Origin of the sequence: Rhizobium sp. UGM030330-04 (assembly GCF_003208455.1) — a bacterium.
Classification (GTDB): Bacteria; Pseudomonadota; Alphaproteobacteria; order Rhizobiales; family Rhizobiaceae; genus Agrobacterium; species Agrobacterium rhizogenes_A.
This window is the reverse complement of record NZ_QKML01000020.1, coordinates 1-57,130: the sequence shown is the minus strand read 5'-3', so window position 1 is coordinate 57,130 and position 57,130 is coordinate 1. Positions and strand designations below refer to the sequence as shown.

Annotated in this window: 44 protein-coding genes and 3 pseudogenes; 31 read left to right on the top strand and 16 right to left on the bottom strand. The window is 55.4% G+C overall.

Going from position 1 to position 57,130, the window contains the following annotated elements; all coding sequences use genetic code 11:
* Nucleotides 1-719 (bottom strand): GAD-like domain-containing protein (locus tag N434_RS23680; RefSeq protein ID WP_110760544.1); only part of this gene is annotated, 719 nt, incomplete at its 3' end.
* Between the two features lie 2 nt (nucleotides 720-721).
* Nucleotides 722-928: a polymorphic toxin type 15 domain-containing protein gene (locus N434_RS26245; RefSeq protein WP_110760543.1), complete on the bottom strand. Its 207-nt coding sequence runs from the start codon at nucleotides 926-928 to the stop codon at nucleotides 722-724.
* A gap of 303 nt (nucleotides 929-1,231) precedes the next feature.
* On the opposite strand from N434_RS26245, the gene N434_RS23670 reads away from it, so the two are divergent.
* Nucleotides 1,232-2,521: an ATP-binding protein gene (locus tag N434_RS23670; RefSeq protein WP_286172389.1), complete on the top strand. Its 1,290-nt coding sequence runs from the start codon at nucleotides 1,232-1,234 to the stop codon at nucleotides 2,519-2,521.
* Between the two features lie 65 nt (nucleotides 2,522-2,586).
* Entirely contained in the window at nucleotides 2,587-2,973 is a 387-nt protein-coding gene (locus tag N434_RS23665; protein WP_110760552.1) for a transposase, read from the top strand.
* A gap of 57 nt (nucleotides 2,974-3,030) precedes the next feature.
* On the opposite strand, the gene N434_RS23660 is transcribed toward N434_RS23665, so the two are convergent.
* Together N434_RS23660 and N434_RS26205 are read right to left on the bottom strand one after the other, a co-directional pair.
* Nucleotides 3,031-3,405 carry a hypothetical protein gene (locus N434_RS23660; protein ID WP_146227706.1) on the bottom strand — a complete coding sequence of 125 codons (375 nt, stop codon included), beginning with the start codon at nucleotides 3,403-3,405 and terminating at the stop codon, nucleotides 3,031-3,033.
* Nucleotides 3,406-3,408: 3 nt separating this feature from the next.
* Nucleotides 3,409-3,741, bottom strand: coding sequence for a T6SS immunity protein Tdi1 domain-containing protein (locus N434_RS26205; protein WP_353618496.1), 333 nt, complete (start codon nucleotides 3,739-3,741; stop codon nucleotides 3,409-3,411).
* 175 nt (nucleotides 3,742-3,916) lie between these two features.
* Between N434_RS26205 and N434_RS23650 the strand changes: the two genes are divergently transcribed.
* The 14 genes and pseudogenes from N434_RS23650 to N434_RS23585 form a co-directional block, all read left to right on the top strand.
* A complete protein-coding gene (locus N434_RS23650; protein ID WP_110760540.1) occupies nucleotides 3,917-4,774 on the top strand; it encodes a leucine-rich repeat domain-containing protein in 858 nt (285 codons plus the stop codon).
* The gene (locus N434_RS23645; protein ID WP_110760539.1) at nucleotides 4,764-5,189 is read left to right on the top strand and encodes a hypothetical protein; all 426 of its coding nucleotides are present in this window, start codon (nucleotides 4,764-4,766) and stop codon (nucleotides 5,187-5,189) included. The genes N434_RS23650 and N434_RS23645 overlap by 11 nt, the downstream gene beginning before the upstream one ends.
* Nucleotides 5,190-5,230: 41 nt before the next feature.
* Nucleotides 5,231-5,779 carry a hypothetical protein gene (locus tag N434_RS23640; RefSeq protein ID WP_146227704.1) on the top strand — a complete coding sequence of 183 codons (549 nt, stop codon included), beginning with the start codon at nucleotides 5,231-5,233 and terminating at the stop codon, nucleotides 5,777-5,779.
* A gap of 222 nt (nucleotides 5,780-6,001) precedes the next feature.
* Nucleotides 6,002-13,444: a type I polyketide synthase gene (locus N434_RS23635; protein WP_110760537.1), complete on the top strand. Its 7,443-nt coding sequence runs from the start codon at nucleotides 6,002-6,004 to the stop codon at nucleotides 13,442-13,444.
* Nucleotides 13,445-13,482: 38 nt separating this feature from the next.
* On the top strand, nucleotides 13,483-14,853 hold the full coding sequence (locus N434_RS23630) for an aminotransferase class I/II-fold pyridoxal phosphate-dependent enzyme (RefSeq protein ID WP_110760536.1): 1,371 nt from the start codon (nucleotides 13,483-13,485) through the stop codon (nucleotides 14,851-14,853).
* Nucleotides 14,854-14,866: 13 nt separating this feature from the next.
* Nucleotides 14,867-15,658: an SDR family NAD(P)-dependent oxidoreductase gene (locus tag N434_RS23625; RefSeq protein ID WP_110760535.1), complete on the top strand. Its 792-nt coding sequence runs from the start codon at nucleotides 14,867-14,869 to the stop codon at nucleotides 15,656-15,658.
* A 61-nt stretch (nucleotides 15,659-15,719) separates the two neighbouring features.
* On the top strand, nucleotides 15,720-17,315 hold the full coding sequence (locus N434_RS23620) for an LTA synthase family protein (protein WP_110760534.1): 1,596 nt from the start codon (nucleotides 15,720-15,722) through the stop codon (nucleotides 17,313-17,315).
* Nucleotides 17,312-18,622 carry a capsule polysaccharide biogenesis protein gene (locus N434_RS23615; protein ID WP_110760533.1) on the top strand — a complete coding sequence of 437 codons (1,311 nt, stop codon included), beginning with the start codon at nucleotides 17,312-17,314 and terminating at the stop codon, nucleotides 18,620-18,622. The genes N434_RS23620 and N434_RS23615 overlap by 4 nt, the downstream gene beginning before the upstream one ends.
* Nucleotides 18,623-18,624: 2 nt before the next feature.
* Nucleotides 18,625-19,986: a polysaccharide biosynthesis/export family protein gene (locus N434_RS23610; protein ID WP_502695784.1), complete on the top strand. Its 1,362-nt coding sequence runs from the start codon at nucleotides 18,625-18,627 to the stop codon at nucleotides 19,984-19,986.
* A gap of 127 nt (nucleotides 19,987-20,113) precedes the next feature.
* Nucleotides 20,114-20,884: an ABC transporter permease gene (locus tag N434_RS23605; protein WP_110760531.1), complete on the top strand. Its 771-nt coding sequence runs from the start codon at nucleotides 20,114-20,116 to the stop codon at nucleotides 20,882-20,884.
* Nucleotides 20,881-21,546, top strand: coding sequence for an ABC transporter ATP-binding protein (locus N434_RS23600; protein WP_065116773.1), 666 nt, complete (start codon nucleotides 20,881-20,883; stop codon nucleotides 21,544-21,546). The genes N434_RS23605 and N434_RS23600 overlap by 4 nt, the downstream gene beginning before the upstream one ends.
* On the top strand, nucleotides 21,543-22,826 hold the full coding sequence (locus N434_RS23595; RefSeq protein ID WP_110760530.1) for a KpsE/RkpR family capsule polysaccharide export protein: 1,284 nt from the start codon (nucleotides 21,543-21,545) through the stop codon (nucleotides 22,824-22,826). The genes N434_RS23600 and N434_RS23595 overlap by 4 nt, the downstream gene beginning before the upstream one ends.
* A gap of 3 nt (nucleotides 22,827-22,829) precedes the next feature.
* The gene (locus tag N434_RS23590) at nucleotides 22,830-24,137 is read left to right on the top strand and encodes a capsular polysaccharide export protein, LipB/KpsS family (protein WP_286172387.1); all 1,308 of its coding nucleotides are present in this window, start codon (nucleotides 22,830-22,832) and stop codon (nucleotides 24,135-24,137) included.
* Between the two features lie 306 nt (nucleotides 24,138-24,443).
* A pseudogene (locus N434_RS23585) lies at nucleotides 24,444-24,632 on the top strand (IS21 family transposase); the annotation flags it as partial.
* A gap of 223 nt (nucleotides 24,633-24,855) precedes the next feature.
* On the opposite strand, the gene N434_RS23580 reads toward N434_RS23585, so the two are convergent.
* The 8 genes from N434_RS23580 to N434_RS23535 form a co-directional block, all read right to left on the bottom strand.
* The gene (locus N434_RS23580; RefSeq protein WP_110760529.1) at nucleotides 24,856-26,508 is read right to left on the bottom strand and encodes a capsular polysaccharide export protein, LipB/KpsS family; all 1,653 of its coding nucleotides are present in this window, start codon (nucleotides 26,506-26,508) and stop codon (nucleotides 24,856-24,858) included.
* Nucleotides 26,505-27,572 (bottom strand): glycosyltransferase family 4 protein, encoded by a 1,068-nt coding sequence (locus tag N434_RS23575; protein ID WP_146227702.1) that lies wholly within the window; start codon nucleotides 27,570-27,572, stop codon nucleotides 26,505-26,507. Before N434_RS23575 ends, N434_RS23580 begins: the two co-directional genes overlap by 4 nt.
* Before the next feature lie 635 nt (nucleotides 27,573-28,207).
* On the bottom strand, nucleotides 28,208-28,861 hold the full coding sequence (locus N434_RS23560; protein ID WP_110760525.1) for a hypothetical protein: 654 nt from the start codon (nucleotides 28,859-28,861) through the stop codon (nucleotides 28,208-28,210).
* Nucleotides 28,851-29,804, bottom strand: a complete 954-nt coding sequence (locus tag N434_RS23555; RefSeq protein WP_181424056.1) for a glycosyltransferase family protein — start codon at nucleotides 29,802-29,804, stop codon at nucleotides 28,851-28,853. Before N434_RS23555 ends, N434_RS23560 begins: the two co-directional genes overlap by 11 nt.
* Nucleotides 29,805-29,808: 4 nt before the next feature.
* Nucleotides 29,809-30,750 (bottom strand): hypothetical protein, encoded by a 942-nt coding sequence (locus N434_RS23550; protein ID WP_110760523.1) that lies wholly within the window; start codon nucleotides 30,748-30,750, stop codon nucleotides 29,809-29,811.
* Nucleotides 30,743-31,507, bottom strand: coding sequence for an FkbM family methyltransferase (locus N434_RS23545; RefSeq protein ID WP_181424055.1), 765 nt, complete (start codon nucleotides 31,505-31,507; stop codon nucleotides 30,743-30,745). The genes N434_RS23550 and N434_RS23545 overlap by 8 nt, the downstream gene beginning before the upstream one ends.
* 176 nt (nucleotides 31,508-31,683) lie before the next feature.
* Entirely contained in the window at nucleotides 31,684-32,448 is a 765-nt protein-coding gene (locus N434_RS23540) for an ABC transporter permease (protein ID WP_110760521.1), read from the bottom strand.
* Nucleotides 32,449-32,770: 322 nt separating this feature from the next.
* Entirely contained in the window at nucleotides 32,771-33,118 is a 348-nt protein-coding gene (locus N434_RS23535; protein ID WP_181424054.1) for a DUF982 domain-containing protein, read from the bottom strand.
* A 208-nt stretch (nucleotides 33,119-33,326) separates the two neighbouring features.
* Between N434_RS23535 and N434_RS23530 the strand changes: the two genes are divergently transcribed.
* Both N434_RS23530 and N434_RS23520 read left to right on the top strand, forming a co-directional pair.
* Nucleotides 33,327-34,397: an IS110 family RNA-guided transposase gene (locus N434_RS23530; protein WP_110760550.1), complete on the top strand. Its 1,071-nt coding sequence runs from the start codon at nucleotides 33,327-33,329 to the stop codon at nucleotides 34,395-34,397.
* Between the two features lie 666 nt (nucleotides 34,398-35,063).
* Nucleotides 35,064-36,080, top strand: a complete 1,017-nt coding sequence (locus N434_RS23520) for a porin (protein ID WP_110760519.1) — start codon at nucleotides 35,064-35,066, stop codon at nucleotides 36,078-36,080.
* A gap of 579 nt (nucleotides 36,081-36,659) precedes the next feature.
* On the opposite strand, the gene N434_RS23515 is transcribed toward N434_RS23520, so the two are convergent.
* Nucleotides 36,660-37,868 (bottom strand): MFS transporter, encoded by a 1,209-nt coding sequence (locus N434_RS23515; protein ID WP_110760518.1) that lies wholly within the window; start codon nucleotides 37,866-37,868, stop codon nucleotides 36,660-36,662.
* Nucleotides 37,869-38,255: 387 nt separating this feature from the next.
* Between N434_RS23515 and N434_RS23510 the strand changes: the two genes are divergently transcribed.
* The 5 genes and pseudogenes from N434_RS23510 to N434_RS23490 all read left to right on the top strand — a co-directional run bounded on the left by N434_RS23510 (nucleotide 38,256) and on the right by N434_RS23490 (nucleotide 44,593).
* Nucleotides 38,256-40,658 (top strand): glucan 1,4-alpha-glucosidase, encoded by a 2,403-nt coding sequence (locus tag N434_RS23510; protein ID WP_110760517.1) that lies wholly within the window; start codon nucleotides 38,256-38,258, stop codon nucleotides 40,656-40,658.
* 36 nt (nucleotides 40,659-40,694) lie between these two features.
* The gene (gnd, locus tag N434_RS23505) at nucleotides 40,695-41,699 is read left to right on the top strand and encodes a phosphogluconate dehydrogenase (NAD(+)-dependent, decarboxylating) (protein WP_110760516.1); all 1,005 of its coding nucleotides are present in this window, start codon (nucleotides 40,695-40,697) and stop codon (nucleotides 41,697-41,699) included.
* Nucleotides 41,696-43,081 (top strand): glucose-6-phosphate dehydrogenase, encoded by a 1,386-nt coding sequence (gene zwf, locus N434_RS23500; RefSeq protein WP_110760515.1) that lies wholly within the window; start codon nucleotides 41,696-41,698, stop codon nucleotides 43,079-43,081. The genes gnd and zwf overlap by 4 nt, the downstream gene beginning before the upstream one ends.
* A 32-nt stretch (nucleotides 43,082-43,113) precedes the next feature.
* Nucleotides 43,114-43,791 carry an ROK family protein gene (locus tag N434_RS23495; RefSeq protein WP_110760514.1) on the top strand — a complete coding sequence of 226 codons (678 nt, stop codon included), beginning with the start codon at nucleotides 43,114-43,116 and terminating at the stop codon, nucleotides 43,789-43,791.
* 261 nt (nucleotides 43,792-44,052) lie between these two features.
* A pseudogene (locus N434_RS23490) lies at nucleotides 44,053-44,593 on the top strand (hypothetical protein).
* A gap of 323 nt (nucleotides 44,594-44,916) precedes the next feature.
* Here the strand turns inward: N434_RS23490 and N434_RS26140 are convergent.
* Together N434_RS26140 and N434_RS23480 are read right to left on the bottom strand one after the other, a co-directional pair.
* Nucleotides 44,917-45,053: pseudogene (locus N434_RS26140) on the bottom strand (histidine phosphatase family protein); the annotation flags it as partial.
* 48 nt (nucleotides 45,054-45,101) lie between these two features.
* Entirely contained in the window at nucleotides 45,102-45,833 is a 732-nt protein-coding gene (locus N434_RS23480) for a DeoR/GlpR family DNA-binding transcription regulator (RefSeq protein ID WP_110760549.1), read from the bottom strand.
* A gap of 338 nt (nucleotides 45,834-46,171) precedes the next feature.
* Between N434_RS23480 and N434_RS23475 the strand changes: the two genes are divergently transcribed.
* From N434_RS23475 to N434_RS23440, 8 genes are all read left to right on the top strand, one after another.
* Complete coding sequence (locus N434_RS23475; RefSeq protein WP_110760512.1) at nucleotides 46,172-47,218, top strand: autoinducer 2 ABC transporter substrate-binding protein; 1,047 nt, start codon at nucleotides 46,172-46,174, stop codon at nucleotides 47,216-47,218.
* Between the two features lie 73 nt (nucleotides 47,219-47,291).
* Complete coding sequence (locus tag N434_RS23470) at nucleotides 47,292-48,791, top strand: sugar ABC transporter ATP-binding protein (protein WP_110760511.1); 1,500 nt, start codon at nucleotides 47,292-47,294, stop codon at nucleotides 48,789-48,791.
* A 13-nt stretch (nucleotides 48,792-48,804) separates the two neighbouring features.
* On the top strand, nucleotides 48,805-49,782 hold the full coding sequence (locus N434_RS23465) for an ABC transporter permease (RefSeq protein WP_110760510.1): 978 nt from the start codon (nucleotides 48,805-48,807) through the stop codon (nucleotides 49,780-49,782).
* A 14-nt stretch (nucleotides 49,783-49,796) separates the two neighbouring features.
* The gene (locus N434_RS23460) at nucleotides 49,797-50,795 is read left to right on the top strand and encodes an ABC transporter permease (protein WP_110760548.1); all 999 of its coding nucleotides are present in this window, start codon (nucleotides 49,797-49,799) and stop codon (nucleotides 50,793-50,795) included.
* A gap of 4 nt (nucleotides 50,796-50,799) precedes the next feature.
* The gene (locus tag N434_RS23455; RefSeq protein WP_110760547.1) at nucleotides 50,800-51,882 is read left to right on the top strand and encodes an aldose 1-epimerase family protein; all 1,083 of its coding nucleotides are present in this window, start codon (nucleotides 50,800-50,802) and stop codon (nucleotides 51,880-51,882) included.
* 24 nt (nucleotides 51,883-51,906) lie between these two features.
* Nucleotides 51,907-52,845, top strand: a complete 939-nt coding sequence (gene rbsK, locus N434_RS23450; protein WP_110760509.1) for a ribokinase — start codon at nucleotides 51,907-51,909, stop codon at nucleotides 52,843-52,845.
* A gap of 19 nt (nucleotides 52,846-52,864) precedes the next feature.
* Nucleotides 52,865-53,824, top strand: coding sequence for a deoxyribose-phosphate aldolase (deoC, locus tag N434_RS23445; protein ID WP_110760546.1), 960 nt, complete (start codon nucleotides 52,865-52,867; stop codon nucleotides 53,822-53,824).
* 11 nt (nucleotides 53,825-53,835) lie between these two features.
* Nucleotides 53,836-56,232 (top strand): aldehyde dehydrogenase family protein, encoded by a 2,397-nt coding sequence (locus N434_RS23440; protein ID WP_181424053.1) that lies wholly within the window; start codon nucleotides 53,836-53,838, stop codon nucleotides 56,230-56,232.
* 220 nt (nucleotides 56,233-56,452) lie between these two features.
* Here N434_RS23440 and N434_RS23435 read toward each other — a convergent pair.
* A partial coding sequence (locus N434_RS23435) for an IS3 family transposase (protein WP_110760508.1) occupies nucleotides 56,453-57,130 on the bottom strand: 678 nt, incomplete at its 5' end.

The following is a 57,130-nucleotide window of genomic DNA, read 5'->3' as shown; positions in this document are numbered from 1 at the left end:
CCGATTTTCCTGCGTGGAGTGACAGCGCCCAGGCTGCCGTCCCCATCGCTTGGCGGTGAATAATCATAAAGCATGGGTGAATCGAGTGAGGCCAGCAAAAGTAAATGTTCCACTACTTTCACCTTTTGCAGATGTTCGACGTTATTCCTGCCGCCGATATTAAGTGCGGGGGCGAAACCATAAATCTCACCGGGTTCAAGTTGCCCAATCTTTTCAAGAGCCAACGGCATCATGTTTTGGTATTTTTCGTCTTCCCATGGAGCCACATATGGAGAGACGTTGAATGACAATTTAAGACCAATCATCACTTCGTCGGTCCATTGGCGCTTTTGATCTTCGTCATATCCGCGGGGCTCCACCCGGACCATACCATTCGGCAGATTTAACCGTATCGTCGCATCGCCGTACCAAATATCGACGTTACCGAACGCATTGTATCCGAAGGCAATCATGCGCGTTGGATCAAGCTCGGGATCACCGAGAAACACATAGTCGATGACGGGCTGGAATATAGAGGGGTCACATATCCAATACTGGCCTTTTGACCAACTGCACCAACCTTTTTCGATCCAGAATTTCACCAAAATCTCAGGCAAACGATCCTTATAGCGCTCTATTAATTGCGCGTCAGGCTTAACTATGTGGTCGATCTCGTATGCATTCAGGAGCTCGTCAATCCATTTAGTTTCAAACACGTTATAGTTCGGCTTTTCTACCATTTTTATGTTCCTGTTAATGGCTCACCGGGACGACTGGGGTTGCTGGGGCAAAGTCGAAAATCAACTTGCACACTGGGGCAGTTGTTCGCCGCTTGTCTCTTAGCATGCTCTGCTAGTCGGCTGGCGCGAGTATGTCCGTTTCGATTTGGATTGATCCATTGGCTTTCTGAAGCATCGGCGACCTCAATTGCACGAAGCGATCCTCGCACTGGATCATCGTCCTGATACGGTCACTCATCGTACGACGTCTGAGAACCTGTGCGGTTATTGGCAAGGGGCAGCGGAGCGGACCGAGCGCCAAGTCTGGACTGAGAAAACGGCCGTGGAGAAGCAACGACACCTGCTATGACTCACTAATTTGGGTTCCGTCAATTTCTCGCGTATTGACAGTTCCACCAGAATTTTATTGACGGTTCCACCGGTATTCTATTGAAACTTCTGCCGGACTCTTATTGACACTTTTACCGATATGCTATTACAATTTTTGCCATATCGGCTGCTGAGAAAATAAAATGACCATCATGGACGAGAGCCTTATCCCGCGCCACCTGCAGCCCGAACTTAGGGCTGCACTTAAATCAGCACGCGTGGTTAACATTATCGGACCGCGCCAGGTCGGGAAGACGACACTGGTACGCGATCTATTGAGCATTGGAAAATTCATCACCTTGGATGACGAGGGTGTGCTTGCAGCTATTGAGGCTGATCCAAAAGGGCAGCTGGATGCCCTCTTGGCTGAGACGAAAGCAGGCCCCCTCATTATCGACGAAGCCCAACGATCAACGAAATTAGCTTTGGCGTTGAAGAGAATCGTGGACGAAAACCGAGCAATGGGTCAATTCGTCCTGACAGGCTCATCAAACGTTTTCATTTCCGCGCACGTGGCGGACTCGTTGGCAGGTCGGGTTCATACAATGACGATGCTTCCAATGAGTGTTGCCGAAACAAAGCGCATGGGGCCAGCGAAAATTCTCGACTGGGCATCGACGAACGACCGGCCCGATTTGCTAGACCTGCCTAAATCAGAAACGCTGTCCCGGGCACAATACATCGACTTGATAGTCGCAGGCGGTTTCCCCGAGATACGAACTCTGGAAGAACGCTGGAGGCAAAATCGATACACAGACTACGTTGACAGTGTCGTGGAACGCGACGTTGCGTACATCTTAAAAATAAGAAAATCAGATGCCATGAGGCGAATGATCGATCAACTAGCTACGCGTGTCGGAAACGAGCTGAATATAGACGAACTATGTTCAAACATCAGCTTGCAAAGGAATACCACAGAGACCTACCTCGATATTCTAACCAAGCTCTCTCTATTGCGACGATTGCCTGCGTGGACCTCTGGAGAGTCCAAGCGCGACATACGCCATCCAAAAATCCATCTTGTGGATACTGGGATTGTCGCGGCTTTAAGGAGTATGAACGCCCAGAGCTTCAATATTGGCGCGAATCCCACGGCGCTTGGCGGCCTGTTCGAAAATTTCGTTTTCAATGAAATGTGGAAATCCCTCCCCCATCAGATACGTCAATGGCGACTTTATCATTGGAGGCAAAGAGGGCGCGAGATAGACATCCTTGCTGAGTCGGACAGAACGATAATCGGCTTCGAGATGAAGACATCGACCACGGTTGAAGCAAAGGACTTTCAACATCTGCGATGGTTTCGAGACGAAGGCCCGGGCATGAACCGTCCCTTCGTCGGCATCGTCATCTATATGGGGGAGCGCGTGCTCAGTTTCGGCGAAAACATATTCGCGCTCCCTCTGTCGATATTTTGGTCCTTCAAAGACGGCTAGGCCATCCCACGTATCTTTCGGACTGCTGATCGGCGATTTTCTACATGGGTCATGCGGAGAGTCCCATGAGTAATAGTGTGAAACAGCCTCGAACCTTTGAGATTTTGACTGCGGAGCCCGTGCGAAGACGACGCAAGCCTCGGGACTGGTCGGATGACGAAAAGGCGCGGATCATCGCCGCGACGTTACAGCCTGGGGCCAATGTCTCGGCGGTTGCCCGGTCTGAAGGCTTGGATCCCTCGCAGCTTTATGGGTGGCGTCGCAAGGCACTGGCATCGGGCGTTGTTGCACCCCTGACAGAGGGAGCGGGCAAGCAGATCAAGTTCGCGCGCGTTGAAACGGCAAGCAGCGGCTCGGTGGATATTGTCATTGCAGATATGGTGGTTCGCGTCGGCGGCAATTTTGATCCTGATCACCTGGTGAAGGTTCTGCAGGCGGTACGCAAGGCATGATCGCTTCGGGTGTGGTGGTCTATGTGTCGTGCCAGCCGGTCGACTTCCGCAACCCCATCAGTTCTGAGAGGATGAAGGGTATTCTTTCAACCTGACTGTATTGCCGGTAAGCTCGATCGTAATAACGTCGCGATCCTTGGTGGCGTAAAAAGAGCAGTCGGCGACCAGACGAAGCACACCGTCGGCGAGTTCCGCCCGGAGAATGTCAGCCGAGAAAGGCTCGTGAAGGCGCTCAGCTGCACCATCAGCTATTCGAAGCTGCTTGCAGTGGACCGCCACGTCGAGGAGGTACTCCATCCCCTCCTCGCAGCGCTCCGGGTCGTCGCAGTGGTAGAGATCGAAACGGAGTGTCATGGCAGTGCCCTTCTCAAAAAGGGCAACAAGTGTGCGGCCCTCCAGCCGATAGGCATGGAGCATCTCGTCAAAACTCAATGTCTACCCCTTGCGGCTTGATGGAATCGAAAGCAGCGGGTGTACCAGCAGGGGTTCATAGTCGGTGTGGGGCATACGTGTCGTCATTTTCCAAATTTGAATGAGCCTTCGCAAAACTCCCCATCCCCCGCGACAAACATGCGTGACGTAACATGTTTTAGGAGCCGTACCTATGTCTCGTGCCTTATGGCCATAAGGCGTCGACCTATCCAGCAGCGACACCGGGCCGACTTGGGCGAGTATGAGCAAGTGTTCAGGAGCGCTAACGATCTTCAGGTGATCCACAGATCGGTCGCCGCCCAAAGCCAGGATCGGAACAAATCCGTAAAAAGGCAATTTAACTGGAACTGGCAAGATTTTGACCTCATGATTATTATACTGAAACGAGAGGCAAAATCACTTCCTCAGACTTCCATTACCCACTACGGCAGGCAAGTTCAGATGCTTTGTCGATAACCCATGCCACGACCAACCTTGACGCGGGGTAAAATGCGATGAAGCGGATTGCGCCATGGGAACCGAACTCCCCGATGATCTGACGCCTGCTCAGGGTTATCAACTCGCACTTGACCGCATCGCCTGGCGCGCGGCAGGGCGGCCCGACCCTGCGACGCTGGATGACTGGCCGGACGAGGGCGATCTCGACTACCTGCTCAGCCGGCATTCTCACGATACGCTCGATCTCAACAGTCTGAAGCTGCGCAAGGTGCCCGACGAGCTCTACCAATCGGAGGGCATCAGGTTTCTATTCCTGATGGATAACCGGATCGAGACCATTCCCGAGCAGTTCGCGGAGGTGCTTCGGCTTGAAGAGTTGTCGCTTTTCGGAAATCCTCTGCGCGAGGTGCCAGCATCGCTCCTGTTAATGGAAGGTCTCAAGGGCCTCTATCTCGGCCGCAGCGCGCTCACCAGACTGCCGTATCTTGACCGACCGTCAACCAGCATCAGGACGCTGGGCCTGGAGCGCACCGAATGGCTGGAAATCCCTGAAGGCTATCTTGCCAATTTCCCGAACCTCAGAAGCTTGTTGCTTGGACATTCGCTCCGGCACAATATCCCGGATGAAATTTTTGGCCTGGCCGAACTCAATCAACTCGATTTCGAGGGGAACTCGATCAAGGCGCTCTCCCCGCATATAGGGCGGTTCACCAAACTGCTCAGTCTCCAACTTCGGAACTGCAAGCTGGAAACGCTGCCAAAGGAACTCGGTAAACTCACCAAGCTCGAAGAAAAAGCAGGAAGTGGCCCGTTCGGCCTCCATATTTCCGGCAATCCGTTTAAGGACAAAGAGCTGAAGCGCATCGCCAGGTTGAAGAACCCGCAGCAGACGATCGAAGCACTCGCATGGGCCCGTTCCAATGGAAGCTGAAGGTGGTCACCTGCATATTTTTCTCGCGGCCTTCCCGAGTGAAGCGGATGCTTTGGCTTTCTCGCAGAAGCAATGGGAGCCGGAGCCGGGCGAGGATGCATCAGACGAGGAGTACGCGGCCTGGGAGGCTCGCAATCCATCATGGCCGATGAGAGCCGAACAGGGCTTTACTTATCTCGATGGAGATTTCGTGGAGACGATATGGGGCACCGGGCCAACTGGTTCCGAAGTGAACTGGGGCTATCTTGCCTCACTGCTCGATGCTGATGACGTCGGCAGATGCAAGGACTTGGCTCTGGCGCGTTCGAACACCCTGATCGTGATCGATGAACGAGCGCTCGGAGGCTTTGATTTCTCGTTTCGCACGACTGCGACCATGACCTATTGCGGTCGTTATCGACGGCGCCGGACCTGAGCGAACTGGGGTGCATGTTCATGATAGAGAGAGCCTTTCACATGCTGCGCTCCATTGCCGTTACCGGAGCGCGATTGATGATCGGCCTTGTTGGCGCATCAGCCGCATTGCCGGCACTGGCCGATGATGCAATTGCCATCGCTTTCTCTGCCGATGGGTTGCTGTCCACTGAAACAGCCGGTGCGCCTGGCGTCTCCCAAAAAGCTTTCAATTTGCCGGTCGCGGGCTTCAACTTCACCGCACTCGTTGATGACACGCTTACGGTTTGGATCGCTGATTCCGCACCCGATGAGGGAAAAGCGATTGCAGCCGTCTATTTTCCGGAAACGCGCGATGAGTTCTCGTGTCAGCTCTATCACTACAAGACAGATAGCTTCGTTGAGGCAAAATCTGCTGGACGTGCCTTCCTCGCAATCAACGGCTATCAGGAGGTTCTCGAGAACGAGCAGGCAAGTAACAACGCCTTCGCCCAGATGGCTGGATTGACCAATGATGGAGGTGGCGGTCATCAAAGCCTGGCTCGGATTGCTGCGATTTCCGGAGGCTCGAAATTTTTGATCCTCTACTGTCGACTTAAACCTGACACCTAGGCGGCGATTTTGCCGAAATCTGTCCAGATCCAGATCGAACCGGCCGTAGGGATTGACGTGGGTATAGATCAACGGGGTGAGGCCGCGATAATCTTCCGGTGCCATACGGCCTTGCCATGACGGTTATACGTTGGATACCTCATTACCAGTGAATTTGCTGATATTGGGTTGATCAACAGGGAGCTTTGTTGCATTCAGGCTATCTAGGATTGTGAGTAAGGCATGTCAGTTGAGATTATCGGGCGATCCGTCCGCACCCCGTCAGCTCGGAACGTAGACGAGTTATTCCAATTGTTGAAGGATGAGCGTTGTGTTGTAACCAGCGTTCCCGAAGACAGGTGGAGTCATGCCCGTTTCTGGCATCCCGTCGCCGGTACACCAGGAAAGGCATATACGTTCGCTGCCGGCGTGATCGAGGATGTCTATGATTTCGATCCCGCAGTTTTCAATCTGACTGCCCGCGAAGCCACATATATGGATCCGCAGCAGCGCGTGATCTTGCAGCTTGCGTGGCGCGCCCTAGAGGATGCTTCCCTCACCATTCCCATGCTGCAGCAGGAGCGCGTTGGCGTCTATATCGGCGCATCGAGCCTGGATTCCGGAAATACGTTTGTCGAGGACCCCGCTTCCGGCAGCCCGTATTTTATGACTGGCAATACCCTGTCGATTATTGCCAACCGCATCTCGCATGTATTCGGATTGAACGGGCCTAGTCTGACGATCGATACGGCATGTTCGTCCTCCCTTGTCGCACTGGACCAAGCCGTCCGTGCGCTCCGGAGCGGTGAGATTGACACCGCGATTGTCGGCGGCGTGAATGTTCTCGCGCACCCCTTTTCCTTTGTTGGCTTTTCACAAGCGCGCATGCTGTCTCCCGAAGGGTTGTGCCGGGCCTATGGTGAGGGCGGTCAGGGTTATGTCCGATCGGAGGGGGGAGGGGTCGTCGTCCTGCGAACAACGGAAAGGACGAGATCCAGCCGGGACCGTAGTTATGCGACTATCCTCGCGACGGGATTGAACTCTGCGGGGAGGACAAACGGCATTTCATTGCCATCGCGCGAGATGCAGGCATCGCTTCTGCGTGACGTTTATCGGCGTCATGATCTCGATCCAAATGACCTCGCTTTTATCGAAGGTCACGGTACGGGGACGAAAGTCGGAGACCCGGCCGAATTGTGGGCAATCGGAACGGAACTGGGGCAAAAACGAAATCAGAGACTGCTGGTGGGATCGGTAAAATCGAATGTTGGTCATTCGGAACCCGCTTCAGGAATGTTTGGTCTGATAAAAGCCGCTCTCGCGCTTCAGCATGATTTTCTTCCTGCCTCGCTCCACGCCCTCGAGTTGAATTCCGAAATTGACTTCGAAGGATTGAACGTCGAGATCAATCGATCTGGTCACTCATTGTCGCGTGGACAAAAGCGGCGCCTTGCCGGCGTGAATTCCTTTGGGTTCGGTGGAACCAACGCGCATATCGTACTTGCTGACCCCGAAAAAGCAGCGGTTTCTGATGCAGGCACCTTGCCTTCCGGGCCTTTTATGGTGAGTGCACAAACGCGGTCAGCCCTTGAGGGGCTGCTTGAAAATTATGTTCAGGAGTTGAAAGGCGACCGTCCGGATCGCCACGAACTTGTCGTCGTATCGGCTCTGAACAGAACGCGCCATAAACATCGTTTCGCAGTCGATAGTGAAGACCCCGATGTCGTTCGCAAAGGTGCCGAGGAGTTTTTGGCGGGATCCTCGACCGGCTTGGGCCGCGTTGGGGAAGCTCCTGCCGGAGAAACCCGGATTGCCTTCGCCTTTTCCGGAAATGGTTCGCAATGGATCGGCATGGCACAGGACGCCTACCGATACGACCGCGATTTCTTCGATCGCTTCAACGAGATTTGCGCGGCCTTCAAGCCGTGGTTTGACGTCGATCTGGTGTCCTTGTTCGTGTCGCAGGATCTTGCCGCTTCGCTACCGGACACGAGGATTGCCCAGGCCCTCCTGTTTGCCATCCAGGCCACCCTGTCAGATCGTTTGATCAGCCGAAACATCAAGCCCTGGATGGTGTTCGGACATTCGGTTGGTGAAATCGCGGCCGCCTATTGCGCAGGGGCGCTTTCTCTTGAACACGCAGTTGCGGTTGTTGCCGTTCGATCGCGCCATCAGCACGCGCTTGCCGGCGAAGGGAAAATGGCTGCTGTCGCTCTGTCTGCGGACAGGGCGCTAGAGGTTGCACGCAGGAATGGCCTGTCGGGAATTGAGGTCGGCGCGATCAACACGTCCTCCTCGGTCACTATTTCCGGCCCTGTCGCTGAAATAAAAGCATTCAAGGATATTGGCCGCAAGGAGCACATTCCCGTCCACATCCTGGATATCGATTATCCATTTCATCATCCGATCATTGATCGTGAGCGGGATGCCTTTCTTGCCGAGATTCCGGCTTACCAGCCCCGGTCCGGCGACATAAAGTTCATCTCCAGCGTTACCGGGACGATCGAAAGCGGTGATAAGCTCGATGCTGTTTACTGGTGGAGAAATGTCCGGGATGCCGTTCGTTTTGCGGACGCAACGGCGGAAGCGCTTGAACAGGGATGCAATCTCTTCATAGAAATCGGTCCTCGCCCGATCCTTTCCTCCTATCTGGCGGAGAATACCCGTCAGGCGGGCGTGTCGGTTTCCATCCTGCCGACATTGACGCGACCGGCGCTGAGCACCAATCCTCTGCCTCACATCGTGGCGCAGGCCGTATCCTGCGGCGCTTCGGTATGGACGGATGATGTTTGCCATCGTCATGCCGATGTCGCATTGCCACCCCTGCCTTTTGAGCCGCAGTGCCTGCAAGTGCAGCCCACCTCCGATAACCTGAACCTGTTCGGTCGCGGCGATGCCGACGCGGCTTACACGTTGCTGGGATGGCGCACGGACCCCAATGCCGCATCGTGGAAGAACCACATTGATGCGAACCTGTTTCCCGACCTCGCGCAGCACGTTGTTGACGGGAAGTCCATTCTGCCGGGCAGCGCTTTCATAGAAATCGCCGTGCAGGCGGCACGGCAATTTTTCGCGACGTCGGATGTGGAATTAAGAAATCTGGAAATTATTCGACCGCTGGAGCTGCACGAAAACAGATTGGCGGAACTTTCCACCGTGATTTCGCCTGAAACAGGCCAAATTGAAATTCGGTCCCGCGAATATCTGAGCGAAGACGACTGGAGCGTTCATGCCGTAGGCCGTATTCGCAGGCCGGTCGCGGAGTTTGCGCGTCGGATTGCTCAATCGGGTGCCGATATATCAAAAGCCCGGACAATTGACGGCGGAGCCGCCTACAGGACTGCGCGGGAGTTCGGGCTGGATTACGGCGTTGACTTCAGACTTCTGGAAAATGTTAGTGTCTTGCCTGATCGCAAGCTTCATGTGCAACTTTTCGAAGCGGGCAAACCTGCCCATCCCTATCTGTCCTACAACCTCAACCCGATTTCCATTGATGCGGCGTTTCATGGTCTTGTCGCCCTGTTCGCCGATCTGACGGGCGACTTGTCCGGTGCGCCCTATATTCCGGTCAGATTTGGCGCAATCCGATCGCGAACGGATATGGCTGACATACGTTCGGCGCAGATTGAGATATTGCGGGCCTCGCCGTTTTCGTTGAAAATTCGCGTGGAACTGATGGACGAAAACGGCGAACTCGTTGCAAGTCTGGATGACTGCCGGTTCAGGCGCACATTCCTCAAAGTGCATCACAATCTCGAAACTGTCTCTTTCCATTATGAGCGGATAATCAGCTCGCGCAATTCGGCTCAGGATGCGCTTTTGCCTGGCCTCGTTCCCCAGTACGAAGTGGCCGAAACCGCCGTCTCGGTCCTTGTGCTGGATGCCGCGGTCTATCGTGCGTCTTATGACATAGCGCAAAAGGTCCAGAAGGCGTTCGGCAGTGTTGATGCATCTGTTCTGGATGAGCATCGGTCGTTCAGGTCTTATCTCGCTAACTGTTTCTTCATTCTCGAGGATTGCGGGCTGGCGACATTTGAAGAAGAACGCTGGGTGCTTGCTTCCGATCCGGGGCTGCCGGCTTTTGCCGACATCATTCGCGAATTGATTGCGGAATCTCCCGAAATCAGTCCGGCGGCCATCCTCGTCAATGACGCCTATCATTTTGCCATGAACAGTCTGGATATGTTGCTGGCAGATGGAGACCGCGCGAAATTGGCGGGCTATGACGTTCCTGAGGCGACTGTCGATCATTTCCGGAACGGAACGGCGATTGCGCGCAAACGCATTGATGAAGCATGCCATCTGGTCGAAGCCTTCCTGGAGAAGGCTGCTCCGGATCGCCAGGGGCTGGTGGTCGCTGAAGTAGGTGCGACTTCGGTCGCTGTCAGCACGCGGCTGGCCGCCCTTGCCGAACGTTATGACGCCAAGCTCGTGATCGTTGAAGACGACGAGAATCTGAAGAGCAATCTGGCGACGGGTTTTGCGAAAAATCCGCGGGTCGATGTCGTGGATTGTGACGCCGATGGTTTGAGCCGATGTGTCGATTTTGTCGTCAGCGCCAACGGTTTTCTCCTCGGACGTCTGCAAGACAGCGAAGCGTTGAATTCGGCACTGACTTCAATCGCAAAGGCGGGCGCCGAGCTTTGTTTTGTCGAGCATCAATACGCTTCGCTTGCGGATTTCGTCTTCGGGCTGAAAGAAGGGTGGTTCAGGCAGAGCGTTCTGTCGGAGTTGCCGGTTGGAAAAATGCTTTCCAATGAGGAGATGCTGGGCCGGATCGGCGAACTCGGTTTTGCCGATGGCGCCGTTGTGCGGGCGGATTTCGAGGATGGATCGCTGGCCATCCTGACGGCTCGCGGTGAAATCGGCATCAATGAATCCCGGCCTTTGCAGGCGCGTGAAAACCTTTTGACGATCAAGCCGAAAGACACGCCGTTTCCTGATCTGCAGGCAGGCAAGCACGTCGAACTTGAGTGCGGTCCGGATTTGACCCCCGGGATCTTGCAGGATGCCCTGGCCGAACTGGGCTCCGGTGACCTCGATATCATACTGGTTCTGCCGGATCATTCTGCGCCGGCGACCCATTCGTCGAGCCTTCAAGACTATATCTGTCTTCTGGGCGACATGGCTGAAACCCTGCGGCATTGCTCCGCGGGAGCCTGGAAATATCCGCCGCGGCTGATTATCGTCGCTCCGGGCGGCGCGCCGACGAATGGAACCTGCGTCGATCCGGTTGCCCACGCGGTCTGGACTTTCGCACGGGTTCTCCAAAACGAATATGACGAGATCGACGTCGTTACGATCGATGTTGCCGGCGGCGCGCTGACCGAGAAGCTCTGGCGCGAATTTCTGACATTGCAGGCGCAGGGTGAAAACGAACTGCTTCATGATGCTGTCGATGGATCATGGCAGCCGCTAAGGGTCGTTTCCGGTCCCTTTAAACGGTCAAAGCAGCATACAGAGACATTCCAGGCTGCTTCGATCGTACAGCGCACGGTCGGCCGCATCGAGACCATCGAGTGGCAGGAGAACAGTCTGCCGGTCGCGGGTTCCGGTGATGTCGTTGTGGAAGTTTCGGCAACAGGCCTGAACTTCCGCGATGTCATGTGGGCCATGGGGATGCTGCCGGAAGAGGCGCTCGAGGACGGCTTTGCAGGCGCCACGATCGGCATGGAGTTTTCCGGAACAGTTCTGTCGGTTGGGAGCGATGTGCATCATGTCGGCCCGGGCGACAGGGTGATGGGCATCGGGCCGAATGCGTTTTCCACCCATGTCGTCGTCCCTGAAAAGGGGGTGACGCGTATTCCAGACACCATCGGACTCGTCGAGGCCGCGACGCTGCCTGTTACATTCCTGACGGCCTATTATGCGCTTGTGCAGCTTGCGGGTTTGCGTGCCGGCGAGACGGTTCTCATCCATGGTGCTGCGGGCGGCGTCGGACTTGCTGCCTTGCAGATCGCGAAACTCAGGGGTGCGACAGTTATCGCCACGGCCGGCACCGTGGAAAAACGGAGTTTGCTGGCGAGCCTCGGCGTCGACTTTGTCTTCGATTCTCGCTCCCTCGAGTTTTTCAATGATGTCCTGCGCGTGACAAACGGTCTGGGCGTGGATGTCGTCATCAATTCTCTCTTCCAGGAGGCCATGGAACGCAGTCTGGAACTGGTGAAACCGTTCGGACGCTTCCTGGAGCTTGGAAAACGCGACTATTATGCTGATCGCAAGATCGGCTTGCGACCGTTCCGCAAGAATATCTCCTATTTCGGCATCGACGCGGATCAGCTGCTGGTGGAGGCACCGCATATCACCTCGAAGATATTTGAGGAAATTTCGGCTCTTTTTGCCCAAAACGCGCTGAAGCCGCTACCTTACCGAGCCTTTTCCCATGACGAGATTTCCACGGCTTTCAGGCTGATGCAAAGCGCCGGTCATATCGGCAAGATTCTCGTTACGCCGCCGGCACGCGGAAGAGAAGCCGTGTTGCAGGGGCGTCGGCCCGATTTCCGTGTTTTGCCCGGTACCTATCTCGTCATCGGCGGCATTGGCGGTTTTGGACTTGAGGCGGCCAATTGGCTGGCGGAGAAGGGTGCTTCGCATCTGGCTCTCGCAACGCGCAGCGGCACTCTGGATGACGATACGCGCGATGCCATTGCACGCTGGCAGAAGATGGGGATCGAGGCGTCAGTCCATGCCTGCGATGTTACCAATGAGACGCAACTTCGTGCTTTGCTGGCGGATCTGCGAAAAGCGGCCCCTCTGAAGGGAGTCGTACATGCTGCTATGGTGCTGGATGATGCGTTGATTTCAAATCTCAGCCGCGAACGTAACAGGCCTGTGGTGCACACCAAGGTCGAAGGTGCCGTGCTTCTGGATAAGCTGACCGAGGGAGACGATCTTGATCTCTTCCTGCTGTTTTCGTCCGCAACCACGATGGTCGGGAATCCGGGGCAATCCAACTATGTCGCCGCAAACGGGTATCTGGAAGGCCTTGCACGGGCCCGTCGCCTGCGGGGCAAGCCCGCCCTGGCCGTTGGTTTCGGCGCGATAGCGGATACGGGGTTCCTGGCCCGCAATACGCAGGTGAACGAGCTGTTGTCCAAGCGGATCGGCAAGACGGCGCTGAAAGCGCGCGACGCCTTGCGTTTTGTCGAGGAATATCTCCTTGCCATGCCGGCGGATGTCGACGGTGCGACGGTGATGATTGCCGACATCGACTGGGCAGCGGCTGGAACCTTGAAGACCGTGAAACAACCCTTGTTTTCGGCAATTTCGAATAGTCAGATGCACGAGCAGGTTGCCGTTGGCGAGCAGATAGATCTCTATTCGATGGTTGCCGATAAATCCGCTGAGGATGCGGAGGTAATTCTGCACTCGCTGATCGCGGCGGAACTGGCCTCGATCCTTAAAATGGCTGAAAACAACATTACCCCGGACAAGGTCCTCAGGGATATTGGTCTGGATAGTTTGATGGCCATGGAGCTGGGTACGAGTTTTCAGCAGAAAACCGGGATTGATCTCCCGTTGAGCAGCATTTCCGACAACACGACGGTTGGTGCGATTGTTGGGAAGCTTCGCGAAAAGTTGCTGAGTCGCCAACCCCAGGATACGAACGACGATGCCGTTGATGATTTGCTGGAAGGGCTGGCAAACAGGCATGGTGTTCAGAAGATTCCGGAGGCCGTCCAGTGAGCACACGAAACGGTGCAGGTCGTGGTGGAGCCAAACCGATGCTCTCGGCAGGGATGCTGGAGAAGCTGCGTGAGCAGCGTGGCAAGGTCGAGAAAAAACGCGATCTCAGAACCACGGAGAAGAATGTACCGTCGCAGAAAAAGGTGCGTGGGGCTTTTGAAGACCATCCTGCCTACAAGTCCCTTCAGATACAGAAGGCTGCTGCGAAAATTGCGGGCGTGAAAAACCCCTTCCATCGCTCGCATGACATAGCTGCCGGAGCGGAGACCATGATAGATGGTCGAAAGCTGATCAATTTCGCATCCTATGATTATCTGGGAACCAACACTCATCCGGACGTTCATGAGGCGGTAAGACGCGCCATTCAACAGTTTGGAGTTTCCTCTTCGGCAAGCAGATTGGTCGCCGGAGAGAGGCCGTTGCATGTCGAGCTGGAGAAATCCATTGCGGAAAATTACGGCGTTGAGGCAGCCGTTTGTTTTGTAAGCGGGTATCTGACAAATCTTTCAGCCATAAGCTGCCTTATGACGCCGCAGGACCTCATCATTCATGATGAGTTCATTCACAACAGTGCGCTTACGGGCGCGCAGTTATCCGGCGCGAAGCGGTTGGTTTTCAAGCACAATGACATGGCCGATCTGGAGCGCATCCTCTCCGGTGCCGCGCAGGACTATCGAAATGTCCTCGTGATCGTCGAGGGAGTCTACTCCATGGACGGTGACATTGCCGATCTGCCGACCATATTGCGTCTTCGCGATGAATATCCTTTCTGGCTGATGGTTGATGAGGCGCATGCGCTTGGCGTGCTGGGAGCGCAGGGGCGGGGAACGTTTGAACACTTCGGTATCGACCCGACCGAAATCGACATCTGGATGGGAACGCTGTCGAAAACATCATCGAGCTGTGGTGGTTATATCGCCGGAAACGGGGCTCTGGTGGAAATTCTCAAAGGGCACGCCGGCGGTTTCGTTTACAGCGTCGGCTTAGCCCCTCCTTTGGCGGCGGCAGCGATTGGTAGCCTGGCTGTCTTGCGGCAGGAGCCTCAGCGCGTCCGTCAGATTTACCGTAACGGACAGCTGTTTCTCGATACGGCGAAGAACAGGGGACTGGATACGGGTACGAGTGCCGGCTTTTCGGTTGTTCCGGTCATTGTCGGTGATTCTCTGTGCGCTGTGGAATTGAGCAATCGCCTTTTTGAAGCGGGTATCAATGCGCTGCCCATTATTCATCCCGCCGTGCCTGAACGCCTGGCCAGAATCCGGTTCTTTCTGACGGCTGAACACACGGAAGAGCAGATCTGCCGTGCCGTTGAAACAACTGCAAAGCTTCTCGAAGAGCTTGTCGCACAAAACATCTCAGCCGCGTCCCTGAATCTGGATGAGCTGCAGCGCATCGTCGCAAATCGTTGAGGCGGGGTGGAATATGCACGCGATCATTACGGGTGGTTCGAGTGGCATCGGATTGGAGATCGCCCGACTGTGCATCCTGAATGGTTATGACGTTTCGCTCGTCGCCAGAGATGAAAATGCGCTCCGCATTGCCTGTGAAAACCTGCGGCAGATTGGACCGGGCAGGGTGAATGCGGTTTCGGCCGATGTCAGGCGGATGGATCTACTCCGCGAGGCTTTCGAACAATGCGAGCGCGGGTTCGGTGTTTGCGATCTACTGATCACGTCGGCCGGTGTCGTTGAGCCTGCTTTTTTTGAAGAACTGGTTCCTTCGCACTTTGAAATGCAGATGGACATCAATTTTTCAGGCACGGTCAATGCCGTGAGAGCGATCTACGCCGGGATGAAAGGTCGTGGCAGGGGAAACATCATGATGATTTCCTCTGCCGCCGCTTTTATTGGTATCCCGGGATATTCCGCCTATTGCGCCTCCAAAGCGGCCCTGGCCGCATTTGCCGAGAGCCTTCGCAGTGAGGTCTGTTCCGGAATCTACATCGGCATAAGTTTTCCGCCCGATACCTGCACGCCGCAGCTTCAGAATGAGCTGCCGAAGAGGCCGCCGCTCGCCAAGACATTGATGGGAAACACAAGTCCTTGGCCTGTAGAAGCCGTTGCCCGGCAGATTTTCGACGGCATCGCCCGCCGCAGGCGGGAAGTCCATTTTGGTTTAAAGCTGAAGGTTTTGGCTATGCTGGGCAGCTTCATCAAACCTGTGCTGTACTGGCAGCTGAAGCGGTCTGTTTCATTTCACGCAAGGAAATGCTGACCGGAAAATCAGTGACTATTTTCGCAATCAGGGACACCGATATGACCGAACGACATCTCTCATGGGCATTTCATTGACGCCTCAAGATCACCCATTTCTGCTGACATCGCTATGCTTTGCCGCGGCTGCTTTGGTGGTATATGCCACAGACCGTTTCGCATTGCCCGCGGAAGCGCGCAGGAAATATTCTCAGGTTCGGAGTCGTCGTCGTTTTCTTGTCGAGAACTGCGCTCGCTTGCCGGTCATCGCTCTGGTATTTGCGTTCTTTTTTGTGATTTCCTGGCGCCCGATCTATGCCGCGCATGCGGCTGCCAGCTATTTCGTTATTTTTACCGCGATTTCACGCGTCAAATTTGCGTTTATTCGCGAGCCGCTGCTGTTTTCCGACATAGCTCTGGTCCTTGACGTTTTTAAATATAAGACGATTTTCTACGCGACGAAATTCAACATCATCTTCTGGATTCTCGCGTGCCTATATGTTTTCGGCGTCTCGGCGCTGTACATGATTTTTGAGCCAACCGTGCTGCCCTCAAGGCACAAGGCATTCTGGGTCATATTCGGGTGTGTCGGTTACATCGGCCTGTTAAGTCTTCTCTTCGTCAGGCGGGTGAACCGCGTTGCCGCAAGCCTGTCGGAAGCCCTGCTCGTCACTCTTAAAGTGAGGCCAAACACGGTCCGGTTTGGAACCTTTACGTCTGTCGTTTTGCACTTCCTCGTCTGGCTCGGAAAAAATCGTGACACGTTGGTCAAAGAGATTTCTGATGGCCTGCATCGCGCGATCCACGATTTGATCGATGGCGAGCATCACGGCGCTCCCCTGGTTGTCGTCTGGCAGTCGGAATCCTTCTATGACTTGCGCAACCTGGGTGATAACCAACTTGAATTGCCAACCATCGACAGGCTGAAAAAGCGGGCTGCGCAATCGGGCAGGCTTACCAATGTGTTTGAAGGCGGTTACACGCTGCGAACGGAATTTGCCGTTCTGAGCGGCTTGAAACCCGAGGAGGTTCATGTCGACGCCTCCTACCCGTATTTGCGCGCGGGACACTACGCGGAGTTGGCATGGCCGAATAAATTGTTGCGGAACGGTTGGCACACGCAGTTCATTCACCCCTATGACCGCACGTTTTTCATGCGTCATAAAGCCTTGCCGCTTTTGGGTTTCGAACATTTGACGATGCTGGATGAGTTTGATCACCAGCCGACAACTGCCGACCCTTACGTCTCGGATCATGATCTCACACATAAAGTATTGAAAACGATAGAAGACATCGATGACGACAAGGCCACGTTTGTGTTCGTTGCATCGATGGCGAACCATGGACCGTGGGAAGCTGGTCGATGTGAAGGCTTGACTGAGCCCGTAGAGATCTATCGTGAGCTTCTGCAGCGTGCCGACGATGCCCTTGGAACTCTGGTTGCGGCGCTCGACACCTCGGAACGGCCTATCTGGCTTGCCTTTTACGGTGATCACGCACCGCTGCTCAAAAGCTACGCGGACCCGTTCCCGGACCCTCGCACAGATTACTTCGTCGTTCCGTTGGGAGCGGCAGCTCAGAATGCCGGTTCTAAAGTGCAGGTCAGGGAGGAGGCGCCCTGGAATTTGATCGAGACGATCCTGCTTCATGCGAAGTTATACAAAGAGCGATTTGCATGAACGACCGGTCCCCAGAAGCGAAGGGGAGGGTATTCCTGTTCTTGCAGGGACCGTCTTCTTCGCTGTTTTACAGGTTGGCAGGCCGTCTGGAAGATGCCGGCCACCGCTGTCTGCGCATCAATCTCAATGCAGGTGACTGGCTGTTCTGGAGACGGTCGGGGGCTATCAACTATCGCGGAACCTGGCCTGACTGGTCGGATTACATTCATGGCTTTCTGCGTGACTTCGGCGTTACCGATCTGATCCTCTTGGGCGAGGAGCGTCCCTATCATCGTGCGGCAATCGATACTGCCAAAACGCTGAATGTCGCCGTGACCGTTATCGAGATGGGGTATCTGCGACCAGATTGGGTTACCGTCGAAAAGGACGGCATGTCTTCGAACTCCAGATTCCCGAATGATCCCACCGAGATCAGGCGCGTGGCGCAGGGGCTTCCTGCGCCGGATTTTTCACGAAAGTTCAGTCAGAGCTTCTTGGCGGAGGCCTTGCTCGATCTTGCCTATAATCTTCCAAATGTGTTTCTCTCCGCCTTGTATCCCGGTTATCGCCGCCACGGCCTTTTTCATCCCATCGCCGAATATGCGGGGTGGGTCGGACGATTTTTGACGTCATCAAGGGAGCGTCGCAGGGCGGAGAAGCTCGTGGAGGCGGTTGTTCGGTCCGGCCGCGATTTCTTTATTTATCCGCTTCAGCTCGAGACGGATTATCAATTGAGATCACATTCGCCGTATTCGACGCAGAGCGAAGCGATCGAGGAGATCATCGCGTCCTTCTCACGATATGCCCCAGATGACGCTGAACTGGTCGTCAAGCTTCACCCGCTCGATAACGGCTTGATGAAGTGGCGCCATGTGGTTGCTCGAACGGCAAAGTTGAACGGTGTCCAAGCCAGGGTTCATTATGTCGATGGTGGCGACCTTCTCAGATTGACCGAGGCTAGCCGTGGTCTGGTGACAGTGAATTCAACCGCAGTATTGCATGGCCTGCGGCAGGGAATTCCGGTCAAGGTCCTCGGTTGCGCGGTATATGATGTCCAAGGTGCAACCTATCAGGGGGCACTGGATGATTTCTGGCGGACGCCTGAAAGACCGGACACGGCGCTGGTCGAGGATTTTTTTAAGCTTCTGGCCGCAGCCATTCACGTCCGGGGAAACTTTTATTCAAGGGAAGGGGCAGCCGCCGCAGCGACTGCAATCGCCGGAAGGTTGCTGCGGAACGAGATCAACGTCCCGGGAGGGGATTGTGGGTTCGTCCCACGTCGCCGCCCGGAAAAGCGACATGAAGCCAGAGAGTTGGTAGCGTTGTAACAATGGCACATGCGGCAACAAAGAAGTGGCGGCGAGTTGCTGTGTCATATTTTGTGGTCTTCATTAATCTCGTGTTGAGGTTAAAAGGTCATGGGTTTATGCAACTGTGTCGAGTGCCTGGACAGGGCGGCGTTCGCGTTGGAATACGAGCATTTCTGGGGATATTTGGTTTGCGTTTTCTGGGGAATTCGAAACTTTTTCGCAACTGCCTTATCGTCGTTTCGACAATCGGTATTGGCGGATGTGACACATTGCCAAGCGCCGGGCCCACTGCTGATGAGATAAAATCACAGGCCGGCAAGCCGGCAATGGTGAAAGGCGATTCCGTTTCCACGGTCTTCGATGTCGTCGATGTGAGCCATCGTTCGGCGCAGATGGTTGCGAACTTCTCCACGACGACACTCCACAGGCGCTTCGGTATTGGCGGGGCAGCCAAGCGCGTTGTGATTGGCGTCGGTGATCAGCTCAAGATTTCCATTTTCGAAGCCGGTGCGAACGGGCTGTTTTCAAGTTCCGAGAACAAGCAGACGGTTCTGGACGTGGTTGTGCAGCCAGACGGTACCGCGGCAATTCCCTATGTCGGCACTGTCAAGTTCGCAGGCGCCACCCTTGAAGAGGCGCGCCAGAAGATTCTCTCGGGTCTGACCAACAAGGCGATCGAGCCGGACGTTCTTGTTACCAGTGTTGGCACAAGTTCCAGAAACGTTACCGTCTCCGGTGCCGTGGGGCGCCCTTCCATGGTGCCGATGAGCCTCACAGGTGAGACTATTACCGAGGTGATCGCAAAGGCCGGTGGTCCGAGTGCTCAGCCCTATGAATCCTATGTTACCCTTGTTCGCGGGCGTGCGACCGGCAGCGCGCTCCTCAAGACGGTCATCGAAAATCCGTCTGAGAATATCTACGTCCAGCCCGGTGACCAGATATTCGTCACCAAGGATCCACGAACATTTACCGTCCTTGGAGAGGTCAGCAAGAACAGCCGGATCGAGTTCGGGGCCAACGACCTGAATATTCTGGAGGCCGTGGCCATGGCCGGAGGTGGAGCCTCCGATCGTTCCAATGCCGCCGGCTATTTTGTGTTCCGTTATGAAGAACCCGAAATCGTGGCGGATTTGCTTGGTGCGGAGCGTTTCCGGCAGCTGCGTGACAAGGGCATGAACCCGAATAATGACGGGCGTTACCCGCTGGTCTATCGCCTGGACATGACCCGCGCCGACAGCCTCATCGTGGGGCAGACGTTCCCGATCAAGAGCCGCGACGTTATCTATGTTTCCCGTCACCCCGTGGTTGATCTGGATCGCTTCCTGCAGCTCGTCGGGCGGCCGATAGGAACCGCATACCAGGTTAGAAATCTGGTTGATTAAGCTTTCTTCCGTTGCCGTTGAGTGTCATAAATACCGCAGATCGTGCCAGGAATGCGAAAGGCGCGCGACTCTTGCCCATCGCGGGCACTTTTTTCTGCGGTTTGAGTGAGATGCGGAGGTGCCGGGAGTGTATTATCTGAAGGCTCATATCCGCGTGGTTGGTGCGCTCCTGATCCGCGAGATGTCGACGCGATTTGGCAGCAAGCCCGGCGGATATGTCTGGGCAATCATTGACCCGGCCGGCCACATAGCATTCATGTCGCTGATTTTCATGGCGATAACGCATACGCCCGCTCTTGGGAAAAGCTTTGCGCTCTTTTTTGCGACGGGTTATCTCGCCTTTCAGTTCTACGCGGCGATGGCAGGTTTCCTGAACGGGGCGATCAAAGCCAACCGGACATTGCTCAGCTATCCCAACGTCGCGCCGATCGACACCATCGTCGCCCGCTATATTCTGCAGGTGGGAACGACCTCTGTCGTGTCTTTCTGCGTCCTCGGCGTGATCCTGTTGACGGTCGATCAGCCGGTATATCTCAATTGGCCCGCGATTATCGAGGCGGCTTTCGCGGCGACCGTGCTCGGCCTGGGGATCGGCATATTCAACAATGTCGCAACGTTGCGGTTTCCGCTTTACGAGCAGGTCTTCAACATCATCAACAGGCCGATGTTCCTGATTTCCGGCGTCTTTTTCCTGCCTGACGCGCTTCCCGCCCCAATCCGCGATATTGTTTTGCTCAATCCGCTGGTTCATGTCGTCATGTTGTTCCGAAAAGGGTTTTATCCAGAATACCGGGCGGACATGATGAATATGACCTATCTCTATTCCTTCGCTCTGACGATCCTGTTCATGGGTCTTCTTCTGTTCACCCGCTCAGCGTCCGTGTTGAGGAGCCGATGATCAGACTGGAACAGGCAACAAAATATGCGCGTGTCAAAGGTTTCAAGAAACCGATCATTGAGAACGCGTCGCTTGTCATAAATCGTGGCCGCAGCATTGGTTTGCTTGGCCGCAACGGCGCCGGCAAATCGACTTTACTGCAGCTGATCGCCGGCTCCCTGCAGCTGGACCGGGGGCGGATTGTCCGCAGCGGCCGCATCTCCTGGCCGCTCGGTTTCCAGGGCAGTTTCCAGCCGAGCATGTCGGGTGAACAGAATGTCCGGTTCGTGGCGCGTATCTATGGGGTCGATACCGAAGAACTGGTCGCATATGTCGAAGAATTTGCCGAATTGGGAGCCTTTTACAAAGCGCCGGTCGGCACCTATTCTTCGGGAATGAAGGCCAGGCTTGCATTTGGCGTCAGCATGGGCGTCAAGTTCGACTATTATCTGGTCGATGAAATAACAGCGGTTGGCGATGCCAACTTCAAGCAGAAGTGTCACGAGGTTTTCCAGCATCGCTTGCAGGACTCCGATGTGATAATGGTGTCTCACAGCACGGGAACGATCCGCGATTATTGCCAGAGCGGTGTCGTTCTCGAAAATGGAAAACTGACATATTTCGACGATGTCGAGGATGCGATCCGCGTTCATGACCGCAATATGAAAGGAAGTGGAAAATGAGCGACGATCAACAGCGTTCCAGCAACAAGGTGGAGAGCGCTCAGCTTCCGGCAAAACGCACCAATACCACGGTGATTGATAATCTGCTGAAGGTTGATCTGAAGGCTGAGCGTGACAACACGTCACGTCAGGCGAAAGCGTCGCCGAACAAGCGGAAGAAGCTTAAAGGCCTCAAGCTCCGCCATGCGGTGATTGGCGCCGGTTTCCTGCTCGCTGTTGCGCTTCCCACCACGGTTGCCGGATTATACATGGCATTCGTCGCGGCGGATCAATATCACAGTTCCGCGGCCTTCGCCGTGCGCAGCATCGATGGCAAGGTGAGCGGCGATATTCTTGGCATGTTCACGCAAAGCGCGGGCGGCAGCACGACCGGTGCAGATTCATATATGCTGCTCGATTATATCCGCAGCGAGCGCATGATCGAGGCCGTTTCGCAGACGATCGATCTCGAGAAGGCTTTTGCGCGTCGCGGCATGGATTTCTTTTATGCGCTTGAGCCGAATCTGCCCATCGAAGAAAAGCTTGTTTACTGGAAGGATATGGTGAAGGTCGATTATGACCATACGTCATCGATCCTCAATATCACCGTCAAGGCATTTGATCCCGAGACGGCGAAAACCATTGCTGCGGCCGTGATTATGGAAAGCGAGAGACTGATCAACGATCTGTCGCTCAATGCGCGAAACGGCGTTCTGAAGGCATCGCAGGATGAGGTTGCGCTTGCAGAAGGTCGTCTTTCCGCGGCCCGCGTGGCATTGCGCAATTTCCGGGACGTGTCGCAGGAGGCTGACCCCGTCGAAGCCGCGAAGCTTGCCGCGCAGCTCGTCGGCTCCCTGGAGCAGCAATTGACGCAACTGAAAGCGGAACTGACGGCCGCGCTGACGCGAATGGCGCCGAACTCGCCGCGCATCCGTGTCATCACCACGCAGATCGAAAGTCTGGAAAAGCAGCTGGAGCAGGAAAAACAACGTTTCGGCGGCGGCAATACGGGGGGCAATCAGTCCGGCGATGTCGCTACCCGGATTCTGCAATATGAATCTCTGGAAACGGAACGCGAATTTGCGGAAAAGGCTTATACCGCCGCGCTTGGCGGGCTGGAAAAGGCCCGGATGGATGCCAACAACCAGCAGCGATATCTCGCGACTTTCATTGAGCCGACGTTGTCGCAACTGGCGCAATATCCCTCGCGCCTCATGAATGTGGCGCTGGTGTTCCTGGGCGGTCTGTTCCTGTGGGGCGTCGTCGCCATGGCCTATTATAATATTCGCGATCGCAACTGACCGATGGATGCTTCCCTGAACAACTGGCGTAGTCCGCTTGCGGCGCGCGCGGAGGCGCTCACCCGGCCAGGTCCAGTCATCGCCTTTCACATGAAGGCGTGGAAACACCCCTTCCTGCAACAGTTTTTTCCGCACAAACAGTTTCATTTCGTACCGTTCCGGATCACGGAGCGCGATTTTCGCCGCAGGATATTGCCGCTTATGGCAGCGCCACAGAAGCCGGTAGTTCTTGTGTGGAGCAATAATCTTCCCCCCTTCGCGCTGCATGAGATCGAGCTCCTTGGCCTTCAGGTTTATTTCATGGAGGATGGCTTCATACGCTCGCTGGAAGCGCATGCGGGCTATTCGGTCCCATTCTCTTTGTCACTGGATAGCCTCCGGCCGTATTTCGACAGCCGTGGCCCCAGTGATCTGGAGCAGCTTCTTCTGCATCATGACTTTGATGGTGATCCGGCGCTGATCCAGCGTTCACGGGAGGGCATCCGGCGCATATTGCAGCAGAGGCTGACGAAGTATAACGGCCGCCTGGCGCCACCCGCCGCCCAACAGAATAGCGGCCAGAGCCATCGCCCCCGGGTCCTGGTTGTCGGCCAGGTGGAGGAGGATGCTTCCATTCTTTATGGGTGCGATCGTCCGTTTACGAATAATGACCTCGTGCGTCTGGCTGCGCAGGAAAACCCCCATGCGGATATCGTTTACAAGCCACACCCGGATGTGTTGAGCCGGATGCGCCGGGAGGTCTCGAACCCGGATGAGGTGGCGCACCTGTGCACCATCATGAAGGGGCAGGTTTCTTTGCCGGATGCGCTGGAGCATGCGGACCACATCTACACCATCACGTCTCTTGCGGGTTTTGAGGCTTTGATGCGGGGAAAGAAAGTCACGACTGTCGGCGCGCCTTTTTATGCTGGCTGGGGTTTGACGGATGACAGGCAGCCTCTGACCCGCCGTGACAGGACGCTCTCCGTGGAGGCGCTGTTTGCCGCTGCCTATATCTTGTATCCCATGTATTTTGATCCCGGCACCGGTCGCGCCTCCACGTTTGAGGAAACGATAGATAGCCTCGCAGACCCGCTGGTGAAGCCCCGCGTGTCATTGGCCGGAAGGGTGAAGTGGCAGCCTTACGGCACCTATGGGCTGCTCGGCTGGCGTCATTTGTTGACCCCCATTGTCGCCCGTATGGTGGCAAGGGTGGGAAATGAACGGGATGTCGTGCAATACCGGAGTAATCCGGCTGGGTTTTTTAGAGAGTTGTCTGATATTCGTTTCCGGATGATTGGGCGAATAATATACCCGTTAGGCAATCCCTGATCATCATGGGTGAAGTGAAATTATCACCTGACAATATCTGGCTTCTCGGCCACGTTTTTCTCCTTATTGGTTTTTATTATTTATTTCTATAGCATTACCCGGTGTCTGACGCTGTCTTTTCAGGGAGTCTCGGCTTCATTGAAACTTGGCGTGTCTGCTGGCTGAGCATAAAATCGCGCGAGGCGGGCTTTTGAAGGTAAGCCAGCAAGTTGACCCCACCTGGCGTTATAGCCTGAGCTCTCCGGCACGCCATCAAGCGCTGGAAGTCTTCGAGCGCTTTCTGATTGACGGCTGCGTTGAGATCGACTTCAACTTACGCCCGGCGAGGCATATGAGTTCGACCGGAGCCACGAGATTTTGCTGATCCAGGCCGTAATAACGACGATAAAAGTTGCCCATGTCCGCCTCTGTCATAGCCGGATGATGTTCGCGTGGGCCTATATGCGTGGGAGCCAGGAGATGGTGTTCGGTGGTCAATCGCCAGCTTTTCATTTCCCTCCAAACCTTTCTCGATTGGGAAAATGAATTGCTCAAGCGAATCGATGCGGCCCTTGGGGCTGTACCCCCACCGCGAGAAAGAAAAGGCAGTAGAGGGACGGGGAAGAAGGGAAGGCAAGGCACGAGACAACACCAAAGGCTGACGTCGCGTGCCAGCCTTTGGCGTAAACCCATCGTTGGATCGACGGCGTAACTCCGCGCCTTGTGATAATGGATTTTTTTACTTCGGGGTCCCGAACAACACTTTTCCGACCAACCTATAACGCGGGTTCTTTAGCTTTGCAAAGAAACCCGACGGGTCGGCGTTGAATTTGGTCACATCATCGGGCCGGGTGCCGATCAGCTTTACAAAAGGTCGCACCGCGAAGACCATCGGCTTACGATAAAACGGGATGGCCACGGCGCGATGGGTGGTTGTGTTGGGCGGCGGTAGAGACGTAACTATTGGCGCAGGTTTAGCGCTTGGCGATTGCTGAGGTTTTTCTACGGCTGGTGTGCTACTTACTCCGACCTCGACCAATTGGGGAGGGAGCAGTCTAGATCGGATCAACGGCAGGCCAGATTTATGCACAGACGCGAGATGAAGCTGGAGGAGTTTGGCGCTAAAATCGAGGAAACCAGAGTATTGCTCTAGGGTTAAACTGTGATTTTCGCTATTTTGGGCCAGGACGTTAGCTAACTCGTGAGAGTTGGAGTGTTCGCTTGTGAAGCCTCTACCTGAGTAGAAGGGGCGTCCAAGCAGATAGGGTTTCAGTCCTCCGTAGAAGCACGCTTCAAAAGATGCCTGCGACACGATTGTTACAAATGCATCCGTCGAATTCAGCAGCTTGGGAAGATTGGCATCTTCGCAAAACGCCACTCGTGCTTGGTACGACGGGGATTTGTGAGCCACGAAATCCATGAGGTGGTCTCTCGTGAAAGATGTTCGCAGATGAGTTTTGTTCTTTTCCCAAGGGTGGGTTTTCACCAAGATATTGAATTCTGTTTGCGAAATAATTTCATCAAGCAGAGTCTTGTAATTTGATAACGGGTTGATGTCTTCAAGGTCGCTTTCGATAAGCGAAAAATCGTTCTGAACTTGGCAAGCGATTAACAGCATCGGCCGATTTTCAGGAAATTCTGGAATTTCCGCGTGGTCGGGTTGCTTGACGTTCTTATTTTGAGCGTTGAGCAACTTGTTTTGCGCTTTATTAATTTCGTTCTGCCTGCCAGAGGGTGAGGCGGGAAGGGTAAGGTTACTGAATACGCTTTCAAATCGTATGTCTGAACCTTTTGTTATAGGAGAATACCTCTCCTCGAAATAGAATTCCGTCCCAGTCTGAAACGTTTCTACGACAAATGCACGGGGGCGACTGGCCGAGCAGATGGAAAGAAGCAGTCTCTGGTAAATTTGACTTCCGCTGAAAATAATCATCGCGCTTACAGAGCTTATTTTATGAATTTCTGCGGAGTATATTTCGCACCAAATAATTACCGCCGCCAAATTTAGTCTAAGTATGGCGGGGTTTTCTTCATATAGCTTTGAGAAAATGAAATCATCATCGTTGGGAATGGAGTGCTCATACCAGTTGGGGCAAGTCGCGAGCACAAACGATAGTATCTCAGAACGAGCAATCGTAAATGCATTCACCGTGACACCTTTGGCGCGGCCTGTCAGTGCTCTGAGTTGCTCCCTAGTCAAGACTTCCAGCGAGTGCGCTCGATCTTCCACAAGGGTAACGCCTGAATAGTCTCCGTAGCGGTTCCACAAATCTCGTCCAGAGGTTAAGGCCTTAGCTTGCACATTCGGAGTCTCTAATAGAACGGAGAACAGGGAGGAAAAGTTCTTTTGGTGAAGGTGTACGTCGTCCGAGAGAATGACATTTATGCTCATAGAGATGACACCTCTGCGTAGATTGTCGCGTAGTCGGCGATGATGCTGCTCCAAGCGCGCGCGGTGCTTTTTCGCGAAGCTGCGCCAGTTAAAAGGCGCTCTCGGAGTTCAGCGCTCTGTATGAATTGTGCAATTTTTCTTGCATCGATATCGGGATCTCGATTCAGAAATATCCCGTTCTCGTGTTCGGCAATTAAGTCGTTGGCCATCCCAACTCTTGTTGTCAAAACCGGTACGCTGGCGGCCACAGCTTCAGGAATGCACGCCGGACCTCCCTCGTGCCAACTTAACACCATTAATGCATCGATGGACGCGTAAAATTTGCTGAAGAGCCTGTATGGCAAGTGCTCAAATACTTCGACCTCAAACCCCAACTCTTGAAGAGCGTTCGCGTCAATTGATCGACCAGCTCCGATAAGTACGAAACGTGTTTGGCTTGGCGGAAGACGCTTTGCTATCTCGATTAGTAGAGCTTCCCCTTTGACCCTGCGGGCATATCTGCGCGACGCTATACCAATTGTAACTTTTTCGCCGGCAGAAGATGCGGCACGACTTGTCCTGAAGAAGCGGGGCTGGACACCGTGAGGTACTACTTTAGTTTGAGTAAAACCCCTAGAGTTCAGCCAATTTTGTTGGTCGCTATTTAGGCAAACTATGACATCTGCCTGTCTGTATTGAGCAGAAAATTTAGAGAAATGGAGCCACTCATCACTATCCTCCAGATCGTGGTGGACGGTCACAATAGAGTTCGACCGAATTTTCCTTTCGAAATTGGGGCGATGATAATGATAAACGTTGGCGTCTTCGATCGGCTCTTTGGAGACAATATGACTAAGATGCGGCGGGCTAAGTGTCGCGAAATACCCAAGGAAATCGTCAAAAATTTTACTTTTGACATCATTAGACATGACGTGGTTCACGATTAAGGTGTCGGTACCCGTATCCGGCATTGATTTGCCCCATTGGTTTAAATAACGATGACCTTCTTTGCATCGCAAAACGTCGGTTGCAAGTTCCTTTATCGATGTGGTTTCGCCTAGAGGGTGAAAATTGTTCTCAAGCAAGGTGGGGATGGCCGTGTCATATTGGGAAAATTTTGAATTTATTCACCAGCTTAAGTTGGCGCCGCTTCTTTCCGACACAAATCAAAGAGAGCCCTTCTTTGCAACTAACGAGTGCCACGAGCGAATGTTTCATGACCTTGTGATGCGCGTGATCCAGCCTACTCATTTTTATGAGATCGGCGCACATGAGGCATCCACCGCACGAAAGATAGCGAACAAGCTGCCGGATTCCAGATGCGTTGCCTTTGAGGCTGATCCGGCTGACAGATGATTTATCCACTAGTGCTTCCAAATAGACATTGCTGAGAGACGATGACATGTCCGATGCGTTTCAGCTGCGATGAGGCAATTCCGTTGTTGCAAGCCTGAGTTCTGGTGGTGTTTGGTCGCCTCTCGTCTCGAGCCCAAAGCGCTGCGGTAGATCTGACTACTATCAATGGCGGCACCATTGGCGATATTCTGATCCTATCTGGCGCTGCCAGCGGCGGAGTTAATATCGTCACCTTGAAAGACGGGGGTGGGAATCTGCGGCTTAATGGTGACTTCGCCCTCATGCATACTCACGATCGCATCATGCTTGATTTCGACGGTACGAATTGGTGCGAGGTTTCGCGGTCAGACAACACGGTTTAGAATTAGACGACGGTGGATAAAGGCTGATAATTGATATAGGGGCGGAGCATAGAGCGTTCGCTTGCTAAGATAATGGACCGTCCATCAGACTCGAAACGCTTAGATGCCGAGACGACATTTTGAATCTGGACGCTGAGAAATGGGTCCACTGGCTGAGCATTCCGCTCACTATAAAAGCGGGGTTGGCCAAAATAGTTTAAATCAACACCAACCAAGACAAGCCGTTTTATGCCAGTGAACCAAGCCATCTGTATCCCTAAAGAAATGGAGGTGCACCAGAAATAAAACCCGCGAGACATGTCGGTTGAGAAGCCGTTTTTGCCAATAGTGCGGACGTAGAGGGTTTTGTGCTTCCCGGGGGAATCGAATGGCCTGATGACGTCGCGAATTAATCTTGTTGTGTCTTTGTGAACGCGTGTCGTGCCGAGAGGCCGCAAATCCTGATCTGCGAGGAAGCGAGAATCTGTGGTGCAAAAATAGGTCGGGGACAGGTCGAACTTTTCTTGTAGGAGAGTTGCGCCGTTCACCGTCATAATTACGTTATCACGCAACAGGGAGAGGTCCTCTGAGGCGACGGATGGGCCGCTTGCCAACAGGAAAGCCGTCTCTCCCTTGAACAAATCCTTATGAGAGAACAATTCATCATCACATGTCATTGTAGACGCGCTCATAGATCGACACTAGATTCTTTGGGTTCAGTCTCTGAATTGCGTATTCACGCGATGCGTTTTGGGTCCGGCTAAGATGCTCTCTATCGTTCAAGAGCAGATTTAAATCATCCCGGATTGAGCGCTCGCTTGAAATAATAAACGGAGGGTGCTCACCTGCCCACCCTGCAATCGTCTGCATTGTCGCAAAGTCCGCGCCATTTATAACGGCGTTTCCTGCATGAAGACCTTCTAGTGATATTTGGTGAAATGCGCCTGTGCTTATTTCATCAATGGAAATATGGCAGGCTTGCCTGAAGCGATAGAGGACGTGTGACGGGCACGGTGCACTTAGGCGCACTATCTCCACGTCAGGGCGGCGGGAGACTTCATCAATCGCCGCATCAAGTTCAAGGGAGCCCTTCCCGTTCCAACGGCCCCCTCGCTTTTGAACCGGGGCGTACAGAATACGAATTCGGTTGTCGGAAGGAGGGAACGGCGTGGGAGGTAATTCCGGCACTATATTTGGTACCGGAATGGCGTGGGGATAGAACCTCGGGTGGGCTTGAGCAGCCGTTAAAATAGCTGTGATCCGCTGTTGCATGTCTCCTGAACGGGGAGCGTAGAGCGGTCCCTCACGAGTCGGCGAATGGAGATGATAGATCACAGGAATCCCTAAATCCATCTCCCTGATGCGTGCTGCCAGAGGCGCGCTGATTTGGTTGTGGATGTGAATAATGGCGGCGCCCCGTAAGGCTTCATCCAGCAGTCTATCTTCCAAGCCTGCAGTTGTTTTCAGATAGACGGCGCCACCGCCAAAGATGCCGGCCTGAGCGTCTTTGTAGTCAGCCTCAATGAAGCAGATGGAGGAATAACAAGAGTGGCGATCCAGCGCATCCGAAAGGCGCCCAGGCGCCCCAGCTAGCGGAGTTCTGGATAAATGGACGATCAATCTTCTATTCATACAACACCTTAACGCGAGCGCCGTCTGCAAAAACTGTTCTGATGAACCACGACCTGCCGTTGACCGTTTCTAGGTTTGCGGCAAGGTTTCGATACCTATTGAAATACTCCTCTGAGAGCGCGATGCGAGCCGTGACGGAAGCGAGATCGGTAGCGAACTCCGCGAACGTGGTTTTTACGGTGGGTGTCTCAGATGAACCGCAGTTTAACCAAAGAACTACGTCTGTGATGGAGGTGTCGACGGTGTCGAATTCCGGAAGCCGTTCCCAGCAATTATACGCTGGCAACAAAACATTGAACTCCTTCGGATACAGATCTGTAATTTCTGCCTCAATAGCTCGGTAAATACCCTCTGCGCTATTTGCGGTCTTAAAGCGCCGACCAGTCTTCATCAAAATTTCATCGACATCGTGATGGGCGGTGATGATGCTGTTAGCGTAGGAGAGAGTTTGATGATTCCCACCGTAATGTAGATCATCTGTTACTACAGCGACTAGTTTAATCCTTGAGTCCGAATCTCTCAAGCTGAGGGCAAATTGTTGCGTTGGGTTTACCACCAAAACGAAACCGAAATTCGCCAAAGCCTGCTTAGTGACATGCCTCATGCGTTCTATTGTTCTAATTCTATCATCGACTGTGGCGCCTGTGAGCGGGACGGATGATTCATCGATAATAATGCGATAAACATTCTTCGCGCCCAATATAGCCGATTTCTCATTTGCAATTCGAGTGTAAAGAGATTGCTCGGCTGGAGTAAGCGGGACGCTCCGCTCTACGAGAATTATGTTGCGCCACCACTCAGCAGAGATTGGCAACTCTGCAAACTTGATGGCATCAGACTTCCAAATATTTACCGTCGCGAGGACATTATCTGTTGGCGTCAACGAACGGGGCGTGGGTATCCATGAACTTGGCTCGTCAACTAGATCAAGCATGGTTTTCTCCAGTAGGTGTGAACTGCAATAGTTCGTTGTCGCGACGAACGAAGAGGCAGTCCAGGTTATTCGGTCTACCCCCGAAGGAGTTAAGGATATCAATAAGCTCAAATCCGTATTCGGCTAGATGGCGAATTACCTCGGAGAAATAGTAGCCGTCAGAGTAAATTCTTTTGATTGATATCTCTGCTATGAAGAATTCAACGTGTTCAGCTATACCGGAGCAGCCTTTGATCACCTCGACCTCGAAGCCTTCGGTGTCTATTTTTATTCCGAATGGCGGGGTGAAATCTTTGAGAACGGCATCCAGGCGGATAACCGGGACTCTACGTGTATGATGGGGGAGTTGCTGGCGCTCGCGAAAAGAACTGTGCCCTGAAACGGGCATGACGTTGATGGTGAGTTCACCCTCTTCGCTGCCTGCGCCTGCGGGAATCAGATGGAAATCAAAGTCCGGATATCTTTCCTTCGTCTTCAATAGAATATCTTCCAGAGGCTCGATAAGGACAATCTTTTTGTCCTTAAAGGCATTCCAGAGATTGGGGGTGCCGTCATTCACCCCTACATCCACTATCGTCTTTGAGGCAAAGTTGAAGGACTTCAAGTAGGTAGAGGTAAATTTTTCTCTATACGCGACAATCCCGTATCGTCCGAGCGCAGTCACCAACTCCCGGAAGGCGTCGCCAACTACTCCGGTAGGATGACGCATAATCTCATCAATAGCATCTGTTATGCTGCGATCATTCTCATTCGACATGAGATTGGGCACTCCCCTTCGATAACCCATAGGTCAAAGACGAAAACAGGCTGAATTTACAATCCTAACGCTAGTCGCATGTCGAAAGGAGAGTTGCAACCTACTTTTGAGTGCTTGCGCTGGCAGGATAAGAAGAATGGTGACCGGAGCTGTCGCCCAGATGCATTCGACGACCGTTAACGCGTGCGTCCAACGGGGAAAAGGCTGAATATCATTATACCGAGCATCAAACCTATTGTTGCCCATTCGCATATGTATGCGAGATCAAGACCGTTTGAGGCGCGGGCACCAAAAAAGCCGGTTCTGAAAATCATAACAATATGTGCGATTGGGTTGTATAAAAGGACTTCTCTAATTGGATGTGGCATTTCACCAGGTAGATAAAAAACGCCGGACAGCAAGAAGAGCGGTTTCATGGCAATATCGAATAGCTTCTCATAAAGTGGATACTTCTCGTAAAGAACAATGTTCGCCATTGCTACGCCTAATGCGAGCGTCCAAGCGAGGCATACGGACATAAACAGAAATCCCCACTGTATGTCGTGTGGGTGTTTTTCGCTCATTCGAGTCAAAAACAATATGACTACAGCCACGAAAACCGATGTGATGGATTGCAACATCAATCTGCCAATAACTGGATCGATAGGCCCCACCACCGGGTACTGAAGAAGCGATTTGTTGGCTCTTATAGCTGACGATAAATACCCGACCATCCCAGCATAAAAACTGTAACCGATGTAACCTGTGGCGAAAAAGAAAGAAAAATTCTCACCGAGAGCTGGGGTGCGCGCTAGCGTACCGAAGATTACGCTCATCATGGCAATGTAGCTGGCGGGTTCGATAAACGCCCAGAGATAACCTCCGGGGCCTTTGTATCTGGTTGCAATTTCTCGGATAACAAACGCCGTGACAACGCGGCAATGGGCTGCAAAGTAATTCATGATGTTTGAACTCGCGAGAGCCGAATAGCCCTAGGCTGCGGGCCTCATCGCTGTAAACAGCAATCACAATCCGCCGTAAGGTTGAATCCGAAAATTTGTATCTGACAGGAGGTCAGATTCTCTTCTGGGGAATCTGACCTCACTAGTCGCGGCCTGTTTCAGGGGACCCGCGACGGCCCCTCTTAACCCTGCTGGCCCGTGTCAGCAATCCTAAAATTCACCCACAATCAGGACATAACAAAAGAGGTCCGTCGCCCGCAATATGGCGACAGGGCCTCATGCCGCGTGCCTGTTTCAGGGCCGCGATTGTTGGTAGGCACGCTCAAACTTTTTGACGAGGACTGCGTAGATCGTTCAACATCGACTGCGTTAAGGCTCTTGCGATATCGCGCTCAAACTCGTTGGGTGCATAGCTGGGCGTGCTCGTATATTTCAAGCCAGACACTAGCGCTGCTTGGACGAAACTGTTGAAGGCGGCTTCATCATTCACCTCTCCTTTGAGCGCCTGCGTACAAGAGATGATCGCTTCTTTGTAGGCAAAGTCGCGAGATCCTGGCCACTGATCAATAAGATATGAGGCAGCCCGGCGCGTTGTAGAGATGCGCGCGTAGGTTTTGCTTCTGCCACCCAGCTCGATCGTAACGGTGTTGTCCCACGATCCAGACTTCATTTCTGCCCTTCGTTTCTTATGGGGCAGCATTAATGCCGCACGCTTGTGTGTGGCTTGTTCTAATCATCAGGAGGTGGCATGAAAGATGTTGCTCCCAGCATTGAGAGAACGGATTTCTGAGATGCAGATAATCGTGGGACAGTCACGTTTTGCGCCATTTGGCTTATCTTTCACGGGTTTTGACGAACTCAAGGAAGGAGTGCAAACCGTGACTGCCCGTTATGATTATCACATCGGCGTGGATTACCACAAAAGCTACAGCCACCTGGTCGTGCAGGATTCTGCCGGGAAGATGTTACGATCCGGGCGGGTGAAAAACGACCGGCAAGCGCTGGGTTCGTTTCTGGAGCGGTATCGGAACAATAGCCATGCTGTGATGGAAGCTACCCGCAACTGGATGGTGATGTACGACTGGCTCGACGACATTTGTGAAGATGTCGTTCTCGCCCACCCGTTGAAGGTCAAGGCGATCGCCGACGCCAAGATCAAGACCGACAAGATCGACGCGACGGTGCTGGCACATCTACTCAGAGCCGATCTGGTGCCGCAAGCCTGGGCTCCTGGAGACAGGGTGCGGGAGTTGCGCCTCACCCTTCGGGAGCGGATGTTCTATGTGCGGCTGCGCACGATGACCAAGAACCGGGTCGTAACCGTGTTTGACCGCTACCCGGAGCAGACGGCACAGTTGAAGAAGCTGGGCGATCTGTTCGGCAAGACAGGGCGCCAACAACTGGTTGGGCTGAATGTGTCGGAGATCGATCGCATCCAGATCGATCGTGGACTTGAGTTCATCGGCGACATCAATGAGCGGATCAAACAGTCTGAAGCGACGATCCGGGCGATGACGAAGACCAATGGCAATGTGAAGCTTTTGAAGACCATCCCCGGTATCGGGAAGTTCTTCGCCAGGCTGATCGACGCCGAGATCGACGACATCAGCCGCTTCCGCAATCCGAAGAAGCTGGCCGCCTATGCCGGACTTGTGCCCTCGACTTATTCGTCGGGCGGCAAGACTTACCACGGCAAGATCATCAGGCAGGGCAACAAGTGGTTGCGCTGGGCTTTTGTCGAGGCCGTTCAGCCGGCCATCGCCACGGACCCACAGCTGCGCGCCCAGTACGAACATCTGAAGTTCAGAGGAGTGAACAAGGCGCGCGTCGCGATCGCGCGCAAGCTTTTGGCGATCACCTTCCAGATCCTGCGTGACCAGCGCCCGTACGAGAAGCGCAGCGACAACAGTGTGGAAGGTTCATCGTCGACGAAATCCCGGCTGTCCTGATGGTGTTCTAGCGAGCCCGGCAGGTCTGGGCTGCGCTCTTTCAGGAGAATGGGAAGCCGGGAACCGAACGCCACTCTGTGACCGAAGCCGACAAGCAGGCCGGCGTTAGGGTCACGAATTGGAGAATGGTTCAGCACCGCAGGACGGCATAGGCCCCGTCCTGCGAACGAAGAAGATTTAGCCGATCGGCAGAAATGCCGGTCTCAACACCACCGAACCCAAGGAAATGCCACGCAAACCTTGCGTTTTGCCCCTTGAGTTCTTTCATTGGAGAAAGACCATGGCTCGGGAAACGCTTTCCGTCGCTCTCGACCTTATGTTTGGTCATGAGGGCGGCTACGTGAATGCAAAGACGGATCGGGGCGGCCCGATCAGTATGGTATTACCCATAAGACCCTCGCTGCTTGTTGCGGTGTTGCCTTTGTCATTGCCGAATAGGTCGAGCCTGGGTCGTTAATGCCCTGTTAAGTTGTTGGGCGTTTTTGCCCTGAAACGCTCCAAAGTGTGTTGCTTCGGCAACATGAGCAATTTCATAAAATACGCATCTACCATTTTTTTGACCCTGTAGGTTGATCGACGCCAGCGATGGTTGTCTAAAGCCAATATTAAGGCGCGGGTGGGCGTCGCGTTCCCACTCTTTAATGAAACTAGCAATGGAGTTCCCGAATGAACATCAAGAGCCTTCTGATTGGTTCCGCTGCAGCTCTCGCAGCAGTATCCGGCGCACAGGCCGCTGACGCTATCGTCGCTGCCGAGCCAGAGCCCCTGGAGTACGTTCGCGTTTGCGATGCTTTCGGCACCGGCTTCTTCTACATTCCCGGCACCGAAACCTGCCTGAAGTTCGGCGGTTACATCCGCTTCCAGACCGACTTCGGTCGCGACCGCTCCGGCACGTCTGACTGGAACTCCTTCACGCGCGCTCAGTTCGAGGTTGACACCCGCACCGACACCGAACTCGGTGCTCTGCGTGGCTTCATCGGCTTCCGTGGCAACGCTGACAACGGCTCGTCCTCTTCGTCTGGCGTTCACGTTGATCAGGCTTTCATCGAGCTTGGTGGTCTGAGGGTCGGTAAGTTCTACAGCGAGTGGGATAACGACCTCAACGGTGAAACGGACATCCTGTCCACGAATGCCCTGTTCAACTCGATTGCCTATACCTATGATACGGGCTCGTTCAAGGCGACCCTCTCTGTTGATGAGCTGGAAGGCACGTTGACCTCCAAGGACAACAATGTCGGCATCACAGCTGTAGTTGGCGCGAACGTTGGCGCATTCGCGGCAACCATCGTTGGCTCTTATGATACAGACCTCGAAGAAGGTGCAATCCGCGCTATTGTTTTCGCTGATGTAGGTCCTGGCACGCTTGGCCTCGCCGGTGTTTGGGCTTCCGGAGCGAACGCATACTACGCGGAATCGGAATGGGCAGTTGCCGCAGAATATGCGATCAAAGCAACCGACCGTCTCACGATCACGCCTGCTTTCCAGTATCTCGGCAATGTTGCCCCGAATTTTGTGGGTAACCTGAACGCCGACTGGACCAACAATGACGCCTGGACTGCTGGTCTGACGGTTGATTACAAGATCACCGACGGTCTTACGACGAAGATCACTGCGAATTATTACGATGAAGACAATAGCGACGATCAGGTTACCGGCTTTGTTCGTCTGCAGCGCACGTTCTAAGCCTCTAGCACCACATTTCTGAGAATATGAAACCCGGCTGCAAAGCCGGGTTTTTTGATGGGTGGTTTAATTTCAGCATGGCTAATCACAATCGGAATTCTCCACATATTTTATGTAGACCCAGGATTGTGTTGTTGTTATCTTTTCATTTCACGTAACCAGATCAGAAGGTTATGTGTTGGACGAATCGACGAAAGTGGGACGTCGTACGATTGACCTCCGGCATACCCTCCGACCTCGTGGTCGGAGGGCGCTCTTTAAAGGATGCCTGGAGCTTGTGCTGCCGTAGATAGGAAGCTCCCGCCAAACTGTAAGCCCCATCGTCAAATATGAGTACGGATGCATCGCACCACCGGAAACGTTTGGTTGATGTGTTATTGAAGCAAGACGGTTTTGCTTCTGAGAAGATCTGCCTGCGGTTTCTACGCAGAGCTTTGGGTTAGATATTCCGTTTGCCGCAGAGCATCGCGCGGCGCTCGGCCGCTCGGAAATCTCATCACGCCTGTGGCGAGATCAGCCTTTTCCGCGATGCGTCCGAGCGCCTTGCCTTCAGGCGGCAAAAGGAGAAAAAAGCAACGATCAATCAGGACGTTGCAGCAAGGCCAGAGCCACCGTGGATGCAGCCAGTATCGCGGTCAGCGCCAACGGAGCGGTAGCACCGTAGGAATCAACGACATAACCGCCGAAAACCGCACCAATGCTGATGGCCACCTGAAAGGAAACGACCATCAGGCTGCCTGCTGCCTCCAGCGCGTCGGGCGCGCCGCGGGAAAGGTTGGTCGGCAGCACCACAGGCGCCATGCCGAAGGCAAGACCCCAAAGTGCGACGAGAGCAAATGCGGCACCGGTATGAACACCCCAGACAACAAGCGCGATCGTCGCAAATGCCATCAGAGCCGCGGTAACGATGAGCGCGAGGCGGATACTGGTGTCAGCCATCCGGCCCCCCAGCACATTGCCGATCACGGAGGCGACGCCAAAGCCGAGCAGGGCGAGGGCAATCGGCGTGGTCTCAAGCAGCGTCACCTGTTCGAGGAAGGGACGCACATAGACCGAGCCGGCAAAATGCCCCGTCATCAGTAACAGGATTGCAAGCATCCCCAGTTGAACGCTGCGCCGCCGTGTCAGCCGCAGAACATCGGAAAGACTGTTGCTCGTACTTGCTGGCAGCGACGGCAGGCTGAGTATCTGCAGCAGCATGGCAATGATGGCGAGCCCCGCCGTCATCGACATGGCGATGCGCCATCCCAGCCAGTCGCTGATCAAGGCGCCCATTGAAGGGGCGGCGATGGTGGCGAGCGAAACGCCGAGGGTGACGATAGCCATGCCGCGCCCGGTCGAATTCGCGCCAACGAGCCGCGCCACAACAGCAACCGAAAGTGCCCAGAAACCGCTGAGCGCGATACCCAATCCGGCCCGGCCCAATAACAATAGCCAGAAATCGGCAGCAACTGCTGCGAGAATGTTGGAGCCGATCGCCAGCGCACTGAGACCGACAAGCACGCTCTTGCGGTTCAGTTTGCCGATGAGAACATTGCTCAGCAAAGCCGTCACAGCGCCTACGGAAGCTGTCGCCGTGACGACCTGCCCCGCCGTACCCTCGGTAATGCCGAGATCGCGCGCCATAGGCGTCAGCAATCCCGCTGGCAGAAACTCGGCCGATACCAGCGCAAAACTGGTGGCCGCCATCGAAAGAACCGCGAACCAGGTCGTAGCTGTCCACGAGGGTTCCTCGGCGGCCTCCAGGGCAATTGTTGACCCATCAAATTCAGATGTCGTGTCCGTCATGGTCTCTCTCCTTGAGTTGGGAGAGTTTTAGACGAATTTTTTCGGATGATATGTATCTAAAAATCCGAATTTCATGCCTATTTCTCCGAAATTTGTGCGTCGCACAATGTTCGGATGTGCATGTTGTTGGTTATGGAAGGGCGGCCATTCCATAACCAACATCGCCACACGCTCAATTACCAAATCTTTAGTTGTGCACCCCTTCGCGAATACCTAGCTTAATGACGAGGCCGTATCGGATTTGAGATTAGAGACGGGAACCGCATCCCGTCTCCGTCTCATCCCGGAAAGACCCTTCCTTCAAGGTCGAGATCTCCGTCATGAGTTTTCAACACGATAACACATTCACTTTCGCCTTCATCATCTCCCTGCCAGAGGCATGTAACGATGCGTGCCGCACTTGATTTCGCACCCGGCGCACCCGGCATTGATGCACGCTGGACGTCGAGCGCCAAGAATGGCGTGGGAACCGCGCTGTCGAAAAATTCACCAATCTGGTTTACGCTCAGCCACGGCATCCTCAACGAAGTCTATTACCCGCGGATCGATAGTGCCTGCACCCGCGATCTCGGTCTTGTGGTCACCAGAGACGACGGATATTTTTCGGAAGAGAAACGAGACTGTACTTCCGTTACCCGCCCTTTTGAGAGTGGAATTCCCGCGTTCCACATCACCAATACGGCGATAGATGGAGCCTACCGGATTGAAAAACAGGTCATCACCGATCCGGCGCGGGCCTGTGTTCTTCAGTATGTCTCCTTCTTCCCACTGAACGGAAAGACAGGGGATTATCGTGTAAGCGTCCTTCTGGCGCCGCATTTGGTCAATGCCGGTAATCTCAACTCCGCCTGGATAGGGGATTATGAGGGGCGCCGGGTCTTGTTTGCGGTGGGCCGCTCACGATATCTCGCTCTGCTCTGCGATCGTCCCTGGCGCGCTGCAAGTGCGGGTTTTGTTGGCGTTTCCGATGGCTGGCAACAATTGCGCCGGCACGGACGCCTTATTGAGGAGTACCAGCGGGCGGATGACGGTAATGTTTCGCTGGCTGCGGAAATCGATTTTAGCGAAACCCACGATACGGCGACCTTGGCGCTCGGTTTCGGCCAGACTGAATATGAAGCTGCAGCCTGTGCTGTCGCAAGTCTGAAGTCCGGCTTCAGACGCGCGCACGATGCCTATATCGACAGCTGGCGTAGCTGGCAGGACAGTCTTGGCCCCCTCGACCGCGATACCCATCACGGCGTTAATTCCTATCGTGTCTCGACCGCTGTGCTTGCCGCGCATCGTGCCGCAGACCGGCCCGGAGCTGTCGTGGCAAGTCTATCGATCCCATGGGGAGCCTCCAAGGGCGATGACGATCTTGGCGGATATCATCTAATATGGCCGCGAGATTTGGTGGAAGCCGCTGGCGGGTTTCTGGCGGCCGGCGATCACGATGAGGCTTTGGCCATCCTTGATTATTTGCGCCAGGTGCAGCAGCCCTCGGGGCGGTGGCCGCAAAATCTCTGGCTGGATGGCAAGCCCTATTGGCCGGGCGTTCAGATGGACGAATGCGCCTTTCCAATCCTGCTTGCGGATATCCTGCATCGGCACGGCCACCTCGACCACGCCGCAAGGGCTAATTATATGCCGATGATCCGTAGCGCTGCGGCCTATATTCTGGCAAACGGCCCAACGACCGGCGAGGACAGGTGGGAGGAGGATGCAGGCTACAGCCCGTTCACGCTTGCCGTCGAGATCGCCGCGCTGCTTGCCGCCGCTGATCTGCTGGATATGGAGGGCGATGCGGCCGAAGCCACGCATCTGCGGCAGACAGCCGATTGCTGGAATGAGCAGATCGAAAGGTGGACATTTGCCGGTGACCAGACCCTGTGCACGCACCTTGGTATTTCGGGCCATTATGTTCGCATCGCCTCTCCCGGTACCGCCGATGCTGTCCAGCCCTCGGGCATGACGCCCATCCTCAACCAGACACCGGATCGCGCTTTCCTGCCAACAAGCGATGTCATCAGCCCTGATGCACTTGCGCTGGTCCGCTTCGGCCTGCGCGCACCGGACGATCCCCATATTGTCGCAACGGTCAAGGCGATCGATCATTGCCTGCGCGCCGACCTGCCGCAGGGGCCCGTTTGGTACAGGTACACGGGAGACGGATATGGTGAGCATGCTGATGGAACAGCATTTGACGGCACGGGTCAGGGCAGGCCATGGCCCCTTCTGACCGGCGAGCGTGCCCATTACGAACTTGCTGCGGGTAGACGCGGAGCGGCGGAAGCCTTGCTGACGACCATGGAAAAATCGGCGGGGCAGAGCGGCCTTTTCCCCGAGCAGGTCTGGGATCAACCCGATCGTCCCGACAGGGAACTGTTCTATGGCCACCCGTCGGGCAGCGCAATGCCGCTGGTCTGGGCGCATGCAGAACATATCAAGCTTCTGCGTTCGCTTGCCGATGGTTCCGTTTTCGACATGCCGCCGCAGGGTGTGGAGCGCTACATCCGCAACAAGACGCCGTCGCATCTTCGAATCTGGTGCTTCAACAACAAGATATCAGCCATGCCCGCCGGCAAGGTTCTACGGCTTGACCTGGCGGATAATGCCATCGTGCACTGGAGCGTTGACGGCTGGGCGACAACCACAGATACAAGCACGACGGCCTCCGGTCTCGGCACGCATTTTGCGGACTTGCCCGTGCAGCAACTGGCGGCCGGCGGCACGATTGTGTTCACCTTCTACTGGCGAGATGCTGGAGTGTGGGAAAACGAGGACTTTACCGTTCGCCTCGGTGAATGAACCAGCAATAGCGAGTTGCACAAAAGGAGTGTCAGGATGCAGATTGGAATGGTTGGGCTTGGGCGGATGGGCGCAAACATGGTGCGCCGCCTTTTGAAACACGGGCATGATTGCGTGGTTTTCGACGTCAACCCCGACAATGTCGCGGCGCTGGTGAAAGAAGGCGCAACGGGCGCAAGCTCGCCGGACGATCTCGTCGCCAGCCTCTCATCGCCACGCGCCGTGTGGCTGATGCTGCCCGCCGCGATCACGCCGAAAATCGCGCGGGACTTTGCGGGCAAACTTCAGGCGGGCGATGCCATCATCGATGGTGGCAATTCACTTTACCGCGACGCGATCGATCTCGCCGCCGAATTTGCGCCTCGCAGCATCGATTTCATCGATACCGGCACATCCGGTGGCGTCTTGGGGCTGGAGCGCGGTTACTCTCTGATGATCGGCGGGCCGGTGGCTGCGGTCCAGCGTCTCGACCCGATCTTCGCCTCCCTTGCGCCCGGCGCAGGTCTGGGGATCGCCGCCGACCCGGTCACCCGAACGGCACCGATGGGATATCTGCATTGCGGCCCGTCGGGAGCCGGGCATTTCGTCAAGATGGTCCACAATGGCATCGAATACGGTGTCATGGCCGCCTATGCGGAGGGTCTCAACATCCTGAAAGCCTCCAATGCGGGCACACAACACCGCGAGGCGGACGCCGAGACCGCCCCTCTCGCCCATCCGCAATATTACCAGTTCGATATTGATCTTCCCGCCGTTACGGAGGTCTGGCGGCACGGCTCGGTCATCGGCTCGTGGCTGCTTGACCTCACGGCGCAGGCCCTGAAACAGGACCCGAACCTCGATCAATATGGCGGGCGCGTGTCGGATTCCGGTGAAGGACGCTGGACCCTGCAGGCGGCCGTCGAAACCGGCGTGCCGGCCCCCGTTTTGGCATCGGCCCTTTTCGAGCGTTTTTCCTCGCGCGGCGAGGCCGAATTTGCCGGCAAGGTGCTGTCGGCCATGCGCAATGCCTTTGGTGGCCATCTGGAGAAAGCCAAATGAAGACCTCAGCCACGGACAGGCAGCGATCGGACGTGCTGGTGGTGTTCGGCGCCACGGGCGATCTTGCCTATAAGATGATCTTTCCCTCTCTCTACGCCATGGTGAAACACGGCGCGCTGCAAACGCCCATCATTGGCGTCGCTTTCGACGATTGGCCGCGTGAGCAGCTGATAGCGCGGGCCCGCGATGCGGTCGCCAACCATGTGGGCAAGATCGATGAAGCCGTCTTCGAAAAATTCGCCGAACAGCTGACCTATGTCTCCGGCGATTATCGCAACGAAGCGACATTCGAAAAGCTGCGAACGGCGCTTGGCGGGCACCAGCATCCGCTTTATTACCTTGCCATTCCGCCGTCTCTCTTCGAAACCGTGGTAACCGGCCTCAACGACGCGGGCATCGCCGCGTCGGCGCGGCTGATGGTTGAGAAACCCTTCGGCCGTGACCTTGCCTCGGCCGAAGCGTTGAACGAAGCGCTGCACGCGGTTTTCGCAGAGGATGCAATTTTCCGCATCGACCATTTCCTCGGTAAGGAGGCCATCCAGAACCTTCTTTATTTCCGGTTTGCCAATGCCTTTCTCGAGCCCGTATGGAACCGCGACCATGTCGAAAGCGTGCAGATCACCATGGCCGAAGATTTCGGCATCAAGGGGCGCGGCAAGTTTTATGACGAGGTCGGATGTATCCGCGACGTGATCCAGAACCATCTGATCAATGTGCTGTTGCTGCTGGCCATGGAGCCGCCGGCCACAAACGCCTCGGATGATCTCGTCGATGAAAAAGTACAGATACTGAAAGCCATGCCGCCGCTCACTCGTAACGATGTGGTGCGCGGACAGTTCAGAGGCTATCTGGACGAGCCGGGTGTCGCACCGGCATCCAGCCGGGAAACCTTCGCCGCCGTGCGCTTTCGCGTCGCCACCTGGCGCTGGAATGGCGTGCCCTTCTTCATCCGCGCCGGCAAGAACCTGCCAGCGCATGCAACCGAAGTTGTGGTCCGCTTGAAGCGGCCGCCAATTGCGCTCTTTGGCGATGTCGAGACAACACCCGCCAATTATGTGCGCTTCCGTCTGGGGCCGGATATCGCGATTGGAATCGGTGCACGCCGCAAGGCTGCTGGCGATGGCATGCGCGGCGAGGCCGTAGAACTCGGCGCGGTCGATGACGGTATTGGTGATATGGCGCCTTATGAGCGGCTGATAGGCGATGCGATGGCCGGCGAACGACAGCTCTTCACCCGTCAGGATGCGGCGGAACTGGCTTGGAAGATCGTGGAGCCTATCCTCGATGATCCTGCCGTGCCGCCTGCATATGAGGTGGGAAGCTGGGGGCCGGCGGAAATGGCAGGGTTTGGCCCGCCAGGCGGATGGGTTGATCCCGAGTAACGCCCACACACATAGTCGACGGAGGCCAGTACATGGCAGAGGATCAAACCGTTCTTGCAATTGATATCGGTGGCAGTCACGTGAAGATCCGCTTGAGCACAGGTGGCGAAGAGCGCAAGGTTGAAAGCGGCAAGACAATGACGGGACAGGAAATGGTCGCCGCAGTAACCGCCATGGCAAAGGATATGACCTATGACGTTATCGCCATGGGATATCCCGGCCCGGTCGTTCACAACAAACCGTTTCGGGAACCGGTCAATCTGGGCGAAGGCTGGGTCGGCTATGATTATGAGGGCGCTTTCGATTGTCCCGTTCGCATCGTCAACGATGCGCTCATGCAGGCGATTGGCTCTTACAAGGGCGGACGCATGTTGTTTCTCGGTCTCGGCACGGGTTTGGGCGCCGCGATGATTGTCGAAAATGTTGCCCAGCCGATGGAGATCGCCCGTCTTCCTTACCGCAAGGGCAAAACCTACGAGCATTATGTCAGCGAGGCTTATCGGGAAAAGAAAGGCAACGCGAAATGGCAAAAGCGCGTCCAGGACGTTGTGGATCTCCTGAGCGCGGCTCTTGAACCGGATGAGGTCGTCATCGGCGGCGGCAACGTGGAGAAGCTCGAAAATCTGCCGCCGAAGTGCAGACGCGGAGACAACGCTCTGGCTTTCGAAGGCGGGTTCCGCCTGTGGAAGAACCCGGATCTCGTCGTGTAGGCGGCACAGCAGTTACCATCAGCGTCTGATCGATAAAGACGAGCCGCGACAATACCTTGAAAAGCCGCTTGCGGCGGCTGATTGCTTCTGCGGTTCTCTGATGACAGCGGATATTCTCGGTGCGGTTTTCCAAAGTGGCGCGGCTTGCGCGTCGATTTACGGAACCACCATCATGCTTTTGTCTCGCGACTGAAGCCAAACCAGTCTCTTCTTCGTATCTAGGCCAGCAGCCTGCTTGGCGCTAACGGAGAAGACGGCCTGATGGAACTTGGAAGAGACGGTAGGCGGACGGGCTTGGCCGTAACCTATGACCTGACAAAGGCGACACTGACCTTTGCCTGGGTCATCATCCTCAACAAGCCGTTTTATCCGCTTTATGTCTGGTATCTGGTCGACGCCGATGCTGCTGTGGCATCGCTCGTTACCGTGCTGTCACTGCCTTTTTTCCCTGCGATTCCGTTTCTTGCAAAGAAATCACATCTGGCTGCGCGCCTGGCGCTTCCTCTTGTGGGAACGCTCGATACCCTGTTTGAAACGGCGATGTTCGGCCATACATCCGGCACCGAATTTTTCTTTGCTGCCTGCATCATGCTGGCGGCCATCTCGTTCCTTGCGGACGAGAAACTCTGGCAATATGCGATGGCAGTTCTTCTGCTCGCGCACATTTCTGGGCGCGGGGGTGCAATCCTGGTCGGCAGGCGATCTTGCAACGCTTCTCAATCTGAATGCGTTCTCTGCTGCCAGTCTCATGGCCTTTATCGCGCTTCGATATGCCGGCTTGTCACGGCGAACTGAAACCTGAACCCGATTGATCGACAGGAGGAGTTTATGCAGAAAAATCGCAAGCTCATCAGATAGGGGGGCGTCGAAAAGTCAGCTAGACGGCACGGGGAGCTTTCAAGGATCTTTGCCTCAGACCGGATCATAATGTCGGCAAGACCTTCACCAGCATGTCGCGATAGCCTTATGTGCCGACGGCCGGACATTATGTTCCACAACGCCGTTTACGAAACTGCCGAGTTCCTGGAACGCCTGACGAAAGTGGAGGTCGAGGTCAGCCAGACAGATATCTTTGGCTAATTGTTATCCTCCTTCCCCGGCATGGTGCTTGACGTCCGCAACTGGTCAAGCTGTGATGAGATTGTACCAGCCATCATGGAATCGGTAGAACCCGTCCTGGGCACGGGAGGTTCGAGCATTTCCCGCTTCGGGAGCCCGAGAAAAACACCCCGAATGATCCGCCCGAACAGGCCATGGGTAATAGTTGATGCCTCCTCCGAGGAGCAGCGGAAACGCGCGCCATTTTCCGCTTATTTTACAAAAGGTAAGGGTTGATCCGAAACAATTGAATTGAAGTCGCCTATGGAAGCATAGCGCGCCGCCCGCACCTTGTTGAACTTGCTGCTGTCAACCACGAGATGCTTTTGCATTGAGCGTTGCATGACCATCTGTTTGATCGGCACTTCATGAAAATGCGAACAAGTCACGCCGTGATGTCCGTCCACGCCGCCTGCAGACAAGAATGCTTTGTTGATATTGACGCGCTTCAGCACCTCAAAGCCCTCATCCCCCGAGAACGAGGCCGCCTCCGGATGATAGAGTCCGCCGAGCATGATTAGGCGGACATCGTTTCTGCTTGCCAGCTCCTCGGCAACATTGAGAGAATAGCAGATGGCGGTGACATGTGCATTTACCGGAATCTGCCGCGCCAGATGCGGCATCGTCGTTCCACAGTCGATGAATATAGTGTCATGTGGCTCGATCAAAGCCGCAGCCTGTGCGCATGCGCGCATCTTGGCCGCCGCATGGCTGTCCTTTTCCTGCTCCAGCACATAGTCGCTGCTGACTGCGCCGTCCTGAACCGGAATGATGTAGCCGCCAAGACAGCTCAATCGTTCGCCATCGGCGGCAATGTCGCGACGAATGGTAATTTCGGATACGCCAAGCCGGGACGCGGCGTCCCGCAGTCTCAGGACGCCTGTTTCCTGGACCAGCCTGGCCAGTGCGTCCAACCTGGCATTGCGTGCACTTATTTTACTCACTTTGTTTTCGCTTTCGGTTTCTCGCTGCTCTTCACATTTCGGTGTTGCTTTGCTCGCAATCGCCACTCTCTGCGCTTGACAGAAGAATAACAAACATGAAACGATCGAAACATAATGATCGAATTGTATCATGATAGTTCGCATTATCAGGAGAGGAAAACAACAGGATTCTGGGCCACATTGAGGCGCGGGCTACCAGGGCGTGGGGAGCCTTTCCGGGAGAGTGAGGAGGCGTTGGACGCATGAGGAGCGGTCGCCGGCGTTTGGGATCGAACAATAGCGGGTGCTGCGATTGATAGAAGTCCGGCACGTTGCAATTTCAAAGGGAGGAGTTATCCGTGAATAAAATCTTCGCAACCATCGCGCTTGCTGCGACGCTTTCCGCGTCGGCTGTTTTTGCGCAGAGCGCTGTCGATACATCGAAGGTCAACAAGGAGCTGATCACCGCGGCCAGCGGCAAGAAATACACGATCGCAACCGTCGTGAAGGTGGATGGCATCGCGTGGTTTGACCGCATGCGCGATGGTGTTGAGCAGTTCAAGGGTGATACCGGAAATGATGTCTGGATGGTTGGCCCAAGCCAAGCTGATGCTGCCGCCCAGGTGCAGATCGTTGAAAACCTCATAGCGCAGGGCGTAGATGCCATTGCCATCGTGCCGTTCTCGGTCGAAGCGGTGGAGCCGGTCCTGAAGAAAGCCCGTGATCGCGGCATTGTTGTCATCAGCCATGAGGCTTCCAACATCCAGAATGTGGATTTCGACATAGAAGCCTTCGACAATAAGGCCTATGGCGCGAACTTGATGAAGGAACTTGGCAAATCCATGGGTGGCAAGGGCAAATATGTCGCTACTGTTGGCAGTCTGACGTCCAAGTCGCAGATGGAATGGATCGACGGTGCCGTCGAATACCAGAAGGCCAACTTCCCGGAGATGTCCCAGGCGACCGAGCGGCTGGAAACCTATGACGACGCTAATACCGACTATACCAAGCTTAAGGAGGCGATGACCGCCTATCCTGACATCACCGGTATTCTCGGCGCTCCGATGCCGACATCCGCGGGTGCGGGTCGTCTGATCGCCGAGGGCGGTCTGTCGGGCAAGGTCTTCTTCTCGGGCACGGGCCTTGTTTCCGTTGCCGGCGAATATATCAAGAACGACAATATCCAGTACATTCAGTTCTGGGATCCGGCCGTTGCCGGTTATGCCATGAACATGCTGGCTGTCGCGGTTCTCGAGAAGAAGAACGAGCAGATCAAGGCCGGCCTGAACCTTGGCCTGCCTGGTTACGAAAGCGTGCTGGTGCCTGACGCCTCCAAGCCGCATCTGCTCTATGGCGCAGGTTGGGTCGGCGTAACCAAAGAAAACATGGACAAGTACGACTTCTGATCCGAACCGCGGAGGGAGGGGCAACCCTCTCTCCTTTTACACCCCGTGTTTTCCAGCCTTGCACGAGGCCATTATGACTGAAAATCTGATCGAGCTGCGCCATATCGGCAAGCGGTTTGGCGGCGTGAAGGCGCTCGACGACGTATCGCTGAGCATTCGCCCGGGCGAAATTCATTGCCTTGCCGGTGAAAACGGTTCCGGAAAATCCACCGTCATCAAAATCATGTCGGGGGTTTACACGCCTGAGGATGGCGAGATTTTGATCGACGGGAAGCCTGTCGGCAAACTTGATCCGGTAAAATCCGTTCACCATGGTATTCAGGTGATATACCAGGATTTTTCGCTGTTTGGAAACCTGACGGTGGCCGAGAATCTGGCGATCAACACCCTCCTGATGGAAGGTCGCAAGACGGTCGACTGGCGACAGGTTCGACAGCTGGCCCAGAAAGCGTTGGACCGCCTGGGCGTAAATATCGATCTTGATGCGGATGTCGAAAGCCTGCCAACTTCGGGGAAGCAGATCGTGGCGATAGCCCGCGCTGTGATGGCTGATGCGCGCCTGATCATCATGGATGAGCCGACCACGGCGCTGACGCGCTATGAGGTGGATGCCCTCTTCAAGATTGTTCGCGATATTCAGGCGCAGGGCATCGCCGTGCTCTTCGTCAGCCACAAGATGCGGGAAATGCTTGAAATCAGCGAGCGCCTGACAGTTTTCCGAAATGGCAAGAAGGCTGCCGAAGGACCGATTGCCGAATTTGACGAGCCGGCGATTACCCGCGCGATGACGGGGCAAGAAATGACTGCCCACAGCTACCAGTGGGCTGCCCCGGAGGGCGCCGACATGCCGGTGCTGGAAGTGCGCAATCTCACGGTTCCGGGTTCCGTGGACAATGCCGCCCTCACATTGAGGCCGGGTGAAATCGTCGGTATTTCGGGCTTGATCGGTTCTGGCCGTACCGAACTTGCATTGGCGCTGTTTGGAATGCGACCCGATTTTACCGGTTCAGTGCGCATTGCAGGCCGCGAGGTACACCCGAGGAGTGTGCAAGAAGCTATTGCCTGCGGTGTCGCTTATGTGCCGGAGGACCGCCTGACCGAGGGGCTATTCCTGACCCAATCGATCGAGCGCAATATCATTGTCACGTCGATTGAGAAATTCGTGCGAGGTCTTTTCATCAATCGCAAAAAGGCGGATGAGACGACCCGCGATATGTTCTCGGCCATGCAGATCGTGGCGCCGGGGCCGCACACGCCGGTCAACCATTTGTCCGGTGGCAACGCGCAGCGCGTGGTTCTGGCCCGCTGGCTGTTGACGGGCGCCAAAGTGCTGATCCTCAACGGACCGACCGTCGGCGTCGATGTCGGTTCCAAAGCACAGATCCACAACATCATCCGCGGGCTGGCCGAAAAGGAAGGCCTGGCCGTGCTGATGATTTCCGACGATGTGCCGGAACTGGTGCAGAACTGCAACCGCGTGCTGGTCATGCATCGCGGCCGTTTCGTTGACGAATTGTCGGGGGAGAGCATGACTGAAGACGCCGTCAATGACCGGCTCAAGATGCTGAATTGAGGGGCCGCAAGTCATGAAACTCCTGAGAAGCACAGAATCCATTATCGCCTGCGTGTTGCTCGCGGCCATGGTCATTATCGGTCTCATAAATCCGGCCTTCTGGTCGCTCGACAACATCTTCGGCCTGCTGCGCTCCAACGTCGTGATTGGCATCATGGCGCTCGGCGTATTGCTGGTGATGATTTCGGGCGGTATCGACGTATCCTTTACGGCATTCGCTATTGCCGCGATGTATCTGACTGTGCGCAGCATGGTTTATCTCGGTTATGATGGCGTGCTCATTCCCTTCGTTGCGGCGACGCTGATTGGGCTGGTTCTTGGTGCGTTTAACGGTTTCATTATTCACCGTTTCAGGATGATCCCGCTGATCGTGACGCTCGGGACAGGTTCGATTGTACGCGGTCTTGTTCTCGGCCTCGTCGGCACCAGCATCGTCAACATCAACAAGATGCCGAAGGAGCTGATCGAGTTCGGCAAGACCGATGTGATCTCTCTGACCTCGGCCACGGGATCGACTTTCGGCCTGACCGCGATGTTTCTGGTCTATCTGGGGCTGGCGTTTGTCATCCATCTCATCCTCACCTACACCATGATCGGGCGCAGCGTTTATGCCTACGGCGGCTCGCCTGAGGCCGCAAAGCGCGTTGGCTTCAATACGGGCGCGACGATCTTCTTTGTCTACTGCATCGCCGGTGCACTGGCGGGCTTCTCGGGCCTGCTGCATTCCTCGATGATCTGGCTTGCCAACCCGCGTGATTTTGTCGGGCTCGAACTCGACGTGATCGCAGCCGTGGTTCTGGGCGGTGCGTCAATCTTTGGCGGACGCGGCACGGTTCTCGGCACATTGATGGGCGTGTTCATGCTGGTAATGGTCAAAAATTCCCTGATCATCATGAAGGTGGATACCACCTGGCAGCGCGTTGTTGTCGGCCTGATTATCATCATTGCCACTGCCATCACGGCATGGCGTGACCGTAAAAGCATAGCGTGACGGGAGAGCGCATCATGAAGAATTCGTTCGATATGCGTCGGCTTTTCGGCAACGACAACAACATCGCTCAACTGCTTTTGATCACCGTCATCGTTTTTGCCCTGATGACATGGATGAACCCCGGCAAGTTCCTGAACTATTACAACTTCGAATCCATCAGTTACATCATGCCTGAACTGGGGATCCTCTCCATCGCCATGATGATCGCAATGCTGACCGGTGGTATCGATCTGTCCGTGGTGGGAATTGCCAATCTGGCGGGCATTGTCGCCGGCATTTATTTCCATTCCACCATGGTTCAGTCAGGGCAATCCTCCACATCGGGCATCGTGTTCTACACAGGGCTTGGCATCGTACTCGCGATGACGGTTGGCCTGCTGTCCGGTCTGATCAATGGCCTTTTGGTGGCGAAGTTGCGCATCACCCCGATCCTGGCGACACTCGGCACAGGTCAGATTCTGATGGGGCTGGCGCTGGTATTGACCGGCGGTCCGGCAATTGTCGGATTTCCTGACGCGTGGAACTGGATCGGTAACGGTAAAATCTTCGGTATAGCAACGCCGTTCCTGCTGTTCATCGCCGTGTGCATTATCGTGGCGATCCTGCTGACGCGCTCGACGCTCGGCATTAACCTGATGCTGATCGGGACCAATCCGCGGGCAGCCGTCTTTGCTGGCATCCGCAAGGATCGCATGATGCTGTATTCATATATGCTCACCGGCGTGCTGGCGTCACTGGCGGGGATCATTCTGTCCGGGCGGACCAATGCAGCTAAATCCGACTACGGCGCGTCCTATCTGCTGCAGGCGGTGCTGATTGCCGTTCTCGGGGGCACAAACCCGGCGGGCGGGAAAGGGCGCGTTCTCGGCGTTGCGATAGCGCTTATCGCCCTCATGCTGCTTTCTTCCGGCTTTCAGATGATGCGGTTCTCCAACCACCTGATCGACTTCATCTGGGGCGCATTCCTCATTCTCGTGATCGCCATCAATGCATGGCGAAACCCCGGCAGGTGATCCCATGGAAGCGACAGAATTTCATCTCCGCAGGCGAGACTTCACCGATGTCCAACATCTTCTAGCCGCAAGCGATGGGCTGAAGGTTACCACCTTCCGCTATGCTACCGGCGTTGAAGCGCTGCAATTGGAGAATCGCCACGGCCGGATCGTCATATTGCCATTCATGGGGCAGATGATCTGGAGCGTTGAGTTCAACGGCGTTGACCTGACCATGGGAAGCCGCTTTTCGATGCCGCGACCAGCCGGTTCAATCGTCGAGACATACGGATGTTTTGCATTCCATAGCGGTATGTTGCGCAACGGCTGCCCGTCGCCGCAAGATAATCATGCCCTGCATGGCGAAATGCCCTGTGCCACCATGGACAAGGCCGGTTTCGTCATCGGACACGATGCACGCGGCGCTTATGTTCGGGTAACCGGCGAAGTTGAATATGTCATGGGCTTCGGCGCCAATTATCTGGCTCGTCCCAGCGTGACTTTGCATGCTGAAGACACGCTTTTTGACATGGTCATGGACATTGAGAACCTGTCATCGGCGCCCATGGATCTCATGTATATGTGCCATGTGAACTTTGCTTATGCCAAGGGTGCGCGGATCGCTCAGCCCGCGCCGTATACGCCGGAGCAGGTGAAGGTGCGCACTGCCGTGCCCGGCCACGTAACACCAAACCCCGATTATCTTTCCCTGCTGGAGACGCTGGCAAGTCAGCCTTCCGCCATGGAGGTGCTCGACGAACCGCAACGTTACGACCCTGAACAGGTATTCTACATCAACGGCCTGCAGGCAGACGGTGAGGGGCTGACGCATCTGATGATGCAACGACGTGAGGGAGATGGCTTTGCCATCTCCTATCCGCTCGCCGCCTTCCCGAAGACAGTGCGTTGGATCCTGGTCAACGGGGATTCGCAGGTTGCCGCATTCGCCCTGCCATCCACCTGCGAGCCGGAAGGTTATCTGGCGGAAAAGGCCAAGAACAACGTGCAGAGACTATCACCGGGTGAACGCAGGGTGTTTCCGGTACGGCTGGGCTATCTCGACCGTGCTGCCGCCGATGAGTTCGGCGCCGGGATCAGCGCCCTTTAAAACAGATAAGCAGGGAATATCGGCATGAGTAAGAAAATCGGGGTCGTCGGCTCCAACATGGTCGATCTCATCACCTATGTGGACCGTATGCCCGGACCGGGCGAGACACTTGAGGCGCCCACCTTCGAAATGGGGTGCGGCGGCAAGGGTGCCAACCAGGCGGTTGCCGCGGCGCGCCTTGGTGCTGAAGTGATGATGGTCACCCGGGTCGGTGACGATGTCTTCGCGGATAACACCATCCGCAACCTCGAGAGCTTCGGCGTTGATACGCGTCATGTGGTGAAGGTTGCCGGCAAATCCAGCGGCGTCGCACCGATCTTCGTCGAACAATCAGGCGAGAATTCCATCCTCATCGTCAAAGGAGCCAATGCCGACCTTTTGCCTGCGGAAGTCGACAAGGCGGCCGCCGATCTGAAAGAGTGTGGCTTGATCCTGATGCAGATGGAAGTGCCGGTTGAGACTGTCTACCATACCATCGAACTTGCTGCCCAGAACGGTATCGAGACGATCCTCAATCCCGCGCCTGCCGCTGCCAATCTCGATCCTGAGCGCATCCGCCAGGTAACCTTCCTCGTGCCGAACGAGAGCGAGCTTGCCTTGCTGTCGGGGCTGCCGACCGACACCGACGAAGACATCGTCAGCGCCGCTCGCTCGCTGATCGCACGCGGCATTCACACCGTCATCGTTACCTTGGGCGGGCGTGGTGCGCGCATGATTACTTCCAACGAAATCGTCAACATCGAACCCGTCAAGGTAATGCCCAGGGACACCACGGGTGCGGGCGATGCCTTTATTGGCTCCTTTGCCCGCTTTTACGCCGAAACGCGCGAGGTCGTATCCTCCCTGAAGAAGGCATCGCTTTACGCGGCGCATTCCATCACCCGTCCCGGAACACAGAAGGCCTATGCCAGCATCGAAGAGTTCGAGGCTTTTTGCCGCGACCGCGCGAGTGCCGCAGCCTGACCAGAAGAATGGACAGAAAATGAGCGAAGCATTCCCCAGAAATAACGGCACCGCTCTCAAACCGGAATGGTTTGAAGATGTATCGGTCAATCGCAGTGCCTCCGAACGGCGTGCAGCGACCATCACCGCCCGGCGCTCGATTAAGAAGGAATATCAGGTTGCCTGGCAGATCAAGGCCATCACCTGCATCGATTTGACAACGTTGTCCGGCGACGACACGCCCGGTCGCGTGCGCCGCCTGTGTGCGAAAGCGCGCCGTCCGGTCCGGGAAGACATTCTCGAGGCACTCGGCCTTGCGGATGCCGGCATCACCACCGGCGCCGTCTGCGTTTATCCGACCATGGTGCCCCACGCCGTCAAGGCGCTGGAAGGTACGGCTATTCCGGTCGCATCGGTGGCCACGGGCTTTCCTGCCGGCCTGACACCGCTGCCGCAGCGGCTGGCCGAAATCCGATATGCCGTCGAGCAAGGCGCCAAGGAGATCGATATCGTCATAACCCGCGAGTTTGTTCTGACGCAGAACTGGACAGCGCTTTATGACGAGATCGCTGCGATGCGTGAAGCCTGCGGTGATGCCCATATGAAGGCTATCCTCGCGACGGGCGATCTCAACACACTGACCAACGTCTATCGAGCCTCAATGGTGGCGATGCAGGCGGGTTCGGACTTCATCAAGACTTCCACCGGCAAAGAGGAGGTCAACGCCACCCTGCCGGTCAGCCTGACCATGGTGCGGGCGCTGCGCGATTACGGCGAACTGACCGGCCAGATGGTCGGCTTCAAACCTGCAGGCGGGTTGAAGACGGCTAAGGATGCGCTGTCGTGGCTGACGCTGATGAAGGAGGAACTGGGTAATCGCTGGCTGGAGCCGGACCTGTTCCGCATCGGTGCCAGTTCGATGCTCGGCGACATCGAACGGCAGCTCGAACATTTCGTAACCGGCCGCTATTCCAGCGCTCATCATCACGCTGCCGCATAAGGACTGAAAAAATGCGACCCATCAAGGACATTTTGGAAACCATGGAATATGGACCTTCCCCCGAAGCCAATGGTGATGTGAAGCAGTGGCTTGACATTCACGGACGTTCGTTCGGTCATTATATCAACGGCCGGTTTGTTTCTCCCGATGGCCGCAAGACGATTGCCGTTTCAAACCCCGCAAACGGGGACAAGCTGGCGGACATCATTTGCGGCAATGAGGAAGACGTGGATCAGGCGGTCAAGGCCGCCCGCACGGCCTTCGGAAAATGGTCGAAGCTGTCGGGTCACGAACGCGCCCGTTATCTCTACGCCATCGCCCGTCATATACAAAAGCGCGAGCGCTTCCTTTCCGTTCTGGAAACGATGGACAACGGCAAGCCGGTTCGCGAAACCCGTGATGTCGACATTCCACTCGTCGCCCGCCACTTTTACCATCACGCCGGGTGGGCCGAAATGGTGGAAGACGAGTTCCGTGGTTTCTCACCGGTCGGTGTTTGCGGTCAGGTAATCCCCTGGAACTTCCCCCTGCTGATGCTGGCCTGGAAGATCGCGCCGGCGCTTGCCGCCGGCAATACCGTAGTGCTGAAACCTGCTGACCTGACACCGCTGACGGCTGTCGCCTTTGCGGAAATCTGCCACGAGGTCGGCCTTCCGGCCGGTGTCGTCAATGTCGTCCAGGGCGATGGCTCGACCGGCGCTGCGATCTGCGGCCATGATGGCGTCGATAAGGTCGCCTTCACCGGCTCGACCAAGGTCGGCCGCGTTATTCGCGAGCAGATCGCCGGTTCGGGCAAGAAACTGTCTCTGGAACTGGGGGGCAAATCACCCTTCATCGTTTTCGAGGACGCCGATCTTGATGCGGCGGTTGAAGGTGTTGTTGATGCGATCTGGTTCAACCAGGGCGAAGTCTGCTGCGCCGGTTCCCGCCTGCTGGTGCAGGAGGGCATCGCCGAGAAATTTTATGCACGGCTGAAAAAGCGGCTGGAAACCCTCCGGGTTGGCGATCCCCTCGACAAGTCGACCGATATTGGCGCGATTGTTTCCGCCACGCAGGTGAAACGCATCATGGATCTGGTCCGCAAGGGCGTGGAGGAGGGTGGTGAACTCTGGCAGAGTTCCAACCCGCTGCCGGCCACCGGCAGTTACGTCGCGCCCGGCTTCTTCACCGAAGTTGATCAGGCCTCGACGGTCTGTCAGGTGGAAATATTTGGCCCGATCGCTGCGGCAACCACCTTCCGCACGCCGGATGAAGCCGTTTCGCTGGCCAACAACACCCGTTACGGCCTAGCCGCCTCCATCTGGTCGGAAAACATCAATGTCGCGCTTGACCTCGCTGCCCGCGTCAGGGCAGGCGTGGTCTGGATCAACTGCACCAACATGCTCGATGCCGGTGCAGGTTTTGGCGGCTACCGCGAAAGTGGTTTCGGTCGTGAAGGTGCACGCGAAGGGCTTTACGAATATCTGGCGGCAGACTGGGAAAAGAACCTGCCGGTCAACAAGCCCGCTGAAGCCTTCACGCCATCTGCCTTGCCGAACGCTGACAGCAAAATGGCGATCGATGGCCTTGATCGGACCATGAAGAACTATATCGGCGGCAAACAGGCCCGCCCCGATGGTGGCTACAGTTATTCGGTCACCGGCAAGGGCAACGCCGTGATTGGCATGGCCGGAATAGGCAACCGCAAGGACATCCGAAATGCTGTGGAAGCAGCATCCAAGGCAACGGGCTGGAGTTCCGCAACCACCCATAACCGCGCGCAGGTGCTCTATTATCTGGCAGAGAACCTCGATGCGCGTCGCGACGAATTTGTCGCCCGCATTATCGATAGCATGGGTGTCAGCGAAAAGAAGGCAAAGGACGAGTTCGACGCATCTCTCCGCCGTATTTCCCATTACGCCGCCCAGGCTGATAAGTTCGATGGCGCCGTGCACTCCACCAAGTCGCGTCACATCACGCTTGCCATGAACGAACCGTGGGGCATCGTCGGTATCGTTTCCCCAGATGAGGCGCCGCTTCTTTCGCTGGTGTCGCTGGTGCTGCCGGCAATCGCCATGGGCAATCGCGTCGTGGTCATCCCGTCATCGCGACACCCATTGATTGCCGGGGATTTCTATCAAGTGCTGGACACTTCGGATGTGCCCGGCGGGGTCATCAACATTGTCACCGGCGAACGCGATCTGCTTGCAAAGACGCTGGCCGAGCATGATGAGGTTGCAGCAATCTGGTATTTCGGTTCGGCTGATGGAAGCGCGATGGTAGAGCGGGCGTCTGCGGGCAACCTGAAGGCTACCTGGGTCAATAACGGGCGTCAGCCCGATTGGCTTGACCGTACACAAGGGCAGGGCCGTGACTATTTGCGCAGGGCCATACAAGTGAAGAACATCTGGGTGCCCTACGGAGCCTGATCGGCATCTTGGCGGATCAACAACTGACAAGTTTGTCTGCGGAGGCCAGGCGGCCCCCGTAAGGTTTCGAGTGACATTAACTGCGGCGACCGCAACTACGCCCTTTTGCTGTCATTCATCACCGGCGGCTGAACTCATCTGGGCGCATGATGCTCTCGCTTGTGATTGTCTGGGACGACGTAGCAAGTGAATAGCCCCGCGTTTCGTAGACACCCTCGGGTTAGATTTTCTGCTGCCTTTCGAACTCGACGGGCGACAGCATCCCGTTCCTGACGTGTTCGCGTTTCGGGTTGTAGAACATTTCGATGTAGTCGAATACGTCCTGGCGAGCTTCATCGCGAGAGCGGTAGACCCTGCGACGTATCCTCTCCCTCTTCAGAAGATTGAAGAAGCTTTCTGCCACCGCATTGTCATGGCAGTTGCCGCGTCGGCTCATCGAATGAACCAGATTGTGGTGCCTGAGGAACGATACCCAGTCCATGCTGGTAAACTGGGAGCCCTGATCTGAGTGGATCAACACCTTTTCCTTCGGCTTGCGCCTCCATACAGCCATGAGCAAAGCCTGCAACACGACGTCCGTGGTTTGGCGGCTCTGCATCGCCCAGCCGATCACACGACGGGAATAGAGGTCGATGACGACCGCAAGGTAAGCGAAGCCCTCACAGGTTCGGATGTAGGTGATGTCCGTGACCCAGGCCTTGTCCGGAGCAGCGACGTCAAATTGCCGGTCGAGCGTGTTGTCGATAGCGACGGCAGGCCTGCCACCATAAATGCCTGGACGGCGTTTGTAGCCAATCTGCGCCTTTATTCCGGCGAGACGCGTCAGGCGCGCGACCCGGTTCGGGCAGCACATCTCACCCTGATCGAGAAGATCGTCGTGCAGCTTGCGATAACCGTA

Excerpts from the sequence above, each read along its gene's own strand:
- N434_RS23670 (WP_286172389.1), top strand. The coding sequence starts at position 1,232 with ATGACCATCATGGACGAGAGCCTTATCCCGCGCCACCTGCAGCCCGAA.
- N434_RS23665 (WP_110760552.1), top strand. The coding sequence starts at position 2,587 with ATGAGTAATAGTGTGAAACAGCCTCGAACCTTTGAGATTTTGACTGCG.
- N434_RS23650 (WP_110760540.1), top strand. The coding sequence starts at position 3,917 with ATGGGAACCGAACTCCCCGATGATCTGACGCCTGCTCAGGGTTATCAA.
- N434_RS23645 (WP_110760539.1), top strand. The coding sequence starts at position 4,764 with ATGGAAGCTGAAGGTGGTCACCTGCATATTTTTCTCGCGGCCTTCCCG.
- N434_RS23640 (WP_146227704.1), top strand. The coding sequence starts at position 5,231 with ATGCTGCGCTCCATTGCCGTTACCGGAGCGCGATTGATGATCGGCCTT.
- N434_RS23635 (WP_110760537.1), top strand. The coding sequence starts at position 6,002 with ATGTCAGTTGAGATTATCGGGCGATCCGTCCGCACCCCGTCAGCTCGG.
- N434_RS23630 (WP_110760536.1), top strand. The coding sequence starts at position 13,483 with ATGCTCTCGGCAGGGATGCTGGAGAAGCTGCGTGAGCAGCGTGGCAAG.
- N434_RS23625 (WP_110760535.1), top strand. The coding sequence starts at position 14,867 with ATGCACGCGATCATTACGGGTGGTTCGAGTGGCATCGGATTGGAGATC.
- N434_RS23620 (WP_110760534.1), top strand. The coding sequence starts at position 15,720 with ATGGGCATTTCATTGACGCCTCAAGATCACCCATTTCTGCTGACATCG.
- N434_RS23615 (WP_110760533.1), top strand. The coding sequence starts at position 17,312 with ATGAACGACCGGTCCCCAGAAGCGAAGGGGAGGGTATTCCTGTTCTTG.
- N434_RS23610 (WP_502695784.1), top strand. The coding sequence starts at position 18,625 with ATGGCACATGCGGCAACAAAGAAGTGGCGGCGAGTTGCTGTGTCATAT.
- N434_RS23600 (WP_065116773.1), top strand. The coding sequence starts at position 20,881 with ATGATCAGACTGGAACAGGCAACAAAATATGCGCGTGTCAAAGGTTTC.
- N434_RS23595 (WP_110760530.1), top strand. The coding sequence starts at position 21,543 with ATGAGCGACGATCAACAGCGTTCCAGCAACAAGGTGGAGAGCGCTCAG.
- N434_RS23590 (WP_286172387.1), top strand. The coding sequence starts at position 22,830 with ATGGATGCTTCCCTGAACAACTGGCGTAGTCCGCTTGCGGCGCGCGCG.
- N434_RS23580 (WP_110760529.1), bottom strand. The coding sequence starts at position 26,508 with ATGAGCATAAATGTCATTCTCTCGGACGACGTACACCTTCACCAAAAG.
- N434_RS23560 (WP_110760525.1), bottom strand. The coding sequence starts at position 28,861 with ATGACATGTGATGATGAATTGTTCTCTCATAAGGATTTGTTCAAGGGA.
- N434_RS23550 (WP_110760523.1), bottom strand. The coding sequence starts at position 30,750 with ATGCTTGATCTAGTTGACGAGCCAAGTTCATGGATACCCACGCCCCGT.
- N434_RS23545 (WP_181424055.1), bottom strand. The coding sequence starts at position 31,507 with ATGTCGAATGAGAATGATCGCAGCATAACAGATGCTATTGATGAGATT.
- N434_RS23540 (WP_110760521.1), bottom strand. The coding sequence starts at position 32,448 with ATGAATTACTTTGCAGCCCATTGCCGCGTTGTCACGGCGTTTGTTATC.
- N434_RS23535 (WP_181424054.1), bottom strand. The coding sequence starts at position 33,118 with ATGAAGTCTGGATCGTGGGACAACACCGTTACGATCGAGCTGGGTGGC.
- N434_RS23520 (WP_110760519.1), top strand. The coding sequence starts at position 35,064 with ATGAACATCAAGAGCCTTCTGATTGGTTCCGCTGCAGCTCTCGCAGCA.
- N434_RS23515 (WP_110760518.1), bottom strand. The coding sequence starts at position 37,868 with ATGACGGACACGACATCTGAATTTGATGGGTCAACAATTGCCCTGGAG.
- N434_RS23510 (WP_110760517.1), top strand. The coding sequence starts at position 38,256 with ATGCGTGCCGCACTTGATTTCGCACCCGGCGCACCCGGCATTGATGCA.
- gnd (WP_110760516.1), top strand. The coding sequence starts at position 40,695 with ATGCAGATTGGAATGGTTGGGCTTGGGCGGATGGGCGCAAACATGGTG.
- zwf (WP_110760515.1), top strand. The coding sequence starts at position 41,696 with ATGAAGACCTCAGCCACGGACAGGCAGCGATCGGACGTGCTGGTGGTG.
- N434_RS23495 (WP_110760514.1), top strand. The coding sequence starts at position 43,114 with ATGGCAGAGGATCAAACCGTTCTTGCAATTGATATCGGTGGCAGTCAC.
- N434_RS23470 (WP_110760511.1), top strand. The coding sequence starts at position 47,292 with ATGACTGAAAATCTGATCGAGCTGCGCCATATCGGCAAGCGGTTTGGC.
- N434_RS23465 (WP_110760510.1), top strand. The coding sequence starts at position 48,805 with ATGAAACTCCTGAGAAGCACAGAATCCATTATCGCCTGCGTGTTGCTC.
- N434_RS23460 (WP_110760548.1), top strand. The coding sequence starts at position 49,797 with ATGAAGAATTCGTTCGATATGCGTCGGCTTTTCGGCAACGACAACAAC.
- N434_RS23455 (WP_110760547.1), top strand. The coding sequence starts at position 50,800 with ATGGAAGCGACAGAATTTCATCTCCGCAGGCGAGACTTCACCGATGTC.
- rbsK (WP_110760509.1), top strand. The coding sequence starts at position 51,907 with ATGAGTAAGAAAATCGGGGTCGTCGGCTCCAACATGGTCGATCTCATC.
- deoC (WP_110760546.1), top strand. The coding sequence starts at position 52,865 with ATGAGCGAAGCATTCCCCAGAAATAACGGCACCGCTCTCAAACCGGAA.
- N434_RS23440 (WP_181424053.1), top strand. The coding sequence starts at position 53,836 with ATGCGACCCATCAAGGACATTTTGGAAACCATGGAATATGGACCTTCC.